At 47.6% G+C, this 57,671-nt stretch carries 48 protein-coding genes (2 of these 48 cut by a window edge); 33 read left to right on the top strand and 15 right to left on the bottom strand.

All coding sequences use genetic code 11. The features are described 5' to 3' along the window. From rlmN to purE, 5 genes are all read left to right on the top strand, one after another. A protein-coding gene (rlmN, locus tag WC647_08465) for a 23S rRNA (adenine(2503)-C(2))-methyltransferase RlmN (protein ID MFA6222335.1) crosses the window boundary here: on the top strand, positions 1 to 740 show its 3' portion. It extends 325 nt beyond the left edge of the window; only the last 740 of its 1,065 coding nucleotides appear in the window; its start codon lies beyond the left edge, outside the window; it ends in the stop codon at positions 738 to 740. Then, complete coding sequence (locus tag WC647_08470) at positions 737 to 2,314, top strand: AAA family ATPase (GenBank protein ID MFA6222336.1); 1,578 nt, start codon at positions 737 to 739, stop codon at positions 2,312 to 2,314. Before rlmN ends, WC647_08470 begins: the two co-directional genes overlap by 4 nt. Positions 2,315 to 2,416: 102 nt before the next feature. Beyond that, positions 2,417 to 3,322, top strand: coding sequence for a tetratricopeptide repeat protein (locus tag WC647_08475; protein ID MFA6222337.1), 906 nt, complete (start codon positions 2,417 to 2,419; stop codon positions 3,320 to 3,322). Between the two features lie 58 nt (positions 3,323 to 3,380). Continuing rightward, the gene (locus WC647_08480; protein MFA6222338.1) at positions 3,381 to 3,980 is read left to right on the top strand and encodes an IMP cyclohydrolase; all 600 of its coding nucleotides are present in this window, start codon (positions 3,381 to 3,383) and stop codon (positions 3,978 to 3,980) included. Between the two features lie 63 nt (positions 3,981 to 4,043). Next, on the top strand, positions 4,044 to 4,550 hold the full coding sequence (purE, locus tag WC647_08485; GenBank protein ID MFA6222339.1) for a 5-(carboxyamino)imidazole ribonucleotide mutase: 507 nt from the start codon (positions 4,044 to 4,046) through the stop codon (positions 4,548 to 4,550). 112 nt (positions 4,551 to 4,662) lie between these two features. Here purE and WC647_08490 read toward each other — a convergent pair whose 3' ends face one another. From WC647_08490 to dapF, 4 genes are all read right to left on the bottom strand, one after another. Next, on the bottom strand, positions 4,663 to 5,955 hold the full coding sequence (locus WC647_08490) for a class II fructose-bisphosphate aldolase (GenBank protein MFA6222340.1): 1,293 nt from the start codon (positions 5,953 to 5,955) through the stop codon (positions 4,663 to 4,665). A gap of 46 nt (positions 5,956 to 6,001) precedes the next feature. Beyond that, entirely contained in the window at positions 6,002 to 6,499 is a 498-nt protein-coding gene (locus tag WC647_08495; GenBank protein MFA6222341.1) for a hypothetical protein, read from the bottom strand. Then, positions 6,496 to 6,927 (bottom strand): prepilin-type N-terminal cleavage/methylation domain-containing protein, encoded by a 432-nt coding sequence (locus tag WC647_08500; GenBank protein ID MFA6222342.1) that lies wholly within the window; start codon positions 6,925 to 6,927, stop codon positions 6,496 to 6,498. Before WC647_08500 ends, WC647_08495 begins: the two co-directional genes overlap by 4 nt. Positions 6,928 to 7,034: 107 nt before the next feature. Next, a complete protein-coding gene (dapF, locus tag WC647_08505; protein MFA6222343.1) occupies positions 7,035 to 7,886 on the bottom strand; it encodes a diaminopimelate epimerase in 852 nt (283 codons plus the stop codon). Positions 7,887 to 7,964: 78 nt separating this feature from the next. Here dapF and WC647_08510 point away from each other — a divergent pair, with 78 nt between their 5' ends. Further along, entirely contained in the window at positions 7,965 to 8,174 is a 210-nt protein-coding gene (locus tag WC647_08510) for a hypothetical protein (GenBank protein MFA6222344.1), read from the top strand. Positions 8,175 to 8,222: 48 nt separating this feature from the next. On the opposite strand, the gene WC647_08515 is transcribed toward WC647_08510, so the two are convergent. Next, on the bottom strand, positions 8,223 to 9,452 hold the full coding sequence (locus WC647_08515) for an acetyl-CoA C-acyltransferase (GenBank protein MFA6222345.1): 1,230 nt from the start codon (positions 9,450 to 9,452) through the stop codon (positions 8,223 to 8,225). A gap of 359 nt (positions 9,453 to 9,811) precedes the next feature. Next, complete coding sequence (locus WC647_08520; protein ID MFA6222346.1) at positions 9,812 to 10,333, bottom strand: response regulator; 522 nt, start codon at positions 10,331 to 10,333, stop codon at positions 9,812 to 9,814. 440 nt (positions 10,334 to 10,773) lie between these two features. On the opposite strand from WC647_08520, the gene glgP reads away from it, so the two are divergent. The 13 genes from glgP (at position 10,774) to WC647_08585 (ending at position 32,147) form a co-directional block, all read left to right on the top strand. Beyond that, positions 10,774 to 13,332 carry an alpha-glucan family phosphorylase gene (glgP, locus tag WC647_08525; protein ID MFA6222347.1) on the top strand — a complete coding sequence of 853 codons (2,559 nt, stop codon included), beginning with the start codon at positions 10,774 to 10,776 and terminating at the stop codon, positions 13,330 to 13,332. An 8-nt stretch (positions 13,333 to 13,340) separates the two neighbouring features. Beyond that, the gene (locus WC647_08530) at positions 13,341 to 15,083 is read left to right on the top strand and encodes a hypothetical protein (GenBank protein MFA6222348.1); all 1,743 of its coding nucleotides are present in this window, start codon (positions 13,341 to 13,343) and stop codon (positions 15,081 to 15,083) included. A gap of 82 nt (positions 15,084 to 15,165) precedes the next feature. Further along, on the top strand, positions 15,166 to 16,578 hold the full coding sequence (locus WC647_08535) for a sigma-54 dependent transcriptional regulator (GenBank protein ID MFA6222349.1): 1,413 nt from the start codon (positions 15,166 to 15,168) through the stop codon (positions 16,576 to 16,578). Positions 16,579 to 16,638: 60 nt separating this feature from the next. Then, positions 16,639 to 17,163 (top strand): hypothetical protein, encoded by a 525-nt coding sequence (locus WC647_08540; GenBank protein ID MFA6222350.1) that lies wholly within the window; start codon positions 16,639 to 16,641, stop codon positions 17,161 to 17,163. After that, positions 17,160 to 18,710: an ATP-binding protein gene (locus tag WC647_08545; protein ID MFA6222351.1), complete on the top strand. Its 1,551-nt coding sequence runs from the start codon at positions 17,160 to 17,162 to the stop codon at positions 18,708 to 18,710. The genes WC647_08540 and WC647_08545 overlap by 4 nt, the downstream gene beginning before the upstream one ends. A 364-nt stretch (positions 18,711 to 19,074) precedes the next feature. Continuing rightward, positions 19,075 to 19,467: a response regulator gene (locus WC647_08550; GenBank protein MFA6222352.1), complete on the top strand. Its 393-nt coding sequence runs from the start codon at positions 19,075 to 19,077 to the stop codon at positions 19,465 to 19,467. A 31-nt stretch (positions 19,468 to 19,498) separates the two neighbouring features. Next, positions 19,499 to 22,348: a molybdopterin-dependent oxidoreductase gene (locus WC647_08555; GenBank protein MFA6222353.1), complete on the top strand. Its 2,850-nt coding sequence runs from the start codon at positions 19,499 to 19,501 to the stop codon at positions 22,346 to 22,348. A gap of 197 nt (positions 22,349 to 22,545) precedes the next feature. Then, positions 22,546 to 24,252, top strand: a complete 1,707-nt coding sequence (locus WC647_08560) for a GAF domain-containing protein (GenBank protein ID MFA6222354.1) — start codon at positions 22,546 to 22,548, stop codon at positions 24,250 to 24,252. Positions 24,253 to 24,402: 150 nt separating this feature from the next. Then, the gene (locus WC647_08565) at positions 24,403 to 25,566 is read left to right on the top strand and encodes a sulfite exporter TauE/SafE family protein (GenBank protein ID MFA6222355.1); all 1,164 of its coding nucleotides are present in this window, start codon (positions 24,403 to 24,405) and stop codon (positions 25,564 to 25,566) included. Positions 25,567 to 25,673: 107 nt separating this feature from the next. Continuing rightward, the gene (locus WC647_08570; protein MFA6222356.1) at positions 25,674 to 26,255 is read left to right on the top strand and encodes a hypothetical protein; all 582 of its coding nucleotides are present in this window, start codon (positions 25,674 to 25,676) and stop codon (positions 26,253 to 26,255) included. Positions 26,256 to 26,401: 146 nt separating this feature from the next. Next, a complete protein-coding gene (locus WC647_08575; protein ID MFA6222357.1) occupies positions 26,402 to 26,821 on the top strand; it encodes a 4Fe-4S dicluster domain-containing protein in 420 nt (139 codons plus the stop codon). 900 nt (positions 26,822 to 27,721) lie between these two features. Continuing rightward, positions 27,722 to 30,928, top strand: a complete 3,207-nt coding sequence (locus tag WC647_08580; protein MFA6222358.1) for an efflux RND transporter permease subunit — start codon at positions 27,722 to 27,724, stop codon at positions 30,926 to 30,928. Between the two features lie 13 nt (positions 30,929 to 30,941). After that, positions 30,942 to 32,147: an efflux RND transporter periplasmic adaptor subunit gene (locus WC647_08585; protein MFA6222359.1), complete on the top strand. Its 1,206-nt coding sequence runs from the start codon at positions 30,942 to 30,944 to the stop codon at positions 32,145 to 32,147. A 491-nt stretch (positions 32,148 to 32,638) separates the two neighbouring features. Here the strand turns inward: WC647_08585 and WC647_08590 are convergent, their stop codons facing one another. Next, positions 32,639 to 32,938: a chromate transporter gene (locus tag WC647_08590; GenBank protein ID MFA6222360.1), complete on the bottom strand. Its 300-nt coding sequence runs from the start codon at positions 32,936 to 32,938 to the stop codon at positions 32,639 to 32,641. A 9-nt stretch (positions 32,939 to 32,947) separates the two neighbouring features. Further along, on the bottom strand, positions 32,948 to 33,106 hold the full coding sequence (locus WC647_08595) for a hypothetical protein (protein ID MFA6222361.1): 159 nt from the start codon (positions 33,104 to 33,106) through the stop codon (positions 32,948 to 32,950). 159 nt (positions 33,107 to 33,265) lie between these two features. Here WC647_08595 and WC647_08600 point away from each other — a divergent pair, with 159 nt between their 5' ends. The 6 genes from WC647_08600 to WC647_08625 all read left to right on the top strand — a co-directional run bounded on the left by WC647_08600 (position 33,266) and on the right by WC647_08625 (position 38,318). Next, entirely contained in the window at positions 33,266 to 34,243 is a 978-nt protein-coding gene (locus WC647_08600; protein MFA6222362.1) for a helix-turn-helix transcriptional regulator, read from the top strand. A gap of 26 nt (positions 34,244 to 34,269) precedes the next feature. Further along, positions 34,270 to 35,121: a substrate-binding domain-containing protein gene (locus tag WC647_08605; protein ID MFA6222363.1), complete on the top strand. Its 852-nt coding sequence runs from the start codon at positions 34,270 to 34,272 to the stop codon at positions 35,119 to 35,121. 34 nt (positions 35,122 to 35,155) lie between these two features. Then, positions 35,156 to 35,965 carry a substrate-binding domain-containing protein gene (locus tag WC647_08610; protein ID MFA6222364.1) on the top strand — a complete coding sequence of 270 codons (810 nt, stop codon included), beginning with the start codon at positions 35,156 to 35,158 and terminating at the stop codon, positions 35,963 to 35,965. 141 nt (positions 35,966 to 36,106) lie between these two features. Next, positions 36,107 to 36,802: an ABC transporter permease gene (locus WC647_08615; protein MFA6222365.1), complete on the top strand. Its 696-nt coding sequence runs from the start codon at positions 36,107 to 36,109 to the stop codon at positions 36,800 to 36,802. Then, complete coding sequence (locus WC647_08620) at positions 36,799 to 37,791, top strand: ATP-binding cassette domain-containing protein (protein MFA6222366.1); 993 nt, start codon at positions 36,799 to 36,801, stop codon at positions 37,789 to 37,791. The genes WC647_08615 and WC647_08620 overlap by 4 nt, the downstream gene beginning before the upstream one ends. A 32-nt stretch (positions 37,792 to 37,823) precedes the next feature. Continuing rightward, a complete protein-coding gene (locus WC647_08625) occupies positions 37,824 to 38,318 on the top strand; it encodes a DUF3124 domain-containing protein (protein ID MFA6222367.1) in 495 nt (164 codons plus the stop codon). A gap of 82 nt (positions 38,319 to 38,400) precedes the next feature. On the opposite strand, the gene WC647_08630 is transcribed toward WC647_08625, so the two are convergent. Then, a complete protein-coding gene (locus tag WC647_08630) occupies positions 38,401 to 38,964 on the bottom strand; it encodes a Fe-S-containing hydro-lyase (protein MFA6222368.1) in 564 nt (187 codons plus the stop codon). Beyond that, positions 38,961 to 39,800, bottom strand: coding sequence for a fumarate hydratase (locus WC647_08635; protein ID MFA6222369.1), 840 nt, complete (start codon positions 39,798 to 39,800; stop codon positions 38,961 to 38,963). The genes WC647_08630 and WC647_08635 overlap by 4 nt, the downstream gene beginning before the upstream one ends. 102 nt (positions 39,801 to 39,902) lie before the next feature. Between WC647_08635 and WC647_08640 the strand changes: the two genes are divergently transcribed. Beyond that, the gene (locus tag WC647_08640; protein ID MFA6222370.1) at positions 39,903 to 40,196 is read left to right on the top strand and encodes a hypothetical protein; all 294 of its coding nucleotides are present in this window, start codon (positions 39,903 to 39,905) and stop codon (positions 40,194 to 40,196) included. A 49-nt stretch (positions 40,197 to 40,245) separates the two neighbouring features. Here WC647_08640 and WC647_08645 read toward each other — a convergent pair whose 3' ends face one another. Beyond that, positions 40,246 to 41,445 carry a 2-hydroxyacyl-CoA dehydratase family protein gene (locus tag WC647_08645; protein MFA6222371.1) on the bottom strand — a complete coding sequence of 400 codons (1,200 nt, stop codon included), beginning with the start codon at positions 41,443 to 41,445 and terminating at the stop codon, positions 40,246 to 40,248. Between the two features lie 93 nt (positions 41,446 to 41,538). Then, positions 41,539 to 42,672, bottom strand: coding sequence for a 2-hydroxyacyl-CoA dehydratase family protein (locus tag WC647_08650; GenBank protein MFA6222372.1), 1,134 nt, complete (start codon positions 42,670 to 42,672; stop codon positions 41,539 to 41,541). Between the two features lie 143 nt (positions 42,673 to 42,815). On the opposite strand from WC647_08650, the gene WC647_08655 reads away from it, so the two are divergent. Beyond that, positions 42,816 to 43,037 (top strand): hypothetical protein, encoded by a 222-nt coding sequence (locus WC647_08655; protein MFA6222373.1) that lies wholly within the window; start codon positions 42,816 to 42,818, stop codon positions 43,035 to 43,037. 39 nt (positions 43,038 to 43,076) lie between these two features. Here WC647_08655 and WC647_08660 read toward each other — a convergent pair whose 3' ends face one another. Then, on the bottom strand, positions 43,077 to 43,784 hold the full coding sequence (locus WC647_08660; protein MFA6222374.1) for a tetratricopeptide repeat protein: 708 nt from the start codon (positions 43,782 to 43,784) through the stop codon (positions 43,077 to 43,079). Between the two features lie 179 nt (positions 43,785 to 43,963). On the opposite strand from WC647_08660, the gene mfd reads away from it, so the two are divergent. The 3 genes from mfd (at position 43,964) to WC647_08675 (ending at position 50,004) form a co-directional block, all read left to right on the top strand. After that, a complete protein-coding gene (gene mfd, locus WC647_08665; GenBank protein MFA6222375.1) occupies positions 43,964 to 47,572 on the top strand; it encodes a transcription-repair coupling factor in 3,609 nt (1,202 codons plus the stop codon). After that, a complete protein-coding gene (locus WC647_08670; protein MFA6222376.1) occupies positions 47,569 to 48,840 on the top strand; it encodes a peptidylprolyl isomerase in 1,272 nt (423 codons plus the stop codon). Before mfd ends, WC647_08670 begins: the two co-directional genes overlap by 4 nt. Before the next feature lie 129 nt (positions 48,841 to 48,969). Then, positions 48,970 to 50,004, top strand: a complete 1,035-nt coding sequence (locus WC647_08675; protein ID MFA6222377.1) for a rod shape-determining protein — start codon at positions 48,970 to 48,972, stop codon at positions 50,002 to 50,004. A 9-nt stretch (positions 50,005 to 50,013) separates the two neighbouring features. On the opposite strand, the gene WC647_08680 is transcribed toward WC647_08675, so the two are convergent. After that, a complete protein-coding gene (locus tag WC647_08680) occupies positions 50,014 to 51,075 on the bottom strand; it encodes a substrate-binding domain-containing protein (protein MFA6222378.1) in 1,062 nt (353 codons plus the stop codon). Positions 51,076 to 51,175: 100 nt separating this feature from the next. Then, complete coding sequence (locus WC647_08685; protein ID MFA6222379.1) at positions 51,176 to 52,369, bottom strand: ABC transporter substrate-binding protein; 1,194 nt, start codon at positions 52,367 to 52,369, stop codon at positions 51,176 to 51,178. 164 nt (positions 52,370 to 52,533) lie between these two features. Between WC647_08685 and WC647_08690 the strand changes: the two genes are divergently transcribed. The 3 genes from WC647_08690 to WC647_08700 form a co-directional block, all read left to right on the top strand. Further along, complete coding sequence (locus tag WC647_08690) at positions 52,534 to 53,778, top strand: NHLP bacteriocin system secretion protein (GenBank protein MFA6222380.1); 1,245 nt, start codon at positions 52,534 to 52,536, stop codon at positions 53,776 to 53,778. Between the two features lies 1 nt (position 53,779). Further along, positions 53,780 to 55,984 carry an NHLP family bacteriocin export ABC transporter peptidase/permease/ATPase subunit gene (locus WC647_08695; GenBank protein MFA6222381.1) on the top strand — a complete coding sequence of 735 codons (2,205 nt, stop codon included), beginning with the start codon at positions 53,780 to 53,782 and terminating at the stop codon, positions 55,982 to 55,984. Positions 55,985 to 56,105: 121 nt separating this feature from the next. Next, a protein-coding gene (locus WC647_08700) for an NHLP bacteriocin export ABC transporter permease/ATPase subunit (GenBank protein ID MFA6222382.1) crosses the window boundary here: on the top strand, positions 56,106 to 57,671 show its 5' portion. Its footprint extends 1,350 nt past the window's final position; the window shows 1,566 of its 2,916 coding nt (coding positions 1-1,566); it begins with the start codon at positions 56,106 to 56,108; its stop codon lies off the right edge, out of view.

Genomic DNA, 57,671 nt, shown 5'->3' on the forward strand with positions numbered 1-57,671 from the left:
AGGATCATGACACTCTCTGTGTTTCTACTCAGGTAGGATGCGCAATGGGTTGCAAGATCTGCCGAACATCGCGGATGGGTTTCATCCGGAATCTGTCGGCTGGCGAAATTGTCGGGCAGTTACTTGAAGTCCGAAGACAGATCCCAGGCTCATCCATTACAAATGTTGTTTTTATGGGAATGGGTGAGCCCCTCGCCAATTTCGAAAATACCGTTAGGGCCATAAACATCATGGCCAACCCTAACGGACCTCACATTTCTTGGAGGAGGATTACTGTTTCGACAGCCGGCCTGGCCCCACTTATACCTGATCTCGGGAAAACGGTTCGAGTAAAGTTGGCTGTTAGTTTGAACGCGGTCAGCGATGACATTAGAAGCATGATCATGCCCTTAAACAAAAAATATCCGCTTGATCAACTCCTTGACGCGATGAAAAGATTTCCTTTACCAAAACGGGATCGGATTACCATAGAATATGTCATGATAAAGAGTCTTAATGATTCAGACGATGACGCTAGAAAATTGGTGAGGATCCTGAATCCAATCAGGACAAAGGTTAATCTCATACCGTTTAATGATGAATTGTCCGACGAGTTCAAAAGCCCTACGCCTGAAAGGGTGGCATCTTTTCAGGACATACTGATGTCAAAATCCTTGATGGCAATAATCCGTAAATCTCGCGGTCGCGACATACTTGCGGCCTGCGGCCAACTTGCTTCAGAAAGTGGAGGAGATTGTTGAATGAACATGTAGAGCGGCTGATAAACGCCTTGTCCGATCCTTCAGTTTATCCTCACCGCCCCGGATCTGTTCAGGTCATTCAAACTCATATCTCTGTTGTTTTTGTGGCCGGTCCTTATGTCTATAAGGTCAAGAAGCCTTTATCAATGGGTTTTCTGGATTTTTCCTCTCTCGAAAAGAGAAAATTCTTCTGCCATCAGGAAGTGACTTTGAACTCTCGTTTTTCAGAGAATATTTATCTTGGAGTGGCGCCAATTTTCGAATCATCAGCGGGAAGAATCAATTTAAACGAAGAAGGGTCTGAGATCGAATGCGCTGTCCTGATGAGATATATCCCCGAGCAAAAGGTGCTACGCAATGCGCTCGCTCTTGGCATGGTTAATGAGAGTACCATCGACAGGGTCTCGAACAGCATAAAGAAATTTCATTTGAAAGCGGTTGGTGGGCCCCAAATATCAATTTTTGGAGCGCCGGAAGTAATAACAAGAAACGTAAAAGAAAATTTTTATCAGACCGAGGACTTTATTGGAGAGACAATCTCCGCTCAGACTTTTGAATCGGTTAGAAGCGCTTCTCTGAAATTTCTTGAAGAAAACAGGGGATACCTCGAGCAAAGAGTTAAAGAAGGGCACATTCGAGACTGCCATGGGGACTTGCATCTGGATCATGTGATTCTTTTTGACAAAATTATGATGGTTGACTGCATAGAGTTCAATGACCGGTTCAGGTATTCGGATTCCCTTGCGGACATTGCCTTTTTGCTTATGGATCTTGATTTTTCAGGTTATCCGGCGTTTTCAAGGCGGGTCCTGTCAGGATACATGGGGGATGAGCGACAAAAAACCGCTCAGGATTTGTTGCTTTTTTACAAGTCGTATAGAGCCTATGTTCGCGGGAAGGTACAGAGCTTCGCTTCACGTGAGCCTGAAATTGAAGCAAAAATCCGATTGAAATCCGCTTCGACAGCTTCCAGTTATTTTCGGCTCGCCAGGGCTTATTTTCAACCCCCGCCCAATCCCACCTTGGTGATCATGTGCGGCCTTATGGGATCAGGTAAAAGTTTTCTGGCTTCGAGGCTCGCTGAAAGACTGGGAATCAAGGCCATCCGCTCCGATGTCACAAGAAAGCAAACCATGGGGATATCCCCCGTCGAACATCGGCTTGACAACTTCGGCGAGGGAATCTATACACGCGAGTCGTCTGACCGAATTTACCGGCTCATGCTCGAACGGGCAGGCGTCGATTTGGAGAAGAACGAGACTGTCATACTGGACGCTTCGTTCATCAAACGCTCAGATCGTATTGCTGCAAGGGATCTAGCGTTAGACCACAATGCCGATTTTCTTTTGATTTATTGTGAAACCACGGACGATGTCATTCATTCCAGGCTTATTCGTCGAATCGAGGAGACTGATGAACCTTCTGACGGTCGTTGGGATTTGTATCACAGCCAAAAAACCGAATTTGAGGAGATAAGTCCTGAAGAAGGAGCAATTACAAAATATGACCCAAGTCTGGATATCAATGAGTTTCTGGCTCCTATTACCAGACAGGTCGCGTTCGGTTGTTCATAGGGCTTTGTTTTAACAGGTATAAACTTCGCAAATAAATTGTCCGCCAGGATTCAGATGTTTCTTTTCCACTTCATGTCAAACCAGAGAAAAAATTTGTTCGAAGTGTTGAATACCAAATCGAGAAGAGTGTTTTGCCCTTGGGTTTTGGCGCTGGTCGTTTTTTTGACTTTGGTTGCTTGTGTTCCCCAGAAGTCAGAGTCGCCAGGAAAGGTCCAGAAGACTGTCGAACTCCATTATCAGTTGGGGATAAATTTTTTGAATGAGGGCAAAACTCCGCAAGCCATAAAGGAATTGTTGGCGGCTCAAATGCTGGCGCCGGGCAACGGCGACATTGAACATGCCCTGGGATTGGCTTATCAGCGAAAGGGCATGTACGATGAAGCCGTGACTCAATACAAAATAGCTCTTGAAAAGGATCCCAAGTTAACTGAAGCCAAGAACAATCTTGGTACAGCTTATTTGGCCAAGGGGATGCCGGATGACGCCATAAAGAAATTCGAAGAATGTTTGAAGGACCCTACCTATTTAACACCGGAAAAGGCCGCCTATAACCTTGGAGTAGCGTATAATCAGAAAAACGATCTCGACAAGGCCATCATTAATTATGAACGGTCCGCCCTGCTCAAAGACGACAATATCAACGCGTTGTTCAATCTCGGTTTTTGCTACGAAGAAAAAAAGGATTTCAACAGGGCTCTAGAAGATTACAAAAAGGCCCTGGCCGTTGACCCTTCATTCAAAGAAGCTTTGTATAGAATTGGGTTAATTTATCAGGAAAGAAAAGATTACCCCGCTGCAACTGAAGCGTTTCGGAAAGTCGTTGAAATTGATCCGGAATTTCTGGTTGGGCATCTGAAGTTGGGTGAGTCTCTCCTTAATGAAGGAGACAAATCAGAAGGCATAAAGAAACTTGAATTCGTAGTAAAAAATGATCCGGAAGGACAAATCGGCAATGAGGCCAGACGCATAATAGGCGAAAATTCAAAGCAAAAGCGGGAAAACAAGTAAGATTATAATTCCGAACATGTTCTGCTAAATAAAATGTTTAGCAACCAAGGAGTCGAAAATGCCCAAGATTTATAGAGCCCTGATCAGTGTGACGGACAAGAGTGGAGTGACCAAATTTGCTTCAGACCTCCACTCCTTTGGCGTGGAAATTCTCTCCACAGGGGGCACAGCCAAGACCATTGCCGCTTCTGGAATTAAAATTAAGGAAGTCTCAGAGTTCACGGGATTCCCGGAGATGCTTGACGGCAGGGTAAAAACGTTACACCCCAAGGTTCATGGCGGCATTCTGGGTATACGATCCAATCCCGATCACGCTGATGCCATGAAAAAGCATGGGATAGAGCCTATAGACATGGTGGTCGTCAACCTTTACGCGTTTGAGAAAACCATTGAGGACCCGTCTTGTTCTCTCGCCAACGCAATAGAAAATATTGATATCGGAGGCCCGACACTATTGCGAGCGGCGGCGAAGAATTACCCTTTCGTTACGGTTATTACGGACCCGGATGATTATGTCAGAGTAATAGACGAGATGAAAGCCATGGGAGGCTCAGTTTCGGAAGCGACCAATTTCAGGCTGGCCAAGAAGGTTTTCAGACTCACCAATCAATATGACGGGGCTATTGCCACATATCTTGAATCAATAAAGCCTTCATGACCGTTTCGCAGGCTGGTTTTTGTTTCACGTCGATGAGTAATGCGCTGGAGATCTAGATAAAAGGTGAAATACTCTATGGTTGATGTTCAGGTTGGAATACTTATGGGAAGCGACTCAGACCTTCCCAAAATGAAGAAGGCGGCTGAGGTCCTGGATTTATTCGAAGTTCGCTATTTCATGACGGTAGCGTCGGCGCACCGCACACCCGAACGGGTAATCGAGATTGCACGGCGGGCTGAAACCGAAGGTTGGAAAGTTCTAATCGCTGGAGCGGGCATGGCCGCTCATTTGGCGGGATTCCTAGCTGCCCACACCGTGTTGCCGATTATAGGCGTGCCGATGGATTCGTCGTCGCTTGGTGGAATTGACGCGTTACTTTCCACTGTTCAGATGCCAGGTGGTATTCCGGTGGCATGCATGGGGATAGGCTCCAGCGGCGCAAAAAACGCGGGGTTGTTCGCTGTAGAGATACTAGCCTGCTTCGACACCGGCCTGCGCAGAAGACTTCTGGATTACAGGACTGAACAAAGGGAAATTATCGAAAAAAAAGCCCATAAGGTAGAGAATTAGTCGGAATGAATAGATCGCGGGCTGAAATTTGTCCCCTGTTGGGGTGATTTGACGCACACTTCAGCGTGGACTGATTATCCTTGAGCTGGAGCGTGCGTACAAGTATCCTTATCTAGTCGTCAAAATTGCCTTTCGCTCCCTTGTCTGTAACCAGCCTGGCGCCTTTCTCACGAATTTTTTCAGGGGTCCATTCAGCAGGATTTTCTATTCTGGACGTTTTTTGCCCAAGGTCATACGAATCCGCTTTCAGAATTTCCTCTATCGCTAGCGGCGCAGTATCCGAACCGTTGAAGACATCGGAAATAAGCAAATACACAAAGTCTTCAACCCCTTTTATCATGCGCTCCCGTTCCTCCGCCGTCAAACCCAGGAGTCTGTTTTCGAAGGGCAGGTTCAGCTTCTTGTAATCGCCACCCTTCCAGCCTTTTTCCTTTGCGAACGCCACCATTTGCTCCCACATTTTGTCAAATGGACCGGCGTCAGGTAATTTTATGAAATTGCCATCAGTGTCTTGAATAGCGTTACCATACTCATTTACCTTCAGCCCCCAAGACACCATCTGTAGAGCGGTAGCCACATTAGCCTTGGTTGTGTGTGTCTTCTGAGCTATTGCCCGTAGTCGCTCAAAGCTGTTGCCGGAGGTGCCATGTTGAGCTCCTGAGATATGATACGGCTGAAGAGCGTTATGAATACTGGCCGTGAGATCAATCTGAATACCAGCGTCTGATGCTTCGAGGCCATGAGTGGTTCCGTTATTCAACGCTATCCAGTCGGGAAAAATGTTGTTGGCGTTTAGCCCTTGTATGAGGAAAAGAGCTTCTTCAACTGTTGACAGGCCACTTTTCCCCTTTATTTCCCCAACTTCAGTTTCATAACCTGCCCATGTCGGCACAAACTTTGACAATTCTATATTTGCCAGCAGGTTGTCAACGTCAGGTAGATGTGACGCGTCAATAGCGATTGATGTTATGCCTGCGTCAAAAATGCTTGGGATTTCTGTTTTAGCCGTCGTAATATCCGTCTCACTTTTTATGCCGTAATGGTCAGCGTGTATTGCGACAGGAACCGTAATCCCCAATTCATTACAAATGGAGTCCACCAACCTTGCCATGTTCCATAGACAGACAGCGCAATAGGCGTTTGACCCACCTTCTGATTTGGCAATTTCTATTATTATGGCGGCATTGGCCTTTTGTGCGGCTCTAAGGGCTCCATAAGCGGCAAAGGAGTTGCGGACGCTGGCTGCAATCGCTATAGCTTTCCCTTTTTTTATCATCGCTCGATCGATAACTTTCCCGCTTACCAGTAGAGCTTTAGAATTGGGGAAAAGCTTCACGACGTTTGGTGGACGCCCGACGCGTAAAGCTTTTTCATAATCCACTGTCGAAACTGAGTTGGCTGACATGACACCCTCCGTTATTGTTTGATTTTTTACATGTTGATCGGATGGTTTAGTAATTTTTTGATTTCGCGGATCTCGGAGCTTCGGTGATTTTGCTCGCGCCCCTTTCCCACTGGACTTCCGCCGGCGGATATCCCGAGGCTTTCACAATCTTCAAGTCATATTCAGTTGAGTTCTTTCGTTGGGGAGCGTCCGTAAGGTCAAGTCTGACCGCGCCGAAATGAAGAGGCTTAAACGCGCTCGAGTCGCTTAAAATGTACGGCCTACCAGCGAATTCAAACTCTATGGACTTTATCCACCAAAGAGTGCCGTTGTGCAACTCCACTTTCAGGTAGGGGCTGCCGTCTTCTTCCCTAAATCTCAGGTAACCCGTGACAAAAACCCGTTTGAGATCCGATGGACTTAAAGCTTCGTAAGGTTGGGCAACCAATGATCCACGTAGCAAAAACGTCACTACAACCATTGCTGAAATAAATACAGCCGCTATAATGATGGTAACTAGATAAACTTCATTACGTTTTATTGCTCTGATAAAACGCCGATTCATTCCAGCTCTTCCTGCGATCGCGGAACGGTAGTCATTTTCCCGGTTTCAGAATCATATACATGGGTCACCTTGCTGCCCTTGTAATACGCGCTACCCGTGAACGCCCTTTTTTCAAATCCTTTTGCCTTAATACTTAACACAACACCGGCCGGCGCTACCACTTGCGTTTTTATTCCATTCGGAGTGGTTAGCGTAGAATCAGCCCCGTTCCCTGAGATTCTTGCGTCAAAATACCGATGTTCGCTAGCAAAAAAATCTTCTTGCGCTTTGGCGGCCAGCATAAGGGTCTTCGCGGCCAACTCGCTCATGCGCCGTTCTCTGTAAGAGTCTATCTCGAGAAAGTAAATTACCGCTAATACACTTATGATCAAGATGACCGTAGTCATTTCCAAAATGGTAAAACCGGCGTTTCCTTTTTCGAGTTTCATTGTTTGCCTGCTCCGTTGATGTCAATCCGCAATACGCCTACTCGGCTTTCATGGTGTCGAAAATTATTCCACGAATTGATTCGTGTCAAGTTATTCATATCATAAAATTAAATTGTTATAATACCATCGTAGACACTACACGCGGCTCCAGTCATAACAACTGAATTATTACCGCCTTTCCATACAATACTTAGCATACCCCCCAGCAGTTTTATGGAAACCTCATTGTCCGTAAGTCCTTTGACGATTGTAAATACCGCTGACGCGCAAGCGCCGGTCCCACATGCCATGGTTTCTCCACTGCCTCTTTCCCAGACTCGCATCAACGCTGTTTTTCTATCAAGAACTTGTACAAATTCAACGTTAGTTTTAGCAGGGAATATTGGATGATTTTCAATCACTTTGCCATAATTTCTGGGAGCGTCCGCCAGGTCGGCGCCATCATACAGGATTACGCAATGAGGGTTTCCCATGGATATGAATGAACAGGGAAACGTTCTGCCTTCTATTTTTAGCGCGTAATCCAGAATAGGCCAAGATTTCGCCTCTATATCTACAGGAATTTTCGCTGGATCAAAAATGGGCGCTCCCATGTCAACACGTACACTGCCAACTTGCCCATTTCCATCGGCAATCAGATCCACGATTTTTATTCCTGCCCTGGTTTCTATGCTAAGGCTGGTTTTGTCCGTAAGTCCTCTATCGAAAACATATTTCGCAAGACACCGAATGCCATTGCCGCACATCTCTGCGACAGAGCCATCGGCATTCATATAATCCATGAAAAAGTCAGCGTGTTCCGAAGGGCGGGCTACAATTAGACCGTCAGCCCCCACGCCCTCTCGTCGATTGCAGATATGGGCCACATTGGCCGCAGAGAGAGAAACAGCGTTTTTCATATCGTCGAAAACTACAAAATCGTTTTTGGCCCCATGCATTTTTTGAAATTCTATTTTCATATCGATACCTTCTAAACAATGGATCGCAAACGACATGGAAAAGATATATCATAACTAAAATATATTCAGAGATACCCAATGAAATATTTAAGCTCCATTCTTACGATAATTCTGATCTGGCTGTTAATTGATGAGTTCTTTCTTAAACAGAATGAGATAGGGGAAAAATATTCAATAGTGGATAGATGGAAAGAGTTGGGGAAAAGGATTCACTCGGTGATAGGGACACTGGCCGTGGCCATTGTAATAATTTACTCAATAAGAATTATTGTTTATGTTTTCTTCTAGTCGGGTTCAAGGCGCAGGAGATTTAACTCCTGCGCATGTAATTGGGGGTTAAATCATTTCTATGGCGCACGCCATGGAGACACCACCGCCACCACAAAGGGTAGCCATGCCCAGATTTTTGTTTTGCTTTTTCATCCCGTAAATAAGGGTAACTATCAGTCTGGAGCCCGTGCTGCCTACCGGATGTCCGAGACCGATACCTGAACCATTCACATTTGTAATATCCCGGTTAAGCTTCAGTTCTTTCTCACAGCCAAGATATTGCGCTGCGAAGGCTTCGTTAAGCTCGATCAACTCGAAATCACTGAGCTTCATACCCGATCGCTTCAACAGGTTTTGAACCGCCGGCACCGGGCTCAATCCCATTATTGTAGGGTCACATGCGCCCATTCCAACAGCTTTGATCTTCGCCAAAGGCTTCAACCCCAGAGACGCCGCTTTTTCTGAGGACATAATGACCAGCGCTGAGGCGCCATCATTAATTCCACTTGAATTTCCCGCTGTAACGGTACCGGTTTTCGGAATGAAAGCGGGTGAGAGCCTGGCAAGCGCTTCCATAGTTAGGCCAGGTCTGAAGTGTTCATCTTTGTCGAAGATCTTGGGTTCTCCTCTTCTTTGAGGAACGCTCAGAGGAATTATTTCTTCAGCGAATGAGCCATCTTTGGTAGCCCGCTCAACATTATTGTGACTTCTAAGAGCTATTTCATCCTGTTCCTGGCGTGATATACCAAGCTTTAAGGCGACAAACTCTGCCGTATGTCCCATTATGTAGGGTTTGCCTCTGAAAAATTCTACAGGCCCATCCTGAGGATAAGGAAGTATGTGCGAACCGCAATGGAGACCCGTCGTCATAGCGTCTGTTATAACATCGTTCCCCATTCTGACGCCCCACCTGGCTTTCTCCACAGTGTAGGCTACCCCGGACATGTGCTCTACACCACCCGCTAGAATAGTGTCGGCTTCGCCGGCTTTTATCATGGCGGCTCCTGATAGTACAGCCTCCATGCCTGAGATACAAACCCTGTTTATGGTCACAGCGGGCACTGAGCTAGGAATACCCGCTAGGAGCGCCCCAATACGCGTAACATTCATGGCGTCCGTCGGATTGAGGCAACAACCAAAACGTACATCCTCTATCGTATTAGCGTCGATCCCGGCTCTTTCAATGGCGGCTCTCATTGGAGCGGCCATAATACTTGAGCCGTGCATATCGCGTAACGTACCGCCAAATGTCCCTATGGCGGTCCTGCAACCGGAAACTACTACTACTTCTTTCATGGAATATCTCCTGATTAAGCCCACAATTTATCTAATAAACAAAACCCTAAATTGACTCATGTGTCAAACAACTTTTCCGCTCTCTGCGCCGCTTCATAAGGAATACTGTCCGGATTTTAATCAACGCGCCCTGATGAAAATGTTTCTTGGTCTGAGTGAGGCGACAGCCGGGGATTTAATAAGCCTAAAATAGCTGCTCCGACACCAACCATCGGAGCAACAACAAGTTAATATGATCCGGCCAAAGGAGTTTGGAATCAACTAGGATTCGGGCAAGGCGCCTTTGCTTGATTTGAAAAAACAGAATATTCCAGTGATGACTAGGGCTGATTTAGATCAGCGCTCCTTACAAACCAGGCTCATTTGATTATTGCAGCGTCATCTACCGTCATTTTCTTTTCAAAATCTTCCCAGAACTCGTTTTCAGACTTTCTCCAGTCTGACCCAAATTTCCTGTTAAATAGATGTCCTACCTGATCCAACGCTTTCTTCCACGCTGAGTGGTAATTCAGTTTCAGGACGTCTTCAAGGAATGGGACTAGAGAACCGAGTTTTTCTTTTGGTAAATATGCGCGCGCTCCAAGCTCGATCGATTTTTTTAAAGCTTCAGGAGTAAACGCATGAGCGGTCAACATGACAGTTGGAAATCCGGCGTTGTCAGCAATCTGAAGAAGATCAAACCCTCTGACTCCCATGATGTCCAAAATTACTAGGTCGTATGTGTAAGAAACCAAATATTGTTGAGCCTTTTCAAAGGTTGTGGCTCGATGTAAGGTTACATTCGCTGACTCGGAGAGTTCCTCTTCAATGATGTCAAGGACATCCTCTTCGTCATCAACGGCAAGAATCAGTTTTTCTTGAAGGATTTCAGAACCGGCCATTTTGGTAGTCCCCTTTTTCCGGGATAATATTTGTAGTAAATCCCTGAGTTTTGTAATCTTTCAAAGAGATTCCGCTTGATTTTACCTAGTAGTTAGCTTTGACACAGAATAACGTCTTAACCGCAAGATTGGACTGCTGCAATTTGCAGCTCTCCAATTTTTCTTTCTGCTATGCTTACTCATACAAGGCTTTTCAGTCAACTTTTTTACGAATGTCCAGTTTCGAAAGTCGTTTTTAGGTTACTAAAAAGTCGGCTGTGGGAGGCTTTGAAGATTCCTTTTTCATGATGTTTTGACAATTACGATTTTGATATTTGGATTCATTCACTATAATGCTATTTTTCGTACATAATTTCCAATTTAAAAATTTGGCGATCTGAAAATTTGGGCTCAGTTCCGTATCATGAAAAACAATAGCCAATTCGAGGCGAGGATACCCTATGAACTTACGGAAATATGTTGTCGTGCCACCGATGGAAGGCGACCTGGAAAATCTTCGAGAAATAGCCAACAATTTGTGGTTTTCCTGGAATATGGACGCGGTCGAACTGTTTGATCACCTCGATGAAGGACTCTGGCGGGAGGGTGGCCATAATCCTCTGTGGTCTCTGATACGTTTATCTAGACAAAGGCTGAAAGAAATTAGAGAGGATGAGGGTTACCTCGCTCACGCTGAAAAGGTCTGCCAGAGATTTCGATCATACATTAAACGCTCCAGGAAGTACGCATATCGGTTAGCCCGACCGGTCGATTTTATTATCGCCTACTTTTCGCTGGAATTCGGAATCACTGAATCCCTCCCCATATATTCAGGGGGGCTTGGACTTCTTGCGGGAGATCATCTTAAATCATCCAGCGACCTCAACCTACCACTGGTCGGGGTAGGATTGATGTATCAAGAAGGTTACTTCAAACAACGACTTTCGCAGGATGGCTGGCAACAGGAAATATATCCCAAGACAAGATTTGACACCCTGCCACTCGAAAAACAGACCGACAAAGAAGGAAACCTCCTAATTCTCAAGGTCAAACTTGCAGGAGAACCTCTTTATTTTAGAATTCTTAAGGTCAATGTGGGCAGAGTGCCATTATACCTTCTAGACGCGGACATACCTGAAAATCCACCATCTCTCAGAAGTTTGACCGCACGATTGTATGGCGGCGATACGGAAACCCGTATCAGACAGGAGATACTTTTGGGAATCGGTGGCGCCAGAGCGTTGAAGGCGCTAGGAATTGCCCCCTCTGTTTTTCATCTCAATGAAGGACACGCCGCTTTTACGTTACTGGAGAGGGTCAGACATTTTATTGAGGAGGAAGGTCTGACTTTTGAAGAGGCCCAACAAATAGTTACGAGTCAAAGCATATTAACTGTCCATACTCCGGTGCCGGCTGGTAATGATGTGTTTGAACGCGGCATGATGGAAAAGTATTTTCGTTCTTCGGTGGAGAAGGCCGGAGTTGATTTTGATCAATTCCTTGCTACCGGTAGAAAAATCCCCGGTGATCGTAATGAGCCGTTCTGGATGCCGGTCCTCGGACTAAGATTGACTTCCAAGGCCAATGGAGTTAGTCGGCTTCACGGCAGAGTAGCACGCGACATGTGGCATGAAGTATGGCCAACAGTGGACAGGGAAGACGTGCCGATAGGTTATGTCACCAACGGGGTCCACATTCCGTCATATATATCCAGGGATTTATTGCGGTTGTATGACAGGTATCTCGGACCGGGCTGGACGGAAGATCCGGATAACGAGAAAATTTGGGAGCGTGTAGAACAGATTCCAGATACAGAATTCTGGCGAACCCATGAACGATGCCGCAATCGATTAATATATTTTGCCCGGCGGCGATTGATAGAACAACTGAAGAATCGAGGGGGGTCAGCGCTCGAAATAGAGGAAGCCTCCAGCGTTCTCGATACCGAAGCTTTAACTATATGTTTTGCCAGGCGTTTCGCCACCTATAAACGCGCAACCTTAATCTTTAGCGACCTTGAACGGCTCGCTACAATTCTTAACCAGTCAGGAAGGCCGGTTCAACTGATTTTTTCGGGCAAGGCCCACCCTGCTGACAATGGCGGCAAGAAACTTATCCAGACCATAGTGCAAATTATTAAGTCACAACCTTTCAGAGGACGAGTCGTCTTTATTGAAGATTACGATATCAATGTCGCCAGATACCTTGTTCAGGGCGCGGATGTTTGGCTCAACAATCCCCGGAGGCCCCTTGAGGCGTGCGGAACTTCGGGAATGAAGGCTGCGGCGAACGGGGCGCTAACATTGAGTGTGCTTGATGGTTGGTGGGATGAAGGTTACTCGGGTGATAATGGCTGGGCTATCGGTTCTGGTGAAGAATATGACAACCTGGATTACCAGGATGACATAGAGAGCAAAGAGCTTTACGACTTGCTCGAACAGAGCGTCATGCCATTGTTCTACGAACGGGGAGCTGATGATTTGCCTCGTGAATGGATAAAAATGGCCAAAATGTCTTTGAGCACAATTTGTCCCGTTTTCAATTCACACCGCATGGTCACAGACTATGTAGAATCCTCGTATGTTCCTTGCGCCGGTGATTTCCAGAAATTGTCGGACGCCAATTACAGTCTGTTGAAAGATCTGGTCGCATGGAAAAGGAAAATAGGCGCCGATTGGAATAAACTTTCAATATTAGATGTCAGTGTTTCCAATCATTCTGAGAGGCTAAAAGGCAAAAGCGTTGAAATTCAGGTCAAAATTGACACGGCGGGGCACAATCCGAACGAATTCAAGGTTGAATTGCTGCACGGCCCAACTGATTTGTGGGAAAGTTTCAAAGTCAGACATATTGCCAGACTGTACCCGGCGATTTATGGCGATTCCGATAACGGCGCGTTCATCTTCAAGGGAGAAATTCCGCTGACTGACACAGGGCTTTACGGTTACGGGGTAAGAGTGACACCTCAGTTTCCAGGTTTGCCGTCATCAGAGGGATTCGATCTGATGCTCAGGGGCTAAGCAAAAACTTGAACAACTCTACAAAAAACCTGTTCTTCTTTTTGCTGGCTGTCGTAAGCGCCGCAAGCGTTTTCTGTATTGGAAACTTCGATATTTTTTCGAACCATTACATAATCAACGATGATGTGCGTCAGCAGATTTTCTGGATGGAGCGATGGCGTGATCCCGGATTGTTTCAAAATGATTTCTTGACCCGTTATGCAGAGACATATGTCCCTGCCGGCGTAAAATTGATCTACCGAATGGCCTCGTTTTGGTTCGAACCAGTAGTTTTCTCCAATATTTTGACTGCAATATTGTTTGTACTTACGGCGGGGCTCTGGTTCGCGTGGGGACGCTGCTTCGGGGATGATCTTACGGCCTTTTTGGTGGTGGTGGTATTTTTGCTGTTTTCAGGATTTGAAGCCCAAATAGCCGGAGGCTTATCCCGCGGGTTTGTCTTTCCGCTGTTGATCGCATACTGTCTGTGTATTTCCCAGGGCAAGTTGTTCCTTGCGAGTGTTGTTCTTCTAATCCAGTCCTTATTTAATCCCTATGTCTTTCTGTTATGTCTGTTCTCTCATGCGTTGGTTACTGCCATCAGGTTTGGGCCGGAGCTTCCGCCAAGTGGTTACCAAATCCTGGATAAGATGCTTGCTTTTATTTTTCAATCAAGATTTGTAGCTTTTTTCAATTTTGGAGACGACTCAAGTGGAGGAGTAAATCCCTCAGGAGAATCGAAAAGAAGCGTATTCAAGATTTTTAAAACAATTTTGATCGTTAACATTCCGGTAATAATTGGCCTGATCTATACACTATTCAATGTCATCGGGTATCAATCAAGTGTCGGCCACTTAATAAGCTGGAAAGAAATGATAGGTAAGAGCGAATATACTGAATTCGGGCGTTACCAGTTATTTCCTGTTCCATCATTCCTTTATGAGCTTGTGAGGCCATGGATATTCAATTTGTCCTTTCCCTATTGGGGGCCTATCGCAGGCTGGCTCATGGCGCTGGCGACAGTGGGTGTGTTTTTTTATGCTGCCCGCAATTATAAACCGGTTATAAAATGGAAAGGTTTGAGGGGACTTTTTTTGATCTTGCCCGCTTCACTTTTCCTCTATATCCTTGCACGCTTGTTTCTCGTGAAGCTTTTCGTGCCACGAAGATACATTTATTACACTTTGAGTCTGATTTATTGCATCGGTTTCGCTGTCGCTCTCCGGATCGTTTTGGACGGAATACGATCAAGAAGGATCAAGCTTTTCTGTATCATTTCAGCCTTGTTGGCTTTTGCCTGCATAAAAGGTCGACACGTCGAATTTATAGATTTTTCCGAACACCACAACCTGTATAAATTCTTTGGGACCACAGCCAAGAATAGCCTTGTCGCCGGCTGGCCGGAGCTAATGGATAATGTCACAACATTCGGAAGACGTCCGGTTTTTGTCAATTACGAGCTTTCGCACACATGGGTTGAGCCGTACTGGAGCGAGGTGAAAAAACGGACTTTTGATTTATTTAGAGCCTATTACTCTTCAAGTCCCGACGAAATAAAACGATTCTTCAAAACCAACCATATAAGATACTTTGTCGTGCGTTCAGAAGATTTTGAACGCAGCAGGTTTAATAATTCCCCGCCTTATTTTGAACCATTCAATGGATACATCTGGTATCTGATGAATTCGAGTCCGCACTTTGCAATTCTTGACAAATCGGTTTTCCCACCTGTTTTCGAAGAAAATGGGATTAGAGTATTACAGTTCGAATAAGAAATTGTAGAATAAATACTCATTTATTCGGCAGAAGTCCGTAGAGAGGATTCCAATAAACATTGGAACAAAAACACAGGCCATGACCCAACCTTCAAGACCAAGACTGTTGATCGTCGATGACGAAGCAGACATGCTCAGACTCCTCAAGCGAACTCTTTCCGAAGATCTCAAATGTGATATCGAAACAGCTCCCAATGCGGCTGAAGCTCTGAGGCTGCTGGAGGGCCCTCCATTCGATGTTGTCCTTGCGGATATACGGATGCCGGGCATAAATGGTATGGAGCTTCTGGAACGTTCCAAGAGCGATCGTCCTGACCTCACTGTGGTGATGATGACTTCGTACGGGAGTATAGACCTGGCAGTCCAGGCCATTAAGAAGGGAGCCTATGATTTCATAGCCAAGCCCTTTGATCACGATAAACTAGTCCTCTTGATGAGAAAAGCCCTGGAACGCAGCCATCTGGTACGTGAGAACCTGGTCCTGCAACGTCGCATCCGGGAACGGGAAAGTTTCCAGGAGATGATTGGGGCAAGCGCTAGTATTCAAAAAGTCTTCGAGACAATTCGGCTAATAGGTAAAGCCGACGTAACCGTGCTGCTGACTGGTGAATCGGGAACAGGGAAAGACATGGCCGCAAGGGCTATCCATAAGTACAGCGATCGCAGTTCCCGGCCCTTTGTTGCCGTTAACTGCCCAAATTTACCAGAGAATATTCTTGAGAGTGAGTTGTTCGGTTATCGTAGGGGCGCATTCACCCACGCGACCCAGGATAAAAAGGGCCTCTTTCTGGAAGCCCAGGGAGGGACAATTTATCTGGACGAAATCGGTGAGATTTCCCCGACACTTCAGACGAAACTTCTCAGGGTTTTGCAGGAGAAAGAGATCCGGCCTTTAGGACAAACCTCCACATTGAAGGTAGATGTGCGGATTATCGCATCCACCAATCAGTATCTAGAGCGAAGAATAAAAGAAAACCTGTTTAGGGAAGATCTCTTCTATCGTCTGAACGTAGTGTCGCTCCGGTTGCCACCACTCAGAGAGAGACCCGAGGACATTCCCCTTCTGGCGCAGCATTTTCTTGAACGGTACTGTAATGAGTTCCACAAACCGCTGAAAACTATTTCAACGGGCCTGATGAGCCGTTTCATGTCGCATTCCTGGAAAGGCAACGTCCGTGAACTGGAAAACGTCGTAAGCCGGTGTGTTCTCCTTGCTCCTGGTGAAGAAGTAAGGCTCGAAGACATCGATTGGTCTTCTTCTCCCGACAAGGATTGCCTGGTTTCGTCTGAAGTGATCGGCCTCACATACAAAGAGGCCAAAACGCGAGTCTTGGAGCAGTTTCACCGCGAGTACCTGACAGGATTGCTCTCGCGCCACAACGGAAACGTCACCAGAGCGGCTAGGGATTGCGGACTTGAACGGCAGTCTTTGCAGCAGGTAATGAGGCGCTACGGAATGAAAGCCAGAGATTCACAGACCATTGAGGAATAAGCAGGCATTGTGGATAACTCGGCTAGACCTCAATGATTCCTTCGTTGGAAGATGCGCAACATGTTAAACATGACAAGAGCAGATTCATTAAGAAACCAGTGGACGATCCCGGGCTCCTTTGGGAGCGGAGCGATCGCTTTGATCACCGGTTTTGTGGTTTTTCTGGCTCCGGACACGGCGTGGGCCTTGCAAAGTCACGGTCCACCGGAGGGCCTTTACGCTCACCAAATGGCTCATATTCTGCTCGCCATTAGTATGGCGGTCCTGGCATACTGGTTGGAGATCAACAGTTATACAAAGGAGAGAGGTTGGCGACTGATCCAACTATCGTTTCTACTTTTCTTACTGTGGAACCTTGTGGCATTCTCAGGCCATTTCGTAGAGATAAGGATTACACCTGATTTGATCGAGGGGCAGAGAGGAGGCTGGGATCAGAGAATCATCATAGAAGGCGATTTTTTAACTTTGGCTTATTATTTCCTGAAGTTAGACCATTTAGTGGCCGTACCGGCGATCTTATGCCTATTCCTTGGTATACGAAACCTTTACAAACAGACCTTAATTAAGGTGGTGCGGGACAAATGACAGGTTACTATTCTTTAGCTCCCGTGTTGTTTTCTGATGTGATCGGCTCGAGCCTGATGATCGTCATTTCTTTTGGAGCTGTGTGGTACGCCTCCCGTTTAAAGAAAGCTGAACCATCCAATCTAATGTGGATGTACCTGCTGGTTCTATCGGCTGCGATGGCGGGATTTTCCATTTCGCGGTCTGTAGGGCATCTGGTAAAGCATCTTCTATTGTTTACAGGACACTCTTACATCTGGGAATGTTTTCGGCCCTATACCGGAGCGATCAATTCCATCGCATTCATTGGGGTTGCCTCTGTAACCTTCTTTTTCCCGAAGGTCCAAAGAATCAACGCTCGGATTCTGAGTGACAAAATGGCCCTGGAAAAGGCTACCCAGGATATAAAATTGCTTAACCACAACCTGGAGGCGTTGGTGGAAAAACGCACCCGCCAATTAAGCCTTTCTGAGAAAAAATATCGGGGTATTTTCGAAGGTTCAATGGACATGATTTTTGTCCTCGACGATCAGCTAAGTTTCGAGGACATTAATCCATCAGGTTTGGCTACGTTGGGATACGATTCACCAAGTGAGCTTGTCGGGACAGTTTCTTTGGCCGAAATTTTTTTCAACACGTCTGATTACGAGGAGTTTATCCGGGATCTTTCTGTCTCAGGATCTATCAAGGACAGGGAATGCAGGATCAGAGAAAAGTCTGGGTTAGAGGTTCTAATTCTCCTCAGCGTCACGGGAACCATGAGCGACGCCGTAAAACAAAAGAGTTACGTAGGCATCGCCAAAGATGTTACTGCAAGGATACGCATGGAACGTCAACTCCAGCAAGCTGATCGACTCGCTTCTCTTGGTCAAACGGCCGCTGGCGTAGCCCATGAATTAAACACTCCATTGGGCATAATCCTGGGGTACACCCAGTTGCTTTTAAGAGGTTGCAATGTCCAAGACGGCAGTCATGGAGACCTTGAAATCATACAGAAACAAACGAAGAACTGCAAACGCATAGTCCAGGACCTGCTCAAGTTTTCACGGGACTCGCAAACCAAAAAATCATACGTTGATTTGATTGAGTGCTTCAATGAGGTAATATCACTTCTCGGACATCAGTTTGAAAAGGAAGGCGTCATAGTCAAAACCAGCTTTGAACCCGATCTGCCAAAGATTTTTGCTGATGGCGAAAAACTTGAACAGGTCCTAGTGAACCTTATGGTAAACGCCAAGCAGGCTATTTCGGGAAATGGAACTATTGCTGTAACCGCCAAGATTGATCAGGAACATCAGGGCATTTTAATTTCGGTTTCTGACAACGGATGTGGAATGTCCCCCAAAACCGCGGAAAAGATATTTGACCCCTTTTTCACGACTAAGCCTGTCGGGGTAGGCACGGGATTGGGACTTTCTGTTAGTTATGGCATTGTTCAGGCCCATGGTGGTCGTATCGAAGTTGAAAGCAAAGAAGGCGTCGGGACCACCTTCACCGTTTTGCTACCTCTACCCGACGAATCGGAACAAAATGTCGAGGACATGCAGACTCAAGCAGCCAAAGAGTAGCTTTCCAGAACATCGCTCCCGCTCTTTCCCTAATCTCTGTTTCGGATATCTTTTGAAGATCAAATAAGACTGCGTGCAATATGCAGCATTTTTATTGCAGTGCAATCTTATTATATCACTATCATACCCGCCCGAATTTATTGTTGTTTATCAGCCAATTCTCCCTCTTTAGGCAGTACTTCTGCTGCTATTGTCACGTTCTGCGGTGTAATTAAAAATATCCTGTTCCTGACCCGAAGTATTTATGTTCTGTAATTTCAATAACAAATCACTTTTCAGTTAACCCCCCATTGTAGTGGCATAACAATTGCTCGGTAGGTAGGAAATTGTTTCAAGATCGATTGACAAACCCGGAGGTCTTTAGATGGCAAACATACTGGTGTTGGACGACGAGCAAGACGCTTGCAACCTTGTGAAACGAATCGCAGACGGAATGAAGCACAAGGCCGTCGCTTTTGAGAATGAAGACGAGGCAATCGATTACGCCAAGGCCAACCCTGTGGATCTAGCAATCCTCGATCTGAAACTCAAGAAAATGAGTGGGTTGGATGTCTTGGAGAAACTGAAGGAGTCCAATCCTAAAATAAAGGCGCTTTTGCTTACAGGGTATCCAACGGTAGAAACGGCCAAGAAGGCAGTGGGGCTAGGTATCCACTCATATTTGACCAAGCCTATTGACGTCGATGACCTGGAAAAAGGGATATCGGCAGCCTTGCAAAAGGGCAGGAAGGGCTCAAAAGAAGAGCTAAATATTTGACATTCGTTTATTGCTCCAAGGAGGAAAATATATGGCCAGTGTGGATTTCACCAGAGGGCGGCGTGTCGTTTATCGCTTCTTGTCCACCCTTTTGCGTGACGAGATCAGCCGGGAAACGTGGGACAAACTGAGATCTCCCCTTTTTATCTCGGCCTTGCAGAGCGCTTCGGAAAGGCTCACTTCAGCCGATCTGAACTTGGGGTTTTCCCGAATTGCGAGTTTTTTACAATCGACGGACCCTGATGAGGGATACAGTTCCTTGAGATACGAGTATGCGGACATTTTTTTGAATTGTGGCAACAACCCTACTTTCCCGTATGCATCAGCCGTAGTAGCCCGAGAACCACTCGTGTGCCAGGAGCCCCTTTTGGAAGCCAGAGAGGCCTACAGGAAAGCAGGGGTTCACAAAGATCCGGCTTTTCTTGATCTGGATGATCACATCGCTGTTGAGTTGGATTTCATGGCCTACTTGTGCGATCGGGAGATCGAAGATGGCGGCCAAGAGATCCTCAGTCACCAGCGGGATTTTATCGTCAACCACCTTCAGCCCTGGTCAGTCGAGTTTTCTGCAGTGCTTGCGCAGAGCGCCCAATCAGATTTCTACCGGGGCCTTGCGGAGATCACACTCGGCTTTCTTTTTCTCGAACGTAAGGCTGTCGTTGACCGTGCGGCCGGAAGAATGATCAACGAGGACTACGTGAATTCCTCCAATGCCCTGGCGTCCGTACTGTCCCGACTCGGCTTGCCCGATGAGCCGGAAACCATTGCGCCGGGTACTGTGCCTCCTGAACCGGTCAAACTGGTCAACTCGCATTGCTACATATGCGGGTCGCTTTGTGGGGTCACAGCCAAGGTCAAGGACGGGATTCTTGAGTCGGTATCGGGCTTGAAAGGAGATCCTAAAAGTGACGGACGTGTTTGTCCCAAAGGCGCTAACGTCGCCGCCAGTTTATACAGCGCCTACAGGCTCAAAGCCCCATTGATTAAAGAAAACGGCAGATTCCGGAAAGCGTCCTGGGACGAGGCGCTTGATAAGGTCGTGGGCTATCTAAAATCGACCGATCCTCATAAAGTAGCCGTTCACCGAGGCAACGACTGGAACAACTGGCTAACTGATGCGTTTATCGATAATTATGGAGCGCACAAGCATGGCCACCGATGTATGTGCGACAATGCGACTCGCATAGCCAATGAACACAACCTTAATGACAAGCGTCCTTGGATCCATTATGGCGATTCCGATTATATTGTTATGTTCGGAATTAACGATTTGGCAACCTCCTATGGGCAGAGGAAGACCGCTATGCTAAAAGCCGCCATTAATAGAGGCGCTAAATTGGTGGTCTTTGATCCTCGCCGGTGTGAAACAGCGGCGGTTGCAACGGAATGGGTACCGGTAATTCCAGCCACAGATGGGGCGGTGGCCGTTGCCATGGCATATGTTATTGTGAAGAATGAACTTTACAACAAAGAGTTCGTCGAAAATTGGACCTACGGCTTCGAGGCTTACAAGAAAAGACTACTGGGTGAAGAAGACGGAATCGCTCGCACTCCTGAATGGGCCGAAAAAATCAGCGGTGTCCCGGCTTCCACAATTGAGAGAATAGCTTTGGAGCTTGCAGCGGCGAAGCATCCCGGTGTGATCAGTTGGTGCGGTGTCTCGCAAAGCCCGAACGCATTCTATGGTGTAATGGCGCTTCAAAGTCTTAATGGCCTTCTGGGCACGTTTGACGCTCCCGGTGGACCGAGTCTTCCCTTCAAGCGCAAACTTAAAAGCGCCTGGGGTCAGGGACAACAAAAACCGCCAGCCAACAAGCCCGGCAAGATGTTTAATTTCCCGATGTGGGGTGGGTGGGCGTCCAGCAAATTCATAGAATCGGTTGAATCAGGACAGATCACCGGTATGATAGACTATTATGGAGACCCTGTGCTTTCCTATGGAAACCAGGATGCAACCATCGAAGCGTTCAAGAAGCTCAACTTCCTTGTAACGATTGACGCCTTTATGTGCAACACCGCCGTGCTCAGTGACGTCGTACTCCCTGAATCTACTTACTCGGAACAGAATCAGATGAAAGCTGATTGGCTGTATGACGCATTTATCGCGTATTATGCGGAGGTGGTGAAACCCATGTATGACACCAAACCCACCGCGTGGATTTTTATAGAATTGGCTAAGCGCATGGGTCTCGAAATGTATTTCCCATGGGTTGACATTGAAGACGCATACAGAAACCAACTGGCTGGAACACCCTGGTCTCTTGATGAGTTGAAAGAAAAGGGGTTCATTATTACTGACCCGCACGAGTTCTACAAATATAAGAAATGGAACGGCTTAAACCCTCCTGACGGGTATGGATCTTCCGGAAAGACAAAAACAGGGAAATATAACTTTGTTAACCCCGTGGCCAAAGAAAGCGGGATTGATCCTCTCCCGGATTATAAAGACCCGAAACAGGAAATGCCGGAACTGGCGCCAGACGAAGACCATCCGTTGATTCTTGGTTACTTTCGCGTTCTTGAGCACGAACACAGTTCAACGTTCAATAACATTGCATTGATGCGTCTTTGCGGAAGGAACCCATTGTGGATAAATGTTCTCGACGCCAGGAAGAGGGGCATTGAGAGCGGAACAACCGTAGAAGTCAATTCACCATTTGGCAAGTTGCTTATGCCCGCTCACGTAACCTGGTTTATCCGCCAGGGGGTCGTGGGAGCAACCGGTGGGTTCGGCCACTGGAGAGGTTTGGAGGGCGATCCGAAGTATCCGGGATATGGTGGGGTCAACGTCTCTGGAATCGGACGTCCCAACTCTCCGGAAAAATATGGAGGAACGAATTGCCAAAAATATATCAAGGTCCAGGTTTCGAAAAAAGTTTGAATAGGCGCCTAATATTATAACGGGACCCCGCCACCAATCTCCTTACGCTGGTGGGGTCTTGCTGTATACCATTAAACAAATATCATTTCGGAATTAAGATGGGTTTGATCACAGATTTGACAGCCCCATCCAATTCGTAGTGAAAAAACGTCCATCATGCCTGTTCTGAAGAACAAGGAATTTTTCTAACGGAAAGTATGCCTAGCCAGACACGCCACTTATCAAGAGATCGGGACTACCTGGACGTTTTTCAACAGGTAACCAAGGCTGTCTCGTCAGCGACGAGTCTGGACGAGATCATTAATCTTGTTTTGACCAAAATGACTGAAACCTTGGTTGTCTCAGGCGCAACGATGTTTCTTCTCGATGAAGATTCTTCGCAGCTAACTCTTCGCGCATCTTGTGGACTGAGCGAGCGTTACTTAAACAAGGGACAGCTTGAATCTGAAAATAGTATCGCTGACGTTCTCCGGGGAGATCCTGCAGCCATCTACGATGTGGCGTCAGATCCGAGAATCAAATATAAGGTTGAATCTCAGAAAGAAGGCATCAAATCTCTACTTGCGGTTCCCATCTTCGTATACGGCAAGGCGCTCGGGGCTTTGAAACTTCTCACCCGCGAGTTCCGGGAGTTCACTCCGGATGAAATCAAATTTGCCGTCTCCTTGGCTGAACATTGCGGAATAGCCATTCAACACTTTCAAGATATGGAGGCCCGCGACCGGCAGGTCCATTATCTGGAAGCCTTGCATGAAGTCAGCCAGATGGTCAATACAACTTTGGATGTCAAAACCATTCTGGATCGAATTGTGCTCAAGCTTCCCCGGATGATGGGTTTACAAGCCGCTACAGTGAGGCTTCTTGATGAAACCGGAAAGCATTTGGTCCTGGTTGCATCTAGAGGTTTGTCCGAAAAATATCTCTCTCGAGGTTCCATAGATTCGGAAGAAGCTATCCAATTGGTTTTGGAGGGTAAGCCGGTTGCAATGGCGCATGTGACCACAGACCCTCGGATAAAATTTACGAAAGAGGCTAAAGAAGAAGGAATAGAGTCCATCTTGGCCGTACCCATCACTGCTATGGGTGAAATCCTTGGCGTGCTTCGGCTTTTAAGTACTAGCGTCAGGGATTTTTCAGAAGAGGAAATCAATTTTGTGACCGCACTGTCCGAACAGAGTGGCATAGCGATCAGAAACGCCATGCATTATGAACAGGTAAACAACCTGCTATATGCCATTGAGGGTGAGCGACGCTTTCTACAGCAGGTCGTAGATACGCTGGACGTGCAACTGATGGCAGTAGATCTGAATAAAAACATCGTTCTGGTAAACACCAAATTCGAAGAGGCTCATCACCTGACAAAAGAATCATTGCTTGGGAAAAAATGTGAACGGCTGGAGAATCCCGACTGTGCTGAATCGTGTGACTACTGCATGTCATGCCCTTTGGAACAAGTCATAAAAACCAAGCACGCCGTAAACTTTGCAACAAGAAGAGAATCCATTGATGGTATCTCTTCCTTTCTGGATGTGATTTTAGCGCCTATTTTGGATCAAGAGGGAGAAGTGGAGAATGTTATAGAAATTGTGAGGGATATCACCGTCCAGTGGCTACAAGAACAACAGACCCTGGAAACGGAAAAGATGAAAGGTGTGCTCGAAACGTCCGCAGCAGTCTCACATGAATTAAACTCCCCAATTTTCGCAGCGCTTGGAACGGCGCAATTGATGAAACGCAGTTTCGACGATAAAGAGCGGCTTATCGAAGATATTGAGTTGATCATTCGCAACCTGAAAAAAATCACCGATCTGACGGCGAAAATTGGACGGATCAGCAAGTACCAAACAAGGGATTACGTTGGAGATGAACGACTCCTTGATATTCATGGATTGGAAGGTGAGTAAATCTCAAGGCTCTAGATAGGGTTGGGGACACTAGGATTTTGACAGAGTATCTGACGCTGATCGAGATCGTCATGAGATTGGAGATTTCATCAAGGGGTAAGTCAAATCTAGTTCATTCGAGAAGTTTCTAAATTCATACAGGAGGTGTAGATGAATAGGAAAGTTTGGTTGATTCTCGGGGTGACCATTGTGGTCGCGTTTACCGCCGCAATTCTCCTGAGTGATCCCGCGCATGCGGGGAAACTAGAGGAGGCCATAGCGAAAACGCCCAAAGGAACTGGGGTTGGAATGATTGACCCTCAAGCCACTCCTGGGTTCATGGGTATACCAGGAGCGCCACATTCATTTTTGTTATGGTACATTCTTTGGGGAATCTGGGTGGGATGGATCTTTTCTTCAGTAGGCGCTTTTGGTGGAATAATGGCGGGTGTCGGTCACATCACGGTGTTTGGGCTGGCCGACTATGGGAAATCTTTCAAAGATACGAATCCTACGTTAAACAAATTACTTACTGACTCAATACGAGTTTGTAATCAGTATCTCGTAGGTCTCTCAGCCCTTATATCATCTATCACCTACTGGCGCATGGGACGACTTGTGATGCCTTTAGCCCTTTGTCTGGCGGGCGGTGGAGTCCTAGGCGCATATTTGATCCCGGTCTTAACCGCGGGGAAGATTAACCTGAGTAGCTACATTGGTTATTTTGGATTAGTGGTCTTCGCTGTGGCTGGGGTGCTCTTCTACGAAACAACACCTGCCGGACAAGCCAGCCGTAAACGAGCAAAAGCGGCGGCTAAAGCGTTTGAAGATGCGAATATTCACAAAAGTAAAGGCGGCGCTTCATCTGGAAATGAAGGGGTTCAGGTAAAGAGTTGGGGATTTTCAAAAATAGTTTTCACTTTTTACGGTATCGAATTTTCCTTCAATCCAGTGTGGCCAGTTGTAGGCGGCTTTGTAATAGCCGCCATTTCGGCTTTTATTGGAGTAGGCGGTGGGTTCCTCTATGTTCCGTTTTTGACATCAGTCGTCCGACTTCCCATGTTTATTGTCGCAGGCACATCTGCTCTTGCAGTTCTCGTAAGCATGATTACGTCTATTTTCACTTACATGTTTGTAAAAAGTGTCCCCATTGACTTCGCTCTCGTTGGTTCTGAACTGATTGGGATATTTGTCGGTTCGATATTGGGACCAGCCACTTCTAAATACATCCCTGAAGTGTGGTTGAAAAGATTGTTCGTGGTCTTGGCTCTGTACGTCGGGATCGGTTACACTACCAAAGGTTTTCTTGGATATTCAGTTTTCCCGGGGATGTAGGGTATTCCATGGTTAGTATTTCTTGATGTCATCGGGGCAATTCGCTTGAGCGAGCCCCGATGACAATCGCCTAAAGTAACTTTTTCATATATTCTTATGAAACACTCATGAATCAAGTTTTTCTTTCCGCAGATTCTTTTATTATTTCGTTCTACAGATTAACCGGATATGCGCTGATAGATTTTTTTGTAGGAACGTTTGTACTTGCGTTCATCTCGGTTGTCATAGGGGAGCTTACCATCTCAGTGGCCTTCCTTTTGACACGGAAGAGCGTTGAACATATGCAGGACCAGATGGTCAGCTACCAGAATTTGTCTATTGACGCCTTGGCTGCCAAAGACAAGGAATCGTATTCAGCGGCCAACAAACTTGCCAATGACGCTTTTGGGAGAACTTTCTTTATGCAGATCGGTCTCTCTGCTGCCCGTATCTGGCCTACTTTTTTCGCTGTCGCATGGATGAATACGAGATTTAGTGATGTTGATTTTCCAATTCCGTTGACCGGATGGACTATTGGGTTCATTCCGATTTTTATAGCGCTTTATGTGGGCGCTTACTTTGTTTTCAAGCCAGTAAGGAATAGAATTCCCTATTTCAAAAAAGTGAACAAAATTTTAGACCATTACAAAGAAAAAAACAGAAGCATGAAGAGTTTCGCAGATCTCGCGCAGAAAACCAAAAAGCTTTAATTAAACCGGTTTTTTAGAATTCATTTCACAAAATAGAGGATCCAATTTTTTGACCTATAAATAGGTAAAATGGCAACGTTTGGGTTGCGCTCAAATTTTAAATTGAAATTGGATCAACCATAAACGTTGTTGCAGGGGGAATCAGCATGCGCTGCGACATCTGCGAAAGGTGTGGCAAGTGTGTTGAAGTGTGCCGTGATCGCCTTGGAGTTTCCGCTATTCGTTTCTTTCACGCCGGTGAAAGTTCATTGATCTTAAAAGACTATGTTCACGGACTCCCGAAATGTATAGGTTGTGGTTCCTGTGTGAACATTTGTCCTACAGGAGCGTTACAACTTGAAGATAGGGATGGAGAACGGGTACTGCTGATGAGTGGGACGGTCATTAACCGGATTAAACTTGAGAAATGCGAAGGCTGTGGCGCTGATTATGTTACCAAAGTCATGGTGCGTCATGTTGAAAAACTTATCAACGCTACTGAAGACTCCTTTGAACAAAGACTTTGTCCGGAATGCAAAAGGATAGCGCAAGCGTCTAGAATGGCTGGAACTGTCCCCGATTTTTAGAGTTGTTTCCGAAACCCTTATATAAACAGAAGGAAAATTATAGAGAATAAGGCCCTGTATTTTATCAGATTTTAGTGGGCTTCTTCTATTCAAGCCTTAGGACCGCATGGTTGAAGACAGTCCTCATTTCTCGGCTGAACAATTCAAACTAGCTACAAACGTCTCGAGCGACGGAACCGAAATTTTAACCTAATTCACTAATCCTTGTTCAGTTTCCATCAATTTTCTGGACCTTAGCGAAAACATTACGGCATGGGCGATAATCGGTCTCTCATGCCGTGTTATTCTCTTTCCTCGATAAACATAAGTGAGCGGCCTTGTCTGTATGCCTTATCGCTATTATTTCGTTAAGCCTGGCCGTAGCGACCTGTGTCTTCGCTAAAAAGAATCAGACGCTACGAGTCAGGAACAATTGCAACCTAACCAAAATGATTCTCTTTTTGATTTCCACCCGCGAGATTCTTTCACCTGGCCGGTATAAAATATTAAGCGCCTCATCATGACCCGTAGAAAGAGTCAGGTTCGACTTTCCAGACTGAGTGGGAGTAACACGCTACCGGGCTCGCACAACCAAGGATCGGGCGCCTCAACGGGGGCCATTCTGTGCCAGATAGTGAACTCTCTTGACCCGGATAATCATAAGAAAATGAGATCGTATTTGAAAGAAAAGGCTAATGTTGTGGTCTGACGAGGATTGGGACTGGGTTGAAAGGTCTCTTCAGCGATACAAGGATACTCGTTAATTTGTAAGATACTCTGGAGCCAAATAGGGAATTAAACAATGTCCGAAAATAGAGACCGTCCGCTCTTTTCTGGGAGCTGTAAGTCTTATCGGTGGTTCTTACAGGAACCGTGATTTGGATATTTGTTTTGAGGAATATTTTCAGAAGGAAGTGACCTGTGTGGATTGTTCAACTTGCGCTACGCCGACCCTACACTTTTCTGGTAGCGGCGCTTGTGCTTTTGTTGCTGACGCCGTTCGTTCTGCTTCGGACGCCGACTGACATCTTTCCCGGTATCAATATCCCCGTCGTCAGTGTGGTATGGGTTTACAATGGCCTGAACGCCAAGGAGGTGGAGGAGCGCATCGTCTACAACCATGAGCGTATGATCAGCACACTCGTCAACGACATCGAACACATTGAGTCCACCTCCTACAACGGTGTTGGAGTGATCAAGGTGTTCCTCCAGCCCGGCGCCTCGGTTCCCGGTGGGGTGGCACAGATCACGGCAACTGGGCAGGCTATTCTGCGTCTCCTTCCGCCCGGCATGACTCCGCCCTTTATCATCAGCTACAATGCCAACGCGATTCCGATCCTTCAGTACAGCTTGGCAAGCATGAAATTCTCTGAGCAAGAGTTGCAGGACTTTGCGATGAATCGTGTACGGGTCGGCCTTTCGACGGTACGTGGAGCCTCGGTGCCGTTTCCGGCCGGCGGAAAGGCGCGGGTTGTGGCCGTAGATATCGATCTGGCGGCCCTCCAGACAAAGAACCTGGCCCCCCAAGATGTCGTCGACGCTTTCAATGCTCAGAACTTCATTCTCCCCGGAGGTACCGCAAAAATCGGCGAGACTGAGTACAACGTTACATTGAATAGCAGCCCTACGGTGATCGCAGCACTGAACGATTTGCCCATCAAGACCATTAACGGCGCCGTGATTCGCGTAGGAGATGTGGCCCAAGTGCATGACGGGTATCAACCCCAGCAAAATGTGGTGCGCTTGGACGGCGTGCGCGGGGTGCTGCTCACCATCCTTAAAAGCGGATTGGCGTCGACCCTCAGTGTTGTAGACGACGTGAAAAAGGTGATGCCGCGAATTCTAAGCGGCCTCCCCCCCGAGCTGGAGGCAAAAGAATTTGCAGATCAATCGCTTTTTGTTCGCGCCGCCGTAAGCGGAGTGGTGAAGGAAGGAGCTATCGCAGCACTTCTGACGGCGCTAATGATTCTGCTCTTCCTCGGCTCCTGGCGCAGTACCTTCATCGTCGCCCTCTCGATTCCACTTTCGGTTCTGAGTTCTCTTGCCTTACTTAGCGCTATTGGCGAAACCATTAACCTCATGACTCTTGGCGGACTTGCGTTGGCCGTTGGCATACTGGTGGACGACGCTACGGTTGAGATCGAAAACGTTCACCGTCAGATGGCCCTGGGCAAGCCCAACGTACAGGCAATTCTTGATGGGGCGCAGGAAATTGCTTTGCCGGCGTTCGTTTCGACCCTTTGTATCTGTATTGTGTTTGTGCCGATTTTTTTCCTCACCGGAGTCGCACACTATCTCTTCGTGCCCCTGGCCGAAGCAGTCGTATTCGCCATGCTGGCAAGCTACGTGCTCTCTCGAACCCTGGTTCCAACCCTGGTTATGTGGTTTTACCATAACATCAAGTATCGGGGCCATGCGGCCTCCGACCTAGAAGCGGTTGGTTGGTGGCTACGCCCTTTTTCGGCCCTCCAAATCCGTTTTGAGAGCGGCTTCGTCCGATTCCGGGAAGGCTACCGTCGGCTTCTGGCCACAGCGTTATCGCACCGCACCGCTTTTGTGATTTTCTTCTTGGCGTTTTGCGTCGGCACTTGGCTGCTCATCCCGCAGCTCGGCCAGGACTTTTTTCCGTCGGTCGACGCTGGCCAATTTAGACTGCACGTTCGCGCCCCAGGCGGTACGCGCATTGAAGAGACCACCAGGCTCGTAGACCGGGTCGAGATCGCTATTCGTGAGGACATCCCACTCGAGGAACTCGGCGGCATACTCGATAACATTGGCATTCCAAGCGGGGGCATTCCTCTCACCTACATTGACAATGGTCTCACCGGAACCAGAGACGCGGACATTCTCGTTTCACTAAAACAAGGCCACCAGCCTACTGAAGGTTACGTACGGCGTCTACGCACTCGACTCAACCGCGACTTTCCTGGGACGACCTTTTATTTCCTGCCCGCCGATATCGTAAATCAAACGATCAATTTCGGGCTGCCAGCCCCTTTCGATATCCAGATCGTGGGCCGGGATCGCGATAAAAGCCGGGGCGTAGCGGCAAGCCTCGTTGAAAAATTCCGGCGAGTGCCTGGGATTGTGGACGTGCGCTTGCAACAGCCCTCCGACCAGAGCGGACTCCATCTTGCTGTAGACCGTATCAAAGCCTCACAAATTGGCCTTACCGAGCGCGATGTAGCCAACTCCGTGCTCCTGAGCCTGAGCGGCAGCAGTCAGGTGCAGCCCAATTACTGGCTCAACCCAAAAAACGGCGTCCAATATCCCGTCAACATCAGGGTACCAGAGTATCAGATAGATTCACTCATGGCGCTCAACGCGATCCCGGTGAGCGCCAACCAACCAGGTCAAAATAACGCCCAGATTCTCGCCAACCTCACCTCCGTCCAGCGCACCAACGACTCACCCATCTATTCCCACTACAACGTGACGCCAGTAATCGATGTGTTCGGCGGTGTGAGTGGTCGCGACCTAGGCGGGGCGTTAAAAGACATTACCCCTCTTATCGAAGAGGCAAAAAAGGAGTTGCCGAAGGGGAGCTTCATCATGCTGCGCGGTCAAGCGAACACCATGCACTCGAGCTTCGTTGGACTCGGCATCGGACTGTTGATGGCCGTAGCCCTCATCTACCTGTTACTAGTCGTAAATTTCCAGAACTGGCTGGACCCTTTCATCATCATCACCGCCCTACCCGGCGCCCTGGCTGGTGTGGTTTGGGGACTCTATCTCACGCTCACCACACTGAGCGTCCCCGCACTGATGGGCGCTATCATGAGCCTGGGAGTTGCGACCTCGAACTCTATTCTGGTGGTGACTTTTGCGCGCAACAACCTCCAGCAGGGCCACGACCCGCTGACCTCAGCCTTGGAGGCTGGCGTCGGCCGGGTACGCCCCGTGCTCATGACGGCCCTTGCGATGATTATTGGCATACTCCCAATGTCGCTCGCTCTGGGGGAAGGCGGCGAGCAGAACGCTCCGCTCGGTATCGCAGTGATCGGCGGCTTGTTCCTTGCCACCGTGGCTACGCTGTTTTTCGTGCCCGTGGTGTTCAGCCTGCTACACAAGCGCACGCCGGTCACTCCGCAACTTGATGAGTTCAGTTCAACCAAAACAAATAATTGATTCAGGTGTTGCCATGCATTTAAAGCAAAATGATCCGAGAGAATTACTAGAAACCTCGGAGCCGAAAACGGTGATCCAAAGATCTCAGGTCAAGTTCACGGTCCTGATAGCAGCCGTTTTAGTAATGATCGTCACTGTCGTGGGCGCCGGACTTATACCGCGGTTTCGCCATCAAACCGAGTTACGCGCTGAGACGCTCGCACTTTCCGTTCCTGCTGTAACCGTCGTGACGCCAAAGCCGGGCCAACCCGTATCGGGCCTTTATCTGCCCGCTGAAATCAAGCCCTGGGTCGAAGCGCCGATTTATGCTCGCGCTAACGGCTACCTCAAACATCGGCTTGTAGACATCGGTTCTCACGTCGTTGCCGGGCAGCTTTTGGCCGAAATCGACACGCCCGAACTTGACCAGGAGTTAGAGCGCGCACGGGCCCAAGAGGCACAGGCTGAAGCAACCCATGAGCTTGCCAAAATCACTTCAGCTCGCTGGACCGGTCTCTTGAAGACGGCCGCTGTGAGCGGTCAGGAAAACGACGAGAAACACGCGGATCTAAAGCTCAAGGCCGCCACTATCGAGTCGGCCCGCGCGGAGGTACGCCGACTGGAGCGGCTCCAGTCTTTTACCCACTTAACGGCTCCTTTTGCCGGTACCATAACTGTTCGCAATATCGATTCGGGCGATCTCATAGTAGCGGGTGGGGGCAAGGAACTCTTCCATTTGGCGCAAACGCAGAAGCTCCGGGTGGTCGTACGGGTCCCCCAGGCGATGGCTCGGAGCGTCCGTACGGGCCAGATCGCTGAAATGAGTATTCCCGAGTTTCCTGGCCGGGTGTATCCGGCAAAGGTCATCCATACTGCGGGTGTGATAGCTGACGATTCGAGGACACTCCTCGTGGAACTCGAGGTGGACAATCCGAAAGAAGAAATTCTTGCCGGAAGCTATGCCCAGATAAGATTCTCGGGGGCGAAAATGGAGGCCGCATTGACGGCTCCGGCCAATTCAGTTTTGTTCCGCTCGGAAGGACCCCAGATTGCCGTCGTACAGGAGGACAGCAAGGTCGAGTTGCGCACCGTGAAGCTAGGGCGCGACTTTGGTCAGACAATTGAGATACTTACGGGTATAGATGCGAAAGACCGTGTTATCGTGAACCCCGCCGAGTCCCTCATAAGCGGGAACACAGTGTCTATAAGGGAAACGGCCAAAACGAATAATGGCCACTGAAGATTAGCCCACATTCTCCTCACTTCTTAGCGAAAACTTGAGGGATCACATAATCATGGGTCTGATACCAATGGCTCTCAACATTGAAGAAGGCGGTGACACATGCTCCAGCCCATGGCAGCGGGAGCCATAGGAGGCCTGATCATGTTGATTCCAGTGGCGCTGTTTCTGATGCCTTGTGTCTACTTGATTTTTACTCGGGAAAGAAAAGCTGCGAGTTGACAGAAGGCGGCCTACTCGTTCGGAAAATATATCAATGCTGCGTAAAACAAAGCCGGTTTTAGGTGCTCGTTGCTTCTCATGATCCGACATCCTGACAAATTTTAGCCACATATGGTGAAATAGCGAATTTCCCCAATCTACAGGACAAACACTGATATTATGGTTCCTGCGAGAACTATCCAGAGGCGGTCGACTTTGAAGATCAATCCGACAAATGCCCCAGTTGCAAGGAGAACGCGGGAAAAATCCCACTAGATTTTCAAAACGAATTAAATCGTGACAGCCCAAAGGAGTCCTTCAAAAGAACAGCGAATTCCTCCAACAGCTTTGTTGAAGTAACGAGAACTCTTTGTTACACCCAAGTAAGAAGCAGAGCAAACGAGAACAAAGAAAGAAGGTAAAAACACACTATTAGTCGCTATTAACCCTCCAAGAGGACCATACAACAAATATCCTACCGACGTGGCGGTTATAACAATTGGCCCTATTGTTACCTGCTCCAATGCGATTCCATTCATGAGAGTTGAGCTATCCATCCAAGACCGGACCTCAAATATTTCACGGTACATGAGAGGCGCCTAGTCGAATCCTCCGCCGAAGGCAAATAAGTCTATCCTGGCCATGGCTATGGCAAGACCGAATAGCTTCTGATGAAACAAGTAGAGGAGAGTGAATCCAAAAACTACGACAGCCAAAAGTAACAGAAGACGCTTTGGATATGGGATTATCCCGGCCATTATATATTCCAATCTTTTATTTTGAATTCCTCTTCAAACGGTATTGTTTCACCATGAAATGTGCGATTATGAGTTATCTTTGGTCGTCATGATTGACACAGAGTGGTCTTATACAGTATTTTGTTTCTCAAAATAACCCAACAAAACAACATTAAAGATATGACCAAAACTCTGTTATCGACTAAAGAAGTGGCTAAGCTTCTGGGAATTAATGACAAGCTGGTCTACGGCCTAATAGCTGAAAAGGGCTTGCCCGCTACAAAAGTAACTGGCAAGTGGTTATTTCCTCTCCATCTTGTCGAGCAATGGATCGAAAGCCAAACTATAACTTACCCCAAATTACCAATAAAGGGCTCGACTCAGGATAATTTGCTAATTCTGGCGGGCAGCAACGACATACTGCTCGAGAAATCACTGTCCCTTTTCAACAGATTGTATCCCGGTCATCTTGCCGTCTTTGCAAATGTTGGAAGCCTGGGTGGATTGAAAAGTTTACGGTCAGGTTTGTGTCATATTGCTTCCAGCCATCTGATGCAGGTAAACGAAGAAGATTACAATTTTGGTATAGTTGCGCAGGAATTCACCGAAGTCCCAGCAATAGTAAATTTTTGCAGACGCGAACAGGGCTTGATCCTGACCAAAGGAAATCCAAAAGCGATAAAGAGTTTTAAGGATTTGGGGCAGTCAGGGATTAGAATTGTCAACAGGCCTTTAGGTACCGGGACAAGGCTGCTATTCGACAATGAGTTGCGTAAGGCCGGTATCAATGGCGAGGAGATTGATGGTTACGCCGACGAATTTGACAGGCATTTGGATATCGGGCTTGAAATTCTTGCAGACCGGGCGGACGCTGGTCTTGGTATCGCCGCTGTTGCAGGGTTGCTTAACCTTGATTTTCTGCCAGTTCGATGGGAACGGTTTGATTTGCTAATTACAAAGGACGTGTTTTTCGATAAAGCGGTTCAGCTTTTGATAAATCTTCTTCATGACAAGAAATTTCTGGACTCGGCGGAGAACCTTAAAGGTTATGATCTGAGCCAATGTGGGAGAATACTTTTCCCCGAGGATAAGCCCGGCAAATCTACTCTAAGTGAAAAATCATTCCCTAACTCTAAAGAAAAATCAGCCGGAATCTGAAAAACACTTTAAATGGGAGTTATGTGATGAAACGTTCAATTCTGATTTTGTCTCTCCTGCTTTGTTTAAGTTCTTACTTTGTAATGGCTGACACAACATGTACTGGAGAATATGGGTCAGGCCCCAACAAGTTTGCTTTAGCTACCGGCAGTCCCGGAGAACTCGGTTTATTGAAACAATTGGCGGAAGTTTTTTGCGCTAAAAATCAAGCTCAGCTTTGTTGGGTCAAGGCAGGGTCGGGGAAATCCCTACAGTTACTCAAGGACAAAAACGTGGACATGATCATGGTTCACGCTCCTGACGCCGAGAAAAAAGCGATCAAGGATGGCTGGGCTGTAAATCGTTTCTTGATAGGGTCCAATGAGTTCTACATCGTTGGCCCAGCCGATGATCCTGCTAAAATCGCACAAGCCACAAGCGCCGCTGACGCTTACAAACGTATCTCAGCCAGTGGCTCCAAGTTTTTCTCAAGGGGAGATAATTCGGGAACACACCAGAAGGAAATCGCTGTCTGGGCCAAGGCCGGAGTAAAACCTGAAGGAAGTTGGTACGTGGTTACCAAAGATTTCATGAAAGCGACCCTGAAGAAAGCTAATGATGACAAAGGTTATTTTATGACCGATAGCAGCACCTGGGCAGCCGAAAAGAAAAATTTGCCCAATCTGAAAATATTGTTTAAGGGTGACAAATTCCTCGTTAACACTTATCACACCCTATCACAGCCCCCATCCGCTACCCAGGGAGCTGAAACCGCCGCCAAGTTTATTCAGTTTGTGTCTTCTCCCGCAGGACAGGAAATCATACGCAATTATGGAAAGGACAAGATCGGGGAATCTCTGTACGATGACGCTGAATATGCGAAAAAATACGACGATTGATAGCTTTTAAATAAACAATGGGAGGTGTTTTTACATGAAAATTTTTACAAGACTGTTCTCAGCATTTCTGTTGGTTTTTTCATTCGTCTCATTTGGACTGGCGGAAACTCACCTGCGAATGAGCACCACGACCAGCACCGAAAACTCAGGGCTGTTGAAAGTCCTGCTACCGCCCTTTGAAAAGGCGAATAATCTTAAAATGGACGTCATTTCGGTAGGGACCGGAAAAGCCCTCAAGCTTGGGGAGAATGGTGATGTTGATGTGGTGCTGGTACATTCAAGACCGGCTGAGGACAAATTTGTCTCTGAAGGTTTCGGAGTAGATCGACGCGACGTAATGTATAATGATTTTGTAATAATTGGCCCAAAGGACGATCCGGCGAAGATTAAGGATCTTAAATCCGCTGAGGAAGCTTTCAAGAAAATCGCTGAAGCTAAAGCGCCTTTCGTATCAAGAGGTGATGATTCCGGGACTGACAAAAAGGAAAAAGCCATTTGGAAGAAGGCCGGTTTAACTCCCAAAGGATCATGGTATATAGAAGCGGGGAGAGGCATGGGCGCAGTCTTGCAGATGGCCAATGAGAAAAACGCATACACACTCTCCGACAGAGGAACATACATTGCTTATGAGAACAAAATAGCTTTGGCCATACTTGTGCAAGGAGCCAAAACCCTTCTTAATCCTTACGGGGTCATCGCTGTAAACCCCAAAAAACATCCGAATGTTCAGTACGATCTGGCAAAGAAATTCATTGATTTCATAACCGGTCCGGAAGGCCAGAAAATAATCGCTGATTACAAACTTAATGGTAAACAGTTATTCTTCCCGGATGCCAAGAAATAGTTAATCTTGATGTTCAAAAAACGCTCCCGTTTTTTGGAGCGTAAAACCTTGCCAAAAAGCCGAAAAAGAGTTTTCTGAACCAAGAACAAGGGTCAACAACCCTTGTTCTTTAATTATGAAGCATTTAAAGAGCTTAAGACATTGCAGTTTCTGTTGGATTCATTCTACAAGGCCTTTCTCCTGATCCTGCATCTTGATCCCGAAGTCTATCAAATTGTTTGGCTCTCCATATCAGTATCTTTGTGGTCGACTGTCCTCTCAGCCTGCGTCGGAATTCCAGTTGGCGCTCTGGTGGCGCTCCAGAATTTCAGAGGCAAATCTATTCTTGTGTTGCTGCTGAATACATGTATGGCTTTGCCCACCGTGGTCATAGGCCTGTTTGGTTATATCCTGCTTAGCCGTATGGGACCATTGGGCTCACTAGGGTTTCTGTTCACTCCGTCTGGAATGGTAATCGGGCTTTCCATACTGGCCACTCCGATTGCCGCCAATCTTACTGTAGCCGCAATAGAGAGCCTGGATAAACGCCTCATGTTGACATGCAGGCTCTTGGGCGCAACACCTTTACAGCAGTTTTGGCTGATAATGAAAGAGGCAAGGTTTGCGGTTATGGCAGCGGTGGTCATTGCTTTCGGCAGAGTGATTTCTGAAGTAGGGATTGCAATGATGTTAGGAGGAAATATTCGTGGGTTCACTCGGACGATGACTACCGCTATAGCCCTGGAAACTTCCAAAGGCGAATTTGAGTTGGGATTAGCTCTAGGTTTTGTCCTGATGGCTGTGGCGTTAATCATAAATTGGCTCCTTTTCCTTGTTCAAAGAGAAAGATCCTTATGATTTCCAGTTATTCGATTAGAAATCTCCAATTTTCCTATTCGAATCAACCCATTTTATCTATTGACTCTTTAGACATACCAGCGTCTCAGGTTATAGCTCTGGTCGGCCCAAACGGAGCCGGCAAAACCACATTGCTGCATTTGTTCGCTTTCTTGATCACCGCGCAAAAGGGTTCGATTTCCTTTTTCGGAGATCACTTTTCTGATTCGGATCTTATAAAATTCAGGAGAAAGGTTGGTCTCCTACCTCAAAATCCATATCTTTTAAAATTCTCAACGATTGAAAATGTCGCTATCGGGTTGAAGTTAAGAGGCGTCCCGCGTGGAGAAGCCAATAGAATGGCCCAAGAAGCCCTGAAAAAAGTTGGAATGGAGGGATACGAATCTCGTTGGCCGAATTCGCTGTCAGGAGGAGAAGCCCAAAGAATCGCGCTTGCAAGAACATTGGCCTTGAATCCTGATGTGTTTCTTTTCGACGAGCCTGGAAATCATCTTGATTCAGAAAGCGTTAGGCGAGCCGAAAAAATGATTCTAGATTTGAATCGTAATCAGAACAAGACTGTAATTTTTACGACTCACAATTTGTCGTTCGCCCAGAACCTTACGGATTCCATTATTCATATGTTCGAAGGACATGTAGTTCCCACCGCTCCATATAATCTTTTCAGGGGTCGTATTATTAATGAGGGCCGTGTCTTTGACACTGGTTCCATTCAATTTGACATATCCGGGACAACAGGGCAGGGATCAACTCTATTGATAGATCCCTGCAAGATATCTTTTTCAACCAGGCAAGAATTTGATAATTTACCAAATGTTTTTTACGGAAAGATGGTCTCTATAAGTCTTTTTAGAAATGTTGTCAGGATAGAGGCGCTCGTTGGTGAAAAATTCGAGATCCACACGTCAGTATCCCCAGAGACCAGTCGCTTATGTATTGGAGAAGAAATTCGCGTCTATGTTAGTCCAGATGCAATGACCATTGTTTAATTGTCAACCCTGAATTTTGGAAGGTAAATGCGATGAACCCTTACAGACTGTTACAAATAGTGATTGCTCTAGGAACTGTTATGATAGGCGTGTTCTTAAACGTGACATGTTGCTCCGCCTCAGACATCAACCTTTCACAAGGAGCGACAGTCTATGTTCCAGTGTATTCACACATCTACATTGGGATCAAAGGCTATCGTTTCGACCTGGCCATATCGCTGAGCATTCGCAACACCGATCCAAACGGGCCCATTGTAGTCTCCTCTGTAGCCTACCACGATTCGACCGGAAAACTTGTCAAGGAATTCCTGGAGAAGCCTCGAGAGATCGCTCCCCTGGCGTCAGCGGAGTTCTTCGTAAGTGAATCGGATACCACCGGCGGTTTCGGAGCGTCATTCCTGGTAAAATGGGCATCGAAAACCAAAGTGAATCAGCCCATTATCGAAGGCGTGATGGCCGGCACGAGTTCCGCTCAAGGTATTTCTTTCACATCACGCGGCCAGGTCATTGAGGATAGCGGTCAGTGACTGCCCAACAGGAGCCCCGAAGTCATAAATGAGATCATCCTTCTCCGATTCACCGGCATAACATGTGACCCGGCGCCTGGATTTATTCCCTACTACTAAACTTTTCCGGTCCGGTTACATAAAGGTCACCGCCATACATATCAGTTGCGACTATCAAAGGCATATCTTCAACCACAAGCCTACGAACCGCTTCCGGCCCCAACTCTTCCCAGGCGATTACTTCCGCCTCTTTTATACAGCGGGACATAAGAGCGCCGGTCCCTCCGATAGCGGCAAAATAGACCGCTCCCCATTTTTTCATAGCTTCTTTGACTTCTTCTGAACGGCGGCCTTTCCCGATCATTCCCTTGAGACCACGTTCAATTAGCACGGGAGCGTATTGATCCATCCGGTAACTGGTCGTGGGCCCGGCAGCCCCTATAGGTCTTCCGGGAGGAGCGGGAGTTGGCCCCACATAATAAATAACCTCTCCCTTGATAGAAAAAGGCAGATCATTCCCGGAATTGATCAGGTCTACCATTTTCTTGTGGGCTGCGTCTCTTCCCGTGATGATCACACCTGACAGCAAAACTGTGTCGCCGGCGTTGAGATTCTTAAGGACGATATCATTGAGTGGGGCCACGATTTTCTTTGGTTCTGAGTTCATAGTATCGCCTCCGCGTGACGGCAGGAATGGCATTGTATGTTAACTGCGACCGGCAAACTTGCTATATGCGTGGGATAAGAATTTATGTGAACCGCCAGGGCGGTAGTGTTACCTCCCAGTCCCATCGGTCCTATCCCGGTTGCGTTGATTTTTTTAAGAAGTTCCTTTTCAAGCTCGTCCAAAGTTGGGTCGGGGTTTCGTGATCCCAATGGACGCAACAAGGCTTTTTTCGCCATGATCGCCGATTTTTCAAAAGTACCGCCCAACCCGACGCCCACAACTATTGGGGGACAGGGATTACCGCCGGATTCTATTACTCTTTGCACTATAAAATCCTTTGCGCCTTCAATCCCTGCTGACGGCGGGAACATCATGACTCTGGACATATTTTCCGAACCAAATCCCTTGGGCGCGAATGTAATCTTGAATTTGTCTCCAGGCACAATCTCAGTGTGGATAACCGCAGGCGTGTTGTCCCCCAGATTTATCCTGGTGATAGGATCAAGGGTAGATTTCCGCAGGTAGCCATCCTCGTATCCCTGTCTGACCCCTTCATTTATGGCCTCGTTCAATGAGCCGCCAGCAACATGGACATCCTGGCCTATCTCCAAAAATATTACTGCCATACCTGTGTCCTGACATAACGGAATGTTTTCTGTAGCCGCAATCTGTGCGTTCTCAATTATCTTTTCCAATGCCATCCTGCCCGTAGGGGATTTTTCAGCCCCTAGCGCATCGGTGATACGTTTGATAACATCCTCGCCCAAGATGGTACAAGCCTGGATACATAGATTTCGGACCGCCGCGGTGATATCATCCGTCAGTATTGTTCTCATGGTGTCATTCCCGGAATTGAAATATGAGATTATTTTTTGAGAATAGATCCTGTTGAGATCAATTCGCAACCTTAAGAATAAAACTATTAGGGTTTTTATAAAATGGAAATCAGTTCAGCAAATATATCACTTGAAAATTCCTATGACAAAATATTGGATCTGTTGGACCGCCGCGGCCTCTTGAAAGAGCGGCTTCCGTTTTCACGCGGATTACTTGAGGAGGCGGTATTCTTCGCCTACAAGATGAGATTGATTACTCAAGGGGATGTAAAAAAATATCTAAATCTCAATCGTGAAGAACTACGCACGAAAATCTATGAGTGGAATAGCGGTGATGAGGGAAACTGTTCCTGTCGAATGGCCCGTAATCCTCTGGTTGAACAGGGAGAGGACTGAAACAATCACACCATCTATTCCCAACCTTGTTCCAACTGAATTTTGAGTTTCATCTCTTCGATGCGAGCAATTCCAGAAAACTGTCAATGTGCCGCTCCAGGTTCTCAAAGGAATACAATCTTGGATCGTTCTGGTCAGCTTCAAAAATGACCCCGGGGATACCAGTTCTTTCTGTAATCGCGTCTCTTAAAGCCATCACATCCTGGGAAATCCACTTACAGCTTCTGTTGGAATGAAAAAGAAACCCGTCGAGGCTATAAAGCTTGGCAAGCTCGATATATTTTTCTATTCGATATTCCAGATTCAAATTGAAAGTGTAAAGGTACTGACGAGTCCAGTCTGACAAAGGATCTTGCTCGTTTACCGCCAATTGGCTCCAGGCCCACGTGTAGATTGAGGTTACCACCGCTGCGCCACGATCGGCAAGGAAACCGGATAGTTTACCCAGTTCGGACCAAATAGGCAAATTGTCCCAGAACAATCTGAATTTCTCATTCGGTACGGCAGGAATTTTACTTGCTGTGCGTTCTTCCAGTTCTTGGACAAGGTTTCGGTAGAATTGAACCGCTGTCTCGGTTCCTCGCTGGGAAACTATCGGAAACATCGAAATGAACTGGTCAAATACAGTCATTGGAGACGGGATGTTTTCTCCCATTACCAGCATTCTCGTCCAAAGTTCAGAGGCCTGTCTCGAAAGCGCCATAACCTGTTTCAATTTGGCTTGATCAAGACTTTTTCCCGCTATCGTTTCAAGAGTTTTGATCAACTCTTCGAGTTGTCGCTTTACGTATGCTTCAGCCGCGGGATCTTCTTCACCGTTTCCAGAGTGAGGGATGTCGATAAGAACCATAGGCGCGTTGTAAAGCCGACTCAAGACCTCGAACCATTTTGTCAGAGTTCCGCACTGGCAGTTTATTACAAGAATCAGATCCGGCTTCGGCAGTCCCCACGTTGGGCTGATACCGGCTTTTGTCCATCCAATGTCACACCTGGCATACGAACACAGGTCAATCACATAGCCCATGCCTTCGGCTGCTGAAGAAAGCTCGGTAGTCATTTTCCTCGCGCCGATGATTGCGGCATGATTTTCAGGATAAACAGGAAACATATCCATGGCGTAAATGAGTTCAACGGGTGTGAAAACATTACAGTACACGACTGGTTTGTTGTTGTGGGGCGCCATGTGCGCTGCGGTGAAATAATCGGTGGTAAGTTTCTTGATCTCTTTAAGGGCCTTAATCGGTTCCATGTTTTAAACCTTATGATTATGCGTTGTTTTTTTGGGTTCAGTTTATAGGCGCCCTCTTGGGTGGGTCGCTGTGAAACATGAAAATGCTGGTCACTATGGAAGATCGTCCGCCAAAATTTCTCCGAACGCCTCCAGTCTTAGTCTGATCTGGCCCAAAGAGGCTCCACGGCTGGACGTTTCCAGCACAAGGTTAGGGATGTCATTTTTCTTGAGGGCATTGACAAAATCAGGAGTATCAAAGGCAGCGGCCTCACAAAATTTCGGATTCAGGAAGATAACTCCCTGAGCGCCGCATTGGTGAATCCTGACAATAAAATCTTCGATCAGTTTTATCGGATTCATATGATACCCGGTGTACGGGACCAAAGACATATGTCGGTCAGAGAGCGACTTAAAGCAATCGTCTCCGACGCGCGTTTCAACGGATACCGAGCGAAAGCCGGTAACAATTTCGTCACCTACGAGAGTTAACCCCAGTTCATCAAATAAGTTGGCAATTTCAGGCGGATCCCAGACCTTGCCTCGAACATAAACAAATGGGCCATTGGATGGCCTTTCCTTAGCGCAATCCCAGGGCAACAGGTTCATCAAACCCAAATGTTCCTCTCTTGGAATTTTCAATGCTGATTCAAACAAGGGGATAACGCGAGAAGCTCCCCAACTGATTGGACAGGTTTTCATTTTCATGTACGCGGATTTCAGTTCTTTCCGACTTTTTTCATAGAGTGAGATACTCGCCGCAAGACCAGTCTGTGTGATCTCTTTCCCTGTAAGTTGACTTAACCACCTGGAAAGCCGCAGGAATTCTTCTCTCAGATATATACCGGCGCCTGGATCTCCGAGTTTCTTGGGTAATCGCAAAAATTCACACGGAACATCAGGGAACAAACGACGCCATAGATGATAGAGGTTTCTCGTAGTATCACAAACATATGGAATGACCATACCATCCAGAACGTCCAGCGCCCCTTTTAATTGAAGCTCTAGGGCCCCCATCGCATGGCTGCATGAGTAGCTGGGGATTTGAGTTTGAGCCAGGCTTATCGAAACACCTGCGCCGGCTATTGCTACCGGAATCGCTCCTGCAGCGTGAATCAACTCTTCCGGTACATCCGGCAAGATGTGACCAATGACCTTTTTGCCGGTTTCGGCTTTAATTTGTTTTAACTTGAGCCATGGATTCTGATTTATTTCGTAAAAAGGACCCCACGGATCCGAATTGGTCATCGCCACTTTTCCTCCTCAATCATCTTTTTACCCACAAACCTTTAGACCGTTCTACTTGGAAGCAAAGACGCACAAGGGACGCTTGCCCTCCAAAACCGATTGAACTAAACTATGATCAGATACGGAAGATTTGGAGAAGTTCGTTGGAATCAATGCCTTTTTTACACGCCAATAATATTTTCACTATAACCTTTGAAGATGACTTGGCCTTTACTGAAGTTAGGTCTATCCTGGACCAGTTGATCGCTAAAAACGCCTTTGACGATCAAATACAGCAGGAAGAGGGTTCTTATTGTCTCACGTGCGGCCCTACCCATTTCAATGTATGGGTCATTGAAATGGAGGTTATTATAAGGCGTGAGTGATTGATCAAGTATTGTGACAATACTTTCGGAGACTTTATCCTAACCCTGAATTGATAGCTGAGCGATTTTCGCTTTTACAAAGTCAGCGTCCGGCGCTTCCGGAAAAATTTTCAAATACTGTTTATATGCTTGAGTCGCTTCTTTTTTCTTGTCCATCATTTCGTATATGCGAGCGATTGATGAATAAGCTTCACGCCTGTATGGCGAATTTATGTCTCGTGATAGCTGCTCGAAAACACTTATGGCTTTTTCCGAATCCTTTAGCGCCATATAGGTCTCAGCTATATTGTACTGCGCTAAAGGCCCCATGCCTTTCCTGGCTAAATTTGACGCCTGAAACTGATTGTAGCGCTTTAGAGCTGCTTGATAATCTCCCTTGTTGAAAAGAACGTGCCCCTCGTAAAGGACAGCGACTTCTCCACTTGGTAGCCCACCGTAATCCTTGGAAACCGTATCCAGTTCGGCCAGGACTTTGTCCTGTTCCGGAGAGCTTTTTGAATTCTCGGAAACCGAAAGAATTTCATACGCTCTAACAGCGGATTCCACCATCTCATGTCCGGCCGACTGTCGTCGGTTTTGATAGCCAAAGTAGGCCAGCGAGGCCAAAGCCACCACAACAACCAGAGACACGGCAATACCGATGGCCCTTGGATTGCTTCGAGCGAACGCAACGGCGCGAGCGGACCAGGTTATAAATTCATCGGGTTCATTTAGTAGTTCTTTTCTTCTGGGCTTTTTTTCGGCCACAATTCACCTCATCTTTAGCCCGTTTTCTTGCTTCGGCGATACGCCAAGTCGACAACCATGGATAACTGATATGGCGCTTGAAGTCAATGTAAACGCTCGGAGCTTTTTTTATGATTTCTGATATGCTAGATTTGATGATTGAAATATGATTTTGGCCTAAAAAGAAAGTCCCCTTATCGTTGACCCCTAATAACGTCTTTTTCAATACTGTCAATTTTTTGTGTGGATCCAGAGAGCAAGGCGGAATCTACGGTCTGAAAGGTTCCGCTTCAGCATTCTTAATTGCTTCGGCTATTAAACGGAACGTTGGGCCAATTGTATGGGTGCATCCTGATGACGACTCAGCGTCGCGTTCTGCGAATGATCTTAGTTTTTACCTGGGTCTTGATGAAAAAAATTTGAACCGGCTCAGTGATCCGGTTGTCCATTATCCCGAAACACTTGCCGTTCCATATTCCTCCGGGGCATTTGAGTCGGATGTATGGACCGAACGTATGGCATGCCTGTTTCGTCTTGTGTCATATCCGATCCCCCGGGTTATAACCATAAGCATCCCCTCTTTGCTCAGGAAAATTATACCTAGAAAAGAATTTGATACTCTGAGCTTCAGCATCTCCGTCGGTCATGAAATTGACAGGGATTTGCTGTGCGCAAATCTTGTTAGGGCCGGGTACTCAAGAGCGCCTCTTGTCGAAGATGTGGGCGACTTTGCTATCAGAGGTTCAATCCTCGATATTTATTCTCCCTTATATTCCAATCCGATAAGAATCGAACAGATGGGTGACCTCGTTGAATCAATGCGCTTCTTTGACCCATCTAGTCAGAGATCCCTGGATTCCAAATCCGAGATAATGATCTGCCCTATTCAAATGGCTCCCCCCGATGAAGAAGCTCTTGAGAAAGGACTCGAAGAAATTGTTCGGGTTTGTGAGTCCAGAGGTATTGAAAAGAGGGTTCGACAGGGGTTACTGGACGATTTCAGGCATAGAATAAGATTTCCGGGAGTTGATCTTTACACCTCATATTTCAGAGAGAGCCTTCAATCTTTCCTCGATTACTTGCCGATGGAAACTCTTATTCTCCTTCCGGACAGCGAAACAATTGACCGGTGTTTCGAAGATCATGAACAGGAGGTGTTTCACGGATTTGAATCAGCCGTGAACAGTGGTCTTCCTGTTCCGGAACCTGGTTCTTTATACATTTCCAGGGATAACTTTCAGGAGTTGCTTGATTTCTTTCGGGCGGTGGTCATGGCCGATCTCGAAACAGAAAAACAGGCCGGTCCAACTTTTCGTATTGTTTGCGATTCCAATGTCGACATAAGACCGGCCGTTATGAAGGACAAAGCATATGATCGAGCCATGTCCGGACTCGTTCACATGATGGATGATTGGCGCGACCTTGGAAATGAAGTCTACATAGTGAGCCACACAGAAGGTCAGGCTCAGCGATTAATTAAATTGCTAGAGCCGTACAAGGCCAACCTGAACTATCAGGGAACGGCCTTTGAGATGCCGAGCCTCGACTCTTCATCGGCGCCGGGAATCTATCTTTACGTGGGGCCACTGGCCACCGGTTTTAGAATTCCGGAAATCGGAATTGTTACGGTTACTGAAGAAGAGATTTTTGGTCCTAGAGTCCGGGCTTCGGTACGTAAGCACGCTAGAGGCGTGTTCGTCTCTTCGCTGACCGATCTTTCGGAAGGTGAAGCAGTCGTTCACGAGAATTACGGGATTGGCATTTTTAGGGGACTGACGTGCAAGGAATTTGATGGGATCGCCGGCGAAGTAATGGTGATCGAGTATGCCGGCGGTGACATACTTTATCATCCTGTTGAACGTTTGCAGTCGATTCAGAAATTCATATCCGGGGCTGAAGCGCCTCCGCGAGTGGACAGACTTGGGACCAAAGGGTGGGAAAAAACCAAGGCCAAGATCAAGAAATCTATTCGTGAAATGGCCAAGGAATTACTTGAAATTTACGCCAGAAGACAGGTCACGTCGAGGCCTCCTTACGCTCCTTGTGACCAGAGTCTGGCTGAATTTGAGGCGTCTTTTGAATTTGAAGAAACCCCCGACCAGGCCAAAGCCATCCAGGAGGTAATGGAATCTCTCGATTCAGATCGTCCGATGGATCGTTTAATATGCGGCGATGTTGGCTATGGGAAGACGGAAATAGCCATAAGAGCCGCCTTCCGAATCATGATGGACGGAAAACAGGTTGCTGTGCTGGTTCCAACTACGGTACTCGCTCAACAGCATTTCGACACTTTTTCCAAGCGCTTTTCAGGTTATCCAATAAATGTGGAAATGATATCTCGCTTCAGATCCACTACAGAACAAAAAGAAATTTTGACAAAACTTGAACAGGGCAAAGTCGATCTGATCGTCGGAACTCACCGGCTTCTTCAAAAAGATGTTAGCTTTAAAGATCTCGGTTTATTGGTGTTGGATGAAGAACAGAGATTCGGAGTCGCCCATAAGGAGCGTATCAAGAAATACAAGGCTCATGTTGATATCTTGACTCTCACCGCTACCCCAATTCCAAGAACACTGAATTTTTCTCTCACCGGAATGAGAGACATGTCCATAATAGAGACTCCTCCTACAAACCGGCACGCGATCAGGACTCATGTTCTTAAGCAATCTGATGGAGTAATCAGGGAAGCCATAATCAAGGAATTGAACCGGGGTGGCCAGGTATTTTATTTGCATAACAGGGTTCAGAGCATCTATAAACGAGGCTCAGCGCTTCAGAAGCTGGTTCCTGAAGCCCGGATCGGCGTAGCGCACGGGCAACAAACGGACAATGAACTTGAGAAGGTCATGATAGATTTCATCACCGGCAAAATCAATGTTCTTGTATGTACAAGTATAATTGAATCTGGTTTGGATATCCCCAGGTCAAACACTATAATCATCGAGCGCGCCGACACTTTCGGGCTCGCTGATTTGTATCAGTTGAGGGGTCGGGTTGGCCGTTCCAGCGTTAGAGCTTACGCTTACCTGCTCACACCGCCGGAAACACTTATGACCCATGACGCTGTTAAAAGGCTGGCGGTAATTCAGGAACACTCAGAACTGGGACAAGGTTTCAAGGTTGCCATGCGAGACATGGAAATTAGGGGGGCCGGCAATATTCTAGGGGTGTCTCAGTCCGGTCATGTTAATCAGGTCGGTTATGAAATGTATCTTCAACTCCTCGAAGAAGCGGTTCTAGAAATAAAGGGTGAGGAACCGGAAACCAAAATTGATCCGGAGATAAATCTCAAGATTGAGGCGTACATTCCTGATGATTATGTACCTGAAGCCAACCAGAGAATGAATTTTTACAAGAGGTTATCGAGAGCTTCCAGTAGAAATGAGATCGATGGAATCGAGGAAGAAATAGTTGATCTGTACGGCCGAACACCTACTCAGGTGAACTCGCTGTTGATTATTATGGCTATTCGGCTGATCATGAAAGAACTTCGCGTCTCGAAACTGGACTATAGTAAAGAACAGTTGATCATATCTTTCGATCCGTCAACTAACATGAGGCCGGAATCTCTTATTCAATGGGTTCAGAAAAAACCAAAATCTCGTCTGGCGCCCGGAGACAAAATCCTGTATCAGATAGGATCTGTTGAGTCTACGGAAAGAGCTACCGCGAGTTTGAGCGTGCTACGAGATTTAATCGCCTTGACAAACGAACCGGATATAGATCGCACGAACACCACGCCGCAATCCGGAGAATCTAGAGTCAAATATAAATTCTTTAAAAAAAGAGCTTTTGGAACAAAACAATGAAATCTAAGTTTATCCTGATTTGTCTTTATTCCGTTTTTGGTTTTTTCGTCTTTCAGAAAACGGTTCTCGCCGCCGGTTACTCGGATAGAATAGCGGCTATAGTAAACTCAGACGTGATCCTGGAGTCTGATGTAAAAAAGCAGAAACAGCCATTGATAAGAAGTTTGGTGAATTTGCCTCTGGGGATTGTCCCCCCTGGAAAATGGCCGACTGAAAGAGAAATTCTGGATGAACTCGTAGTCATTCACCTTTTGGAACAAGAAGCCACGAAAAAAGGAATCACTCTGGATGATAAAGCGGTTGACGCGAGTATAGATTCCATAAAGAAACGTAACAACTTGACGGATGAACAGTTCGTGCTTTTCCTCGCGGCCAACGGACTTAGTTTCGCGAACTACAAACAGTTGATGACTCGACAATACCGGTTGACCAAACTGATTGATTCGGAGGTCACCAGAAAAACACCCATTAGCGAGGAAGACGCCGAGAAATATTACAAAAAGCATGAATCTGAAATTAATCAGGAATACCAAAAGCTTCTCGAGAGTATGGCTCCTCCCGCGCCGCCTGAAGAAGAATCCAAACCTAATATTCCTACCGAAGAAAAGGTCTTTCTTGGAGGAAAGATCAGGCTTCGCCAAATAACCCTTAAAGTTGGAGGCGGGAAAAAACCTAAAGATGTCCAGCGGGTCATGGAAACTGCCAAGACAGTATACCAAAAAGCTCAGACTGGAGAGGACTTCAGTAAACTGGCCAAGAAATATTCTCAGGATAATTTAGCAAAAAGTGGAGGTGATCTCGGATTCATGGATTACAAGGACATGGTTCCACAACTCCAGAAAATGGTCCAACACATGAAGGTCGGAGATATGACCCCTCCCTTGAGGACCGCGGATTCGTTTCTTATGTTTTATCTTGATGACGCGAAGAATCGGAAGGAAAAGAGTCTACCGATTCCCGAAAAAACGCGTAAGGAACTCGAAAAGCGATGGAAACAGGAATACGAAAAGAGGTTAGCGGCCAAGAAATCGCAGACGACCCAGAAACGTGAACAAGAGAGTATGAATGCTGAAGTTAATCAAAATATCTCTCCTGAAGATTCAAAGAAAATTAAATCTTTGGGTATTTTGACCCCTGAAGAAATCAAAGATTATTCAAAGGTTCGCAATAAAGTCATTACCATTCTAAGAACCGAATTGATACAATCACGGATGAAAGATTGGATTGACGAACTTAAACGCAATTCCATAATCGAAGTAAAACTTTGAAAAAGTGTCAATTCTGTTTTCTTGTAAAATTTAGGGAAAGTCCCGCCCGCTGGTTGGTTAATGTCGCGTTCGGCGCCTCCCTGTCTTTTTTTTGATTTTACTGTCCAGAAAGTCCGGATCGAAATTTAGATGCTGTTCAACTTTATAGCCTCAAGAGTCTCAAGAGATTTGGCCATAGATCTGGGTACAGCCAATACCCTGGTCTATAGCCGCGGTTCCGGCATAGTGGTTGACGAACCTTCTGTTGTAGCTATTAGAAAAAGAGACAAGAGAATCTCGGAAGTCTGGGTTGGCGTTGACGCAAAGAAGATGATTGGAAAGGTGCCGGAATCGATAGAAGTATACAGGCCGTTGAGGGACGGTGTCATAGCCAATTTTGAAATTGCAAGCCTTATGCTGAAATTTTTTATCCAGAAGGCTCACGGCAGAAAGGCTTTTGTCCGCCCCAGGGTCATAATTTCGGTTCCGTCCGGTGTAACTCCTGTAGAAAGAAGAGCTGTAAGAGACGCTACTTTGAATGCAGGAGCGGGCGAGGTCTTTGTGATAGAGGAGGCCATGGCTGCTGCAATGGGCGCAGGCCTGCCTGTTACCGAACCGATGAGCAACATGATTGTGGATATTGGCGGGGGGACGACAGAAGTCGCAATTATCAGCCTTACGGGGGTCGTTTATAGCAATTCGATCAAAATTGCTGGCGACAAACTGGATTCGGACATCCTGAACTTTGTAAGAAAAAATTACAGTATACTGATTGGCGCCTCAACTGCCGAACAAATCAAAATGCTCATTGGTCGGGCTTATATTGAAGATGATCAGGAAGATGAAATTGATATCAAAGGTCGAGACTTAATGGACGGGATACCCAAAACCATTACCATAAACTCCAGTGAAATCACCATGGCAATCATGGATTCAGTCAACACCATCGTGGACAGCGTCAAATCAGCCCTCGAGCAGTGCCCTCCGGAGTTGGCGGCGGATATAATTGATACGGGAATAGTGCTTACGGGCGGAGGAGCGCTATTGAAAAACCTCGATGTAAGAGTTAAGCGTGAAATAGGAGTTCCCGTTGTGGTGCCTGACGATCCATTGACAACTGTTGTTAGAGGGGCGGGCATGATGCTGGAAGACATCGAATTACTAAGAGAAATCGCCAATAACTGATAGTAAAACCTAGGGTTTTTCTGGGATCGGCTGGCTGCCGTAAATCTGGTTCGTCGTGTAGAGCCCACCCTTGATAAGTGTTTCGTTGATGTTGTTTCTAGTGACTAGTTTTACGGGAGTGACTATGGTGGGGACCTCCATAGTTCCATTGTTAACCATTTTATCAGGTTTGATTATTTCGGTTATCTTCTTTCCTGGATTCCTCGCAAGTTTGACAGCGACCTCTGCGGCCTTTTCCGCCAATGGGTCGATCATCTTCCACACATCTACGGCCTGTCTTCCTTTGACGATGTATCTGATGTTGACAAGATCAGCGTCGGCTCCAGCAACGAACACACGGTCAACATGATCCAATCCTCGCTCTTTCAGCGCTGCAATCACCCCTGTGGCAAGCCCGTCATTGTTGCAAATGAACGCGTCCACCTGGGCGCCGAATTTGGCGAGGACATCCTCCGTGGTTTTTTGCGCTCTGGCAGGGTCCCAATTCTTGTGCGTCTCCTGGATCACTAGATCCAGGCCTTTGTTGGCCCTGAGGACCTCAACGGCTCCTTCACTCATGAAGAATACGTTGGAGTCACCCGGTTGCCCCATTATGAGCGCCACCTTGCCTTCCACTTTGCCTGCCTTTCTGGCTTTAAACCACTTCACAAGGGCCTCACTCTGCAGCTTTCCCACCGCCCAACTGTCCTGCATGACCATGACGTCCAGCGGGCTGTTCATTGGAAGACTGTCATACCCCACAACCCTAACCCCTCGCTGGTGCGCCATGGTAACAAGAATGGCGGCAGTCCCCGTGTTAACCGGCTGCAACACAATCACCTTAACCCCGTTAGCCAGCATATTTTCGAATCTGGTGACCTGCTCCATTTCGCTGTTATAACATGAATCAAAAAGTGGGATCGCCCCCAACGCTTTGGCCTTGGCCAAGAACACGCTCCTGTCTTTTTGGTAGCGTTTCTCCTGCATGGTTTTCAGGATAAAACCTATCTTGACCTTGTCAGATGCGTAGACCGGACATGAGAGCATTATCGTGAGCGCCAAGATCACTACAACAATGGAACCGTTTTTCATCTGGATACCTGCAAGGATCGCATCTTATATTAATACACTGAGACCTTTTCGGCTGCTTGTCCCTATGCGGGGGAAATGGCAAAATTCAATTTTTGTTCATTTACGGTCCTGAGGACCATGGCGGGATCGGATAAACATACTGCTCTGACGCAAATTCTTTGGGCCAAACAATTTCCAATGTCCCGCCCAGCCACTGACTGAGGAAAGTACGCACGGAATTCTGCTGTGTCATCTTGCCTTCGGACACAAAGCGGACCGGTCCGAATACCGTTTGCGTGTCAGTTGCGGTTAAAGCCTGCCGGACACCGCTAGGAGTCAAAGAGGGTGTACGATTGAAAGCATCAGCAATCACCTGCATGCAAGCATATGCCTGAGCGCCGTGGTAGTCGGTGGACGACAGAAATCGTAAGACGTAATCGTCAAAGTATTTCTGAGCGCCGGCATAAGGCAACCGAGGGCTCCATAAGTCAACGGAAAAAACGTGGTCAGAAGCTCCTCCAGCGACCAGCATGAACTGTGAAATCGTGAAACCCTGGGCAGTTCCGGCAAAAATCTTCGGGGTAAGATTCAATTCCTGTGACTGACGCATCAAAAGAGCGCCCTCAATTGGCAAGGAACACATGAAAACGACATCGGGCTTGGAATTTCTTACTTTGATTAGCATCGGCCGGAAATCTGTCGAACCAATCTGAAAAATCTCTCGAGCGACGATTTTCCCCCCTGTCTTCTGAAAAGCTTTCGCAAACCGATTTGCGGCTTCCCTGCCAAAAAGGGAATTCTCGCAGACAAGAGCCAACGTCTGAGGATTTACGACTTTTTCCAAGAACGACAATAATGGCCCAAAATAGTGGCTCAAGGGGGGGCCGATCCGAAACACATATTCCCATCCCTGCTCAGTTATTTCGTCTACGCAACCGGAAGTGATCAGGAATGGAACTTTTTTCTGTTCAGCAACTGCAGCTATAGCCCAGCCGGCTTCAGAACGAGACGCCCCTGTCAAAACAAGAACTCCGTCCTCGGAAATCAGTTTTTCCGCCGCCGATCCAGCGAGGTCGGGTTGGCCATTGTCGTCTTCGACAATGATCGCCACTTGGCGCCCATTAACACCGCCGGCCTTGTTGATCTCGTCCACAGCTAGAAGAAACGAGTTCCGCTGAATTTCTCCGAACCTTGCCTGGGCTCCGGTCATCGAAAGCACTACACCGACCTTCAAAGCGGCAGTTGGGTTTTCTGCTCGACACGTCATCGGAACTAAAACAAGGCTGATGGCAATCCAGGAAACGATCATTTTCATGGCCGGTCACCAAGTCATCAAAAGCGGAGAGTTGTGATTACCTGTGTATGCTTCATCAGAGACTATCAGCAACACATGAATTGTCAAGGGGCCGATTTCCAAACGGTCAGGAATCGTGTATACTATGGTGGGTAGTGCTTTACGGAGGAGCAGCGGGATTTCTCATGCCAATGCCAGGGACAGAGACAACAAGGAAATTAGAGAGGCCTGAGCAGCTCGAAGAGGTCCTCAAGTTTGCTTCTGCGAGAAGCTGGCTGGCTCTTTCCGCGATGTGCATCGCTGTGGCGCTTGCTGTGCTATGGGGAATATTTGGTGAGGTGCAGTCAACCGTAAAGGGAGAGGCTATTTTTTTGACCGAAGGGGGACTGTTCCAGATCGTTGCAAAAGAGTCAGGGCACCTTCAAGAGGGCAAGGTACGTGCCGGTGACGCGATCAAGGCAGGACAAATCGTCGCAATCGTCTCCAATCCCCAACTTGAGAAACAAATTAGTGTGAAACGGGCGGAAATTGCGGAAATGGACCAAAACCGCGTCCGACAGGTACAGTTGATTCTTGCCAAAGTAGAAACTCAAAGGCGTGTGCTGGAAGCCCAGAGATTGGAATTCTTGCAAAAGAAGGTATTCATCGAAAGGCGTATTAGGGCTCTCGACGAGCGAGTCAGAGTGTATGAAGAATTGCTGAAGGAGCAAGCGGTCACACGCCAGGCTTATCTCACAGCCAAACTGGATTTTGAAAAAGCATCGGAAGAAGGCGCTCTAGCCGAAACAAACTTGAGTGAAGTACTCTCCAAGAGAAGAGAACTCGACGCGAATACTCATGATCAAATTTTTCAACTAAAATTTAAAGTTGACGCATCTAATAGAGAGCTTGAATCCCTGCAAAGGAAACTCGATCTGACTACCGCTATCCGCAGCGATTTTCCGGGTCGAGTCATTGAGGTCCTGGCAAAGCAGGGACAGCTTGTTCGCGAAGGCCAAGCGGTCGTTACCTACGAGGCAGGTAGCGCCTTGTTAGAGGTAGAGATTTTTGTACCAGCGTATGAAGGGAAGAAAATTCATTCCGGCATGGCGATCCAGGTGACGCCTTCCATCGTTCAGCGCGAGGAATACGGGTTTATGACCGGAAGAGTCAAGAGCGTGGATCTATTTCCCATCTCAAGGGAAGCTCTGGTCTCCTGGCTCAAAAATGAAAAACTGGCTGATTCTATTATGTCCCAAGGCCCCGTCCTCTCGATTGTGGGGACGCTGGATAAGGACCCTTCAACCAAGAGCGGCTTTCATTGGTCGTCACAGAAGGGGGCGGACGTGATAGTCACTGTCGGGACTCTGGGTTCGGCCGGGGTAGTTGTTTTGAAACAGCCGCCTTTGGCGCTGGTTTTACCAATGATGAAAAAGTGGTTGGGCATCTGAGATGAATCCGCTTCGTTTCCTGAAGTCCAAGGGCGCACACTGGCCCCTTATCCGGCGAAGGACCCGGTCTCGCACCCCCACTTTCATACAGATGGAAGCCTTTGAATGCGGCGCTGCAGCTCTGTGCATGATCATGGCTTTCTACGGAAGATGGATAACGCTGGAGCAGATGCGTGTCGAATGCGGCGTTTCCCGTGACGGCAGCAAGGCAAGCAACGTGCTCAAGGCCGCTCGAAGGTATGGTCTCATTGCCACTGGTCACCGTCCTGAACCCGAAGAACTAAAAAAACTCCCTTTTCCCCTGATCGCTTTTTGGAATTTTGAACATTTCGTGGTCGTGGAAGGTTACGGTCCCAGGAAATGGTACTTGAATGACCCTGCATCGGGGCCCCGAGAAGTCGGGGCAAAGGAATTTGATCGCAGCTTCAGTCGAGTGGCAATGACCTTTACGCCCGGCCCCCAGTTTGAGAGAGGAGGCCGCAAGCCCAGCACAATGAAGGCCCTGATCAGACGAGGAAAAGGGTTGGGGCCGGAGCTTCTTTTTGCTGTCATCGCTGGGTTGGGGCTTGCTGCAGTAGGACTTTCCATTCCAGCGTTCTCAAAAATCTTCGTGGATGAGTTCCTCTTGGGCGGTATGCCATATTTCGTGCGCCCGCTGCTCGTGGGCATGGGAGTCGCCATTTTTATCCAGGCCGGGCTTACCTGGCTTCAGCAAAGCATCTTACTCCGCCTGGAAACGAAATTGGCCTTGGTGAATTCCAGCAAGTTTTATGTTCATCTCTTACGGCTTCCAGTCTCGTTTTTCTTTCACCGTCACGCAGGTGAGGTAGGGTCACGAATCGCATTGAACGATGTCGTCGCTCTTCTCCTTTCGGGACAGCTTGCTACCAGCCTCATCTCGTGCTTTACAGCCGTATTTTTCTTCCTTGCCATGCTTCAGTACGACGTCGTTCTCAGCCTTTTTGGGGGAGCAATCGCTGTCATCAATCTTGTTGCCTTAAAATACGTGTCACGAAAACGGAAAGACCTGAACAAGCGAAACTTACAGGAGATTGGTAAGTCCTCGGGAATTTCCATGTCAGGGATGATGTCGATAGAAACCATCAAGGCCACGGCAGGCGAGACAGATTTTTTTGCGCGATGGGCTGGTTATCAAGCCCTGCGCGTCAATGCCCAGCAGGAATCCGGTTCCTTTTCTCAACTGTTTGGCATGATCCCGTCGGTTCTCGCGAGTTTAAGCTCAATGGTGATTCTTGGACTGGGTGGTATCAGGATCATTGACGGCTTCATGAGCATTGGCGGCCTGGTGGCGTTTCAGATGCTCATGGGTAGTTTCAACAGCCCTTTTTCCACTGTAGTGTCTCTCGGGGCCCAAGTCCAGGAACTGGAGGGATCGGTCCAACGCCTCGATGATGTTCTGAATCACGAAGTAGATCCCCAGTTCGAAAAAAGTGAGAACCTTCCCCTTTCACCCGATACGCCCCCAAAACTGACCGGTAATTTGATTATAAATGGGCTCACCTTCGGTTACAGCCGGTTCGACAAACCGCTCATCCAGGATTTCAGTCTGACATTAACCCCTGGAAGTCGAGTGGCCCTGGTTGGTGGGTCAGGCAGCGGCAAGTCGACCGTTGCGCAACTTGTCGCGGGGATATTGCAACCTTGGAGCGGCAGCATCTTATTTGACGGCAAGCCTCGATGGGAAATTCCCCGTAAGGTCATGGCCAATTCGCTCGGTATGGTGGACCAGGAAATCATGCTGTTTGAAGGCGCCGTTCGAGAAAATATCGCCCTCTGGGACAGCGCCATGCCGGACGAGGTAGTGATCCGAGCTGCGCAGGATGCGTGTATCCATGACGATGTGGCGGCTCTAAAGGGTGGGTATGACCACATTCTTGAAGAAGGTGGCCGCAACCTCAGTGGAGGGCAGGCGCAAAGAATCGAGATCGCCAGAGCCTTGGCAATTGAACCAACTATACTGATCATGGATGAGGCTACCAGCGCCCTTGACCCCCTCACGGAAAAAAAAGTCGACGACAATGTGAGAACTCGTGGGTGCACATGTCTCATTGTCGCCCATCGTCTTAGCACCATTAGAGACTGCGACGAAATACTGATTCTGGATAAGGGCAATGTGATTCAACGCGGGACACATGAAGAGATGGCTCGGGTGGACGGACCTTATGCCCAGTTGATCAAAGAATAGTAAGCCCATGTGACCGTTTATCGAGGCGCGCCCGCGACCTTGCCGCTTTCCTGGTGAACGGTTACAAATCCGTGGTGGCGCTACCGGTTAACGGATGCGCTGTTGGGATCGAGGAACCTTGTTGACCGACAAATCGATGGAATATCTGCGTAAACTCGGTGAACCCCTGCAAATAGGAGCGAACCAACCATTTCGGTTAGATCAAGCCGACTGGTTCTGGATAGTAGGACGAGGGAACATCGACATATTCTCAGTGAACGCCGAGAATGGACGATGGACAGGACGGCGCAGCCGATTGTGCCGCGTTTACTCCGGCGAGGTCATTTTCCCCTTGGCGCCCGAGGACGTGGCTAGCTCTTTGCGGTTTCTTGCGGTGCCAGGCCCTGATACCCTTGTTGTGAGGATCAGCCTCGCAGAGTTGGCAGAGGCGCAGAAAGATAGCGATCTCTACGATGCTTTGGCGGAGGCGACGGAAATCTGGGTTTCGCTCATTTCGGCGGCTCTGACTGTTGGGCTACAAATCCCTAATCTCGCCCTGGAAGTCAAAAAAGACGAAACGCTGTATCTGGAGCCAGGTCAGACAGTTCGCTGCGGCAATAGCCCCGTCTGGATACTGCAGACCGTTGGGACAACGCGGATCATGGGTCGCAGCGATCTCTCCGCACTCCGGGAAGGTCATTACCTGCCTCTCACTTCAAATTTCTGGCTTGAGGCCGGCGAGGCTGCCGAATTGCATGCGTACAGCCTGACAGATCTACTCTCTCGGGGGTTGGACCTGCGGTGGCTCCTCGTGAATTTTCACCAGGTAGTTTGCGAGTCTGTGCGCATCGAGCGAACACATGCGGAAAGCCGGGACAAAGTTCGACTCCAGTCCTCAATTGAACAAGATCACCTTCTTGCGCAGAGCGCTTTTGGCCACCTTTCAGGGGTCCTGGCCCAGGCCGACATTGGGCCTGAAGTGGCGACTCAGGATTCCCTGTTCAACGCGTGTCAAGTAATCGGACATGCTCTGGGAATCAAGATCCTTCGACCCCCATCATCATCCCGAGAACTGGACATTGACGCAGCCCTCCTCCGCATAGCGGGCGCGTCAGGTTTAAGAACCAGACAGGTAAGACTCAGGGGCAGTTGGTGGAAAGAAGACAACGGCCCCCTCCTCGGCATACTGGCTGAATCGGGCCTTCCTGTCGCTCTCTTACCCGATAGGGCAGGACGCTATGAATTGCTTGAGCCTTCCACCAACACCCGTACACCTTTGGACGCTGCGATTCTTGGGAAGTTGGATTCCAAGGCCTACGTATTCTACAGACCATTTCCCGAACAGCAACTTACGCCGTGGTCACTGCTGCTGTTTGGTTTGGCCGGATGCCGGAGGGACTTACGGCTGATCTTTTGGCTGGCGATTGGTTCCGGGCTCCTGGCGACATTTGTTCCTGTGGCCACGGGTGTGCTGTATGATTCGGTCATTCCCAGCGCTGACAGAACTCTATTACTTCAAATGGTGGCGGGCTTGGCCGTGGGCTCTTTTGTCGGGGGCATATTTCAGCTCGTGCAAGGGCTTGCTCAGCTCAGATTTCTCGGCCGTATGGGAGCAAGTCTTGAAGCGGCAGTGTGGGATCGGCTTTTGAGTTTGCCGGTGGTTTTCTTCAGACGCTTTTCTTCCGGCGATCTGGCCAATCGCGCCGGA

The organism is Desulfomonilaceae bacterium, assembly GCA_041662605.1.
In the GTDB taxonomy this organism is placed as follows: Bacteria; Desulfobacterota; Desulfomonilia; order Desulfomonilales; family Desulfomonilaceae; genus CAJBEZ01.

Coding starts and splice junctions, on each gene's coding strand:
- WC647_08645 (MFA6222371.1), bottom strand. CDS start 41,445: ATGGAACCGATTAAGGCCCTTAAAGAGATCAAGAAACTTACCACCGAT.
- WC647_08685 (MFA6222379.1), bottom strand. CDS start 52,369: ATGAAAATGATCGTTTCCTGGATTGCCATCAGCCTTGTTTTAGTTCCG.
- WC647_08630 (MFA6222368.1), bottom strand. CDS start 38,964: ATGAACTCAGAACCAAAGAAAATCGTGGCCCCACTCAATGATATCGTC.
- WC647_08620 (MFA6222366.1), top strand. CDS start 36,799: ATGATTTCCAGTTATTCGATTAGAAATCTCCAATTTTCCTATTCGAAT.
- WC647_08610 (MFA6222364.1), top strand. CDS start 35,156: ATGAAAATTTTTACAAGACTGTTCTCAGCATTTCTGTTGGTTTTTTCA.
- WC647_08625 (MFA6222367.1), top strand. CDS start 37,824: ATGAACCCTTACAGACTGTTACAAATAGTGATTGCTCTAGGAACTGTT.
- WC647_08535 (MFA6222349.1), top strand. CDS start 15,166: ATGACCCAACCTTCAAGACCAAGACTGTTGATCGTCGATGACGAAGCA.
- WC647_08640 (MFA6222370.1), top strand. CDS start 39,903: ATGGAAATCAGTTCAGCAAATATATCACTTGAAAATTCCTATGACAAA.
- WC647_08490 (MFA6222340.1), bottom strand. CDS start 5,955: ATGTCAGCCAACTCAGTTTCGACAGTGGATTATGAAAAAGCTTTACGC.
- WC647_08550 (MFA6222352.1), top strand. CDS start 19,075: ATGGCAAACATACTGGTGTTGGACGACGAGCAAGACGCTTGCAACCTT.
- WC647_08520 (MFA6222346.1), bottom strand. CDS start 10,333: ATGGCCGGTTCTGAAATCCTTCAAGAAAAACTGATTCTTGCCGTTGAT.
- WC647_08680 (MFA6222378.1), bottom strand. CDS start 51,075: ATGAAAAACGGTTCCATTGTTGTAGTGATCTTGGCGCTCACGATAATG.
- WC647_08540 (MFA6222350.1), top strand. CDS start 16,639: ATGTTAAACATGACAAGAGCAGATTCATTAAGAAACCAGTGGACGATC.
- WC647_08650 (MFA6222372.1), bottom strand. CDS start 42,672: ATGACCAATTCGGATCCGTGGGGTCCTTTTTACGAAATAAATCAGAAT.
- WC647_08690 (MFA6222380.1), top strand. CDS start 52,534: ATGCCAATGCCAGGGACAGAGACAACAAGGAAATTAGAGAGGCCTGAG.
- dapF (MFA6222343.1), bottom strand. CDS start 7,886: ATGAAAATAGAATTTCAAAAAATGCATGGGGCCAAAAACGATTTTGTA.
- WC647_08595 (MFA6222361.1), bottom strand. CDS start 33,106: ATGGCCGGGATAATCCCATATCCAAAGCGTCTTCTGTTACTTTTGGCT.
- WC647_08675 (MFA6222377.1), top strand. CDS start 48,970: ATGCTGTTCAACTTTATAGCCTCAAGAGTCTCAAGAGATTTGGCCATA.
- WC647_08590 (MFA6222360.1), bottom strand. CDS start 32,938: ATGTACCGTGAAATATTTGAGGTCCGGTCTTGGATGGATAGCTCAACT.
- WC647_08600 (MFA6222362.1), top strand. CDS start 33,266: ATGACCAAAACTCTGTTATCGACTAAAGAAGTGGCTAAGCTTCTGGGA.
- WC647_08635 (MFA6222369.1), bottom strand. CDS start 39,800: ATGAGAACAATACTGACGGATGATATCACCGCGGCGGTCCGAAATCTA.
- WC647_08670 (MFA6222376.1), top strand. CDS start 47,569: ATGAAATCTAAGTTTATCCTGATTTGTCTTTATTCCGTTTTTGGTTTT.
- WC647_08695 (MFA6222381.1), top strand. CDS start 53,780: ATGAATCCGCTTCGTTTCCTGAAGTCCAAGGGCGCACACTGGCCCCTT.
- WC647_08500 (MFA6222342.1), bottom strand. CDS start 6,927: ATGAAACTCGAAAAAGGAAACGCCGGTTTTACCATTTTGGAAATGACT.
- WC647_08585 (MFA6222359.1), top strand. CDS start 30,942: ATGCATTTAAAGCAAAATGATCCGAGAGAATTACTAGAAACCTCGGAG.
- WC647_08545 (MFA6222351.1), top strand. CDS start 17,160: ATGACAGGTTACTATTCTTTAGCTCCCGTGTTGTTTTCTGATGTGATC.
- WC647_08605 (MFA6222363.1), top strand. CDS start 34,270: ATGAAACGTTCAATTCTGATTTTGTCTCTCCTGCTTTGTTTAAGTTCT.
- WC647_08495 (MFA6222341.1), bottom strand. CDS start 6,499: ATGAATCGGCGTTTTATCAGAGCAATAAAACGTAATGAAGTTTATCTA.
- glgP (MFA6222347.1), top strand. CDS start 10,774: ATGAACTTACGGAAATATGTTGTCGTGCCACCGATGGAAGGCGACCTG.
- WC647_08480 (MFA6222338.1), top strand. CDS start 3,381: ATGCCCAAGATTTATAGAGCCCTGATCAGTGTGACGGACAAGAGTGGA.
- WC647_08560 (MFA6222354.1), top strand. CDS start 22,546: ATGCCTAGCCAGACACGCCACTTATCAAGAGATCGGGACTACCTGGAC.
- WC647_08565 (MFA6222355.1), top strand. CDS start 24,403: ATGAATAGGAAAGTTTGGTTGATTCTCGGGGTGACCATTGTGGTCGCG.
- WC647_08555 (MFA6222353.1), top strand. CDS start 19,499: ATGGCCAGTGTGGATTTCACCAGAGGGCGGCGTGTCGTTTATCGCTTC.
- WC647_08510 (MFA6222344.1), top strand. CDS start 7,965: ATGAAATATTTAAGCTCCATTCTTACGATAATTCTGATCTGGCTGTTA.
- WC647_08570 (MFA6222356.1), top strand. CDS start 25,674: ATGAATCAAGTTTTTCTTTCCGCAGATTCTTTTATTATTTCGTTCTAC.
- WC647_08575 (MFA6222357.1), top strand. CDS start 26,402: ATGCGCTGCGACATCTGCGAAAGGTGTGGCAAGTGTGTTGAAGTGTGC.
- WC647_08515 (MFA6222345.1), bottom strand. CDS start 9,452: ATGAAAGAAGTAGTAGTAGTTTCCGGTTGCAGGACCGCCATAGGGACA.